The 57,671-nt window shown below is 72.3% G+C and carries 42 protein-coding genes and 1 tRNA gene (2 of these 43 running past the window's edge); 23 read left to right on the top strand and 20 right to left on the bottom strand.

Annotation, left to right across the window (positions count from 1 at the left end):
• A protein-coding gene (locus WMF22_RS23610; protein WP_437301338.1) for a hypothetical protein crosses the window boundary here: on the bottom strand, positions 1-384 show its 5' end (the start). Its footprint begins 423 nt before the window's first position; 384 of the gene's 807 nt are visible here — the first part of the coding sequence; it begins with the start codon at positions 382-384; its stop codon lies beyond the left edge, outside the window.
• A 1,193-nt stretch (positions 385-1,577) separates the two neighbouring features.
• Here WMF22_RS23610 and WMF22_RS23605 point away from each other — a divergent pair.
• The 7 genes from WMF22_RS23605 (at position 1,578) to WMF22_RS23575 (ending at position 12,064) form a co-directional block, all read left to right on the top strand.
• Positions 1,578-3,998: a right-handed parallel beta-helix repeat-containing protein gene (locus WMF22_RS23605; protein WP_438037108.1), complete on the top strand. Its 2,421-nt coding sequence runs from the start codon at positions 1,578-1,580 to the stop codon at positions 3,996-3,998.
• A 760-nt stretch (positions 3,999-4,758) separates the two neighbouring features.
• The gene (locus WMF22_RS23600; protein ID WP_437301336.1) at positions 4,759-6,477 is read left to right on the top strand and encodes an ABC transporter substrate-binding protein; all 1,719 of its coding nucleotides are present in this window, start codon (positions 4,759-4,761) and stop codon (positions 6,475-6,477) included.
• A gap of 48 nt (positions 6,478-6,525) precedes the next feature.
• Positions 6,526-7,503, top strand: a complete 978-nt coding sequence (locus WMF22_RS23595) for an ABC transporter permease (RefSeq protein WP_012236933.1) — start codon at positions 6,526-6,528, stop codon at positions 7,501-7,503.
• A gap of 21 nt (positions 7,504-7,524) precedes the next feature.
• Entirely contained in the window at positions 7,525-8,481 is a 957-nt protein-coding gene (locus WMF22_RS23590; protein ID WP_437301335.1) for an ABC transporter permease, read from the top strand.
• Positions 8,471-9,430 (top strand): ABC transporter ATP-binding protein, encoded by a 960-nt coding sequence (locus WMF22_RS23585; protein ID WP_438037107.1) that lies wholly within the window; start codon positions 8,471-8,473, stop codon positions 9,428-9,430. Before WMF22_RS23590 ends, WMF22_RS23585 begins: the two co-directional genes overlap by 11 nt.
• Before the next feature lie 2 nt (positions 9,431-9,432).
• Positions 9,433-10,491 carry an ABC transporter ATP-binding protein gene (locus WMF22_RS23580; RefSeq protein WP_437301333.1) on the top strand — a complete coding sequence of 353 codons (1,059 nt, stop codon included), beginning with the start codon at positions 9,433-9,435 and terminating at the stop codon, positions 10,489-10,491.
• 181 nt (positions 10,492-10,672) lie between these two features.
• Entirely contained in the window at positions 10,673-12,064 is a 1,392-nt protein-coding gene (locus tag WMF22_RS23575; RefSeq protein WP_437301332.1) for a GH1 family beta-glucosidase, read from the top strand.
• A gap of 171 nt (positions 12,065-12,235) precedes the next feature.
• Here WMF22_RS23575 and WMF22_RS23570 read toward each other — a convergent pair whose 3' ends face one another.
• Both WMF22_RS23570 and WMF22_RS23565 read right to left on the bottom strand, forming a co-directional pair.
• On the bottom strand, positions 12,236-13,420 hold the full coding sequence (locus tag WMF22_RS23570) for a GspE/PulE family protein (RefSeq protein WP_438037106.1): 1,185 nt from the start codon (positions 13,418-13,420) through the stop codon (positions 12,236-12,238).
• Entirely contained in the window at positions 13,417-14,487 is a 1,071-nt protein-coding gene (locus tag WMF22_RS23565; protein WP_438037105.1) for a CAP domain-containing protein, read from the bottom strand. The genes WMF22_RS23570 and WMF22_RS23565 overlap by 4 nt, the downstream gene beginning before the upstream one ends.
• A 146-nt stretch (positions 14,488-14,633) precedes the next feature.
• Between WMF22_RS23565 and WMF22_RS23560 the strand changes: the two genes are divergently transcribed.
• The 5 genes from WMF22_RS23560 (at position 14,634) to WMF22_RS23540 (ending at position 21,699) form a co-directional block, all read left to right on the top strand.
• Positions 14,634-15,629, top strand: a complete 996-nt coding sequence (locus WMF22_RS23560; RefSeq protein ID WP_437301329.1) for a DMT family transporter — start codon at positions 14,634-14,636, stop codon at positions 15,627-15,629.
• Positions 15,630-15,680: 51 nt separating this feature from the next.
• Complete coding sequence (locus WMF22_RS23555) at positions 15,681-16,694, top strand: zinc-dependent alcohol dehydrogenase family protein (RefSeq protein WP_438037104.1); 1,014 nt, start codon at positions 15,681-15,683, stop codon at positions 16,692-16,694.
• A gap of 160 nt (positions 16,695-16,854) precedes the next feature.
• Positions 16,855-17,961 (top strand): beta-N-acetylhexosaminidase, encoded by a 1,107-nt coding sequence (nagZ, locus tag WMF22_RS23550; protein WP_438037103.1) that lies wholly within the window; start codon positions 16,855-16,857, stop codon positions 17,959-17,961.
• On the top strand, positions 17,958-19,241 hold the full coding sequence (gene hutI / locus WMF22_RS23545) for an imidazolonepropionase (RefSeq protein ID WP_438037102.1): 1,284 nt from the start codon (positions 17,958-17,960) through the stop codon (positions 19,239-19,241). Before nagZ ends, hutI begins: the two co-directional genes overlap by 4 nt.
• A gap of 55 nt (positions 19,242-19,296) precedes the next feature.
• Positions 19,297-21,699, top strand: coding sequence for a Tex family protein (locus tag WMF22_RS23540; RefSeq protein WP_437301325.1), 2,403 nt, complete (start codon positions 19,297-19,299; stop codon positions 21,697-21,699).
• A 169-nt stretch (positions 21,700-21,868) separates the two neighbouring features.
• Here WMF22_RS23540 and WMF22_RS23535 read toward each other — a convergent pair whose 3' ends face one another.
• Entirely contained in the window at positions 21,869-22,735 is an 867-nt protein-coding gene (locus WMF22_RS23535; protein WP_437301324.1) for an alpha/beta fold hydrolase, read from the bottom strand.
• A 686-nt stretch (positions 22,736-23,421) separates the two neighbouring features.
• On the opposite strand from WMF22_RS23535, the gene WMF22_RS23530 reads away from it, so the two are divergent.
• Complete coding sequence (locus WMF22_RS23530) at positions 23,422-24,627, top strand: formin (RefSeq protein ID WP_438037101.1); 1,206 nt, start codon at positions 23,422-23,424, stop codon at positions 24,625-24,627.
• Positions 24,628-24,869: 242 nt separating this feature from the next.
• On the opposite strand, the gene WMF22_RS23525 is transcribed toward WMF22_RS23530, so the two are convergent.
• The 7 genes from WMF22_RS23525 to gatC form a co-directional block, all read right to left on the bottom strand.
• The gene (locus tag WMF22_RS23525; protein WP_438037100.1) at positions 24,870-26,162 is read right to left on the bottom strand and encodes a hemolysin family protein; all 1,293 of its coding nucleotides are present in this window, start codon (positions 26,160-26,162) and stop codon (positions 24,870-24,872) included.
• 215 nt (positions 26,163-26,377) lie between these two features.
• The gene (locus WMF22_RS23520; RefSeq protein WP_438037099.1) at positions 26,378-27,496 is read right to left on the bottom strand and encodes a tRNA pseudouridine synthase B; all 1,119 of its coding nucleotides are present in this window, start codon (positions 27,494-27,496) and stop codon (positions 26,378-26,380) included.
• 29 nt (positions 27,497-27,525) lie between these two features.
• The gene (locus tag WMF22_RS23515) at positions 27,526-28,800 is read right to left on the bottom strand and encodes a lysophospholipid acyltransferase family protein (RefSeq protein ID WP_437301320.1); all 1,275 of its coding nucleotides are present in this window, start codon (positions 28,798-28,800) and stop codon (positions 27,526-27,528) included.
• A 20-nt stretch (positions 28,801-28,820) separates the two neighbouring features.
• On the bottom strand, positions 28,821-29,993 hold the full coding sequence (locus tag WMF22_RS23510) for an NAD-dependent epimerase/dehydratase family protein (RefSeq protein ID WP_438037098.1): 1,173 nt from the start codon (positions 29,991-29,993) through the stop codon (positions 28,821-28,823).
• A 78-nt stretch (positions 29,994-30,071) separates the two neighbouring features.
• A complete protein-coding gene (locus WMF22_RS23505) occupies positions 30,072-30,668 on the bottom strand; it encodes a GNAT family N-acetyltransferase (RefSeq protein ID WP_438037097.1) in 597 nt (198 codons plus the stop codon).
• A 16-nt stretch (positions 30,669-30,684) separates the two neighbouring features.
• Entirely contained in the window at positions 30,685-32,232 is a 1,548-nt protein-coding gene (gene gatA, locus WMF22_RS23500) for an Asp-tRNA(Asn)/Glu-tRNA(Gln) amidotransferase subunit GatA (RefSeq protein WP_437301317.1), read from the bottom strand.
• 5 nt (positions 32,233-32,237) lie between these two features.
• Positions 32,238-32,549 carry an Asp-tRNA(Asn)/Glu-tRNA(Gln) amidotransferase subunit GatC gene (gene gatC, locus WMF22_RS23495; RefSeq protein WP_012236913.1) on the bottom strand — a complete coding sequence of 104 codons (312 nt, stop codon included), beginning with the start codon at positions 32,547-32,549 and terminating at the stop codon, positions 32,238-32,240.
• A 160-nt stretch (positions 32,550-32,709) separates the two neighbouring features.
• On the opposite strand from gatC, the gene WMF22_RS23490 reads away from it, so the two are divergent.
• Both WMF22_RS23490 and WMF22_RS23485 read left to right on the top strand, forming a co-directional pair.
• Positions 32,710-35,511 carry a hypothetical protein gene (locus WMF22_RS23490; RefSeq protein ID WP_438037096.1) on the top strand — a complete coding sequence of 934 codons (2,802 nt, stop codon included), beginning with the start codon at positions 32,710-32,712 and terminating at the stop codon, positions 35,509-35,511.
• Between the two features lie 603 nt (positions 35,512-36,114).
• Positions 36,115-38,319, top strand: a complete 2,205-nt coding sequence (locus WMF22_RS23485; protein WP_438037095.1) for a PEGA domain-containing protein — start codon at positions 36,115-36,117, stop codon at positions 38,317-38,319.
• Positions 38,320-38,837: 518 nt separating this feature from the next.
• On the opposite strand, the gene WMF22_RS23480 is transcribed toward WMF22_RS23485, so the two are convergent.
• The 9 genes from WMF22_RS23480 to WMF22_RS23440 form a co-directional block, all read right to left on the bottom strand.
• Positions 38,838-39,827, bottom strand: a complete 990-nt coding sequence (locus tag WMF22_RS23480) for a hypothetical protein (protein WP_438037094.1) — start codon at positions 39,825-39,827, stop codon at positions 38,838-38,840.
• Positions 39,824-40,321, bottom strand: a complete 498-nt coding sequence (locus WMF22_RS23475; protein ID WP_437301313.1) for a hypothetical protein — start codon at positions 40,319-40,321, stop codon at positions 39,824-39,826. The genes WMF22_RS23480 and WMF22_RS23475 overlap by 4 nt, the downstream gene beginning before the upstream one ends.
• 61 nt (positions 40,322-40,382) lie before the next feature.
• Entirely contained in the window at positions 40,383-40,994 is a 612-nt protein-coding gene (locus WMF22_RS23470; RefSeq protein WP_438037093.1) for a type IV pilin protein, read from the bottom strand.
• Between the two features lie 79 nt (positions 40,995-41,073).
• Entirely contained in the window at positions 41,074-41,628 is a 555-nt protein-coding gene (locus WMF22_RS23465) for a fimbiral protein pilA (RefSeq protein WP_438037092.1), read from the bottom strand.
• 200 nt (positions 41,629-41,828) lie between these two features.
• On the bottom strand, positions 41,829-42,488 hold the full coding sequence (locus WMF22_RS23460) for a type IV pilin protein (RefSeq protein WP_438037091.1): 660 nt from the start codon (positions 42,486-42,488) through the stop codon (positions 41,829-41,831).
• An 85-nt stretch (positions 42,489-42,573) separates the two neighbouring features.
• Positions 42,574-44,055, bottom strand: a complete 1,482-nt coding sequence (locus WMF22_RS23455) for a sigma-54-dependent transcriptional regulator (protein ID WP_438037090.1) — start codon at positions 44,053-44,055, stop codon at positions 42,574-42,576.
• 145 nt (positions 44,056-44,200) lie between these two features.
• A complete protein-coding gene (locus tag WMF22_RS23450; RefSeq protein ID WP_437301597.1) occupies positions 44,201-44,590 on the bottom strand; it encodes a hypothetical protein in 390 nt (129 codons plus the stop codon).
• A gap of 109 nt (positions 44,591-44,699) precedes the next feature.
• Positions 44,700-46,166, bottom strand: coding sequence for a 30S ribosomal protein S12 methylthiotransferase RimO (rimO, locus tag WMF22_RS23445; RefSeq protein WP_437301308.1), 1,467 nt, complete (start codon positions 46,164-46,166; stop codon positions 44,700-44,702).
• Positions 46,163-47,494, bottom strand: a complete 1,332-nt coding sequence (locus WMF22_RS23440) for a dihydroorotase (protein WP_437301307.1) — start codon at positions 47,492-47,494, stop codon at positions 46,163-46,165. The genes rimO and WMF22_RS23440 overlap by 4 nt, the downstream gene beginning before the upstream one ends.
• A 293-nt stretch (positions 47,495-47,787) precedes the next feature.
• On the opposite strand from WMF22_RS23440, the gene WMF22_RS23435 reads away from it, so the two are divergent.
• The 8 genes from WMF22_RS23435 to WMF22_RS23400 form a co-directional block, all read left to right on the top strand.
• Positions 47,788-47,874: transfer RNA gene (locus WMF22_RS23435), tRNA-Leu, on the top strand.
• 200 nt (positions 47,875-48,074) lie between these two features.
• Positions 48,075-49,253 (top strand): hypothetical protein, encoded by a 1,179-nt coding sequence (locus tag WMF22_RS23430; protein ID WP_437301306.1) that lies wholly within the window; start codon positions 48,075-48,077, stop codon positions 49,251-49,253.
• 66 nt (positions 49,254-49,319) lie between these two features.
• On the top strand, positions 49,320-50,393 hold the full coding sequence (locus WMF22_RS23425) for a DUF4190 domain-containing protein (protein ID WP_438037089.1): 1,074 nt from the start codon (positions 49,320-49,322) through the stop codon (positions 50,391-50,393).
• A gap of 56 nt (positions 50,394-50,449) precedes the next feature.
• Positions 50,450-50,758, top strand: a complete 309-nt coding sequence (locus tag WMF22_RS23420) for a hypothetical protein (RefSeq protein WP_437301304.1) — start codon at positions 50,450-50,452, stop codon at positions 50,756-50,758.
• Positions 50,759-50,836: 78 nt separating this feature from the next.
• Entirely contained in the window at positions 50,837-51,889 is a 1,053-nt protein-coding gene (locus WMF22_RS23415) for a tetratricopeptide repeat protein (protein WP_438037088.1), read from the top strand.
• Positions 51,889-52,935 carry a hypothetical protein gene (locus tag WMF22_RS23410; protein WP_438037087.1) on the top strand — a complete coding sequence of 349 codons (1,047 nt, stop codon included), beginning with the start codon at positions 51,889-51,891 and terminating at the stop codon, positions 52,933-52,935. Before WMF22_RS23415 ends, WMF22_RS23410 begins: the two co-directional genes overlap by 1 nt.
• A 93-nt stretch (positions 52,936-53,028) precedes the next feature.
• Entirely contained in the window at positions 53,029-54,666 is a 1,638-nt protein-coding gene (locus WMF22_RS23405; protein ID WP_438037086.1) for a serine/threonine-protein kinase, read from the top strand.
• Between the two features lie 178 nt (positions 54,667-54,844).
• A protein-coding gene (locus WMF22_RS23400) for a hypothetical protein (RefSeq protein WP_438037085.1) crosses the window boundary here: on the top strand, positions 54,845-57,671 show its 5' portion. Its footprint extends 2,519 nt past the window's final position; 2,827 of the gene's 5,346 nt are visible here — the first part of the coding sequence; its start codon is at positions 54,845-54,847; the stop codon falls past the right edge of the window.

Raw genomic sequence — 57,671 nt, 5'->3', positions numbered from 1 at the left:
CTTGATGGGGCCCTGGCCGATGTCGCCGGGGCCCTGGAGCGGGCCGCCGGGGCCGCCGAGGCCGCCCTTGATGGGGCCCTGGCCGACGCCGCCGGGGCCCTGGAGCGGGCCGCCGCCCTTGAAGGGGCCCTGTCCGATGTCGCCGGGGCCCTGGAGCGGGCCGCCGAGGCCGCCCTTGATGGGTCCCTGTCCGATGCCGCCGGGGCCCTGGAGCGGGCCGCCGGGGCCGCCGAGGCCGCCCTTGATGGGGCCCTGGCCGATATCGGTCTTGCCCGGCACCCCGGGCGCGCCGATCAGGCCGCCGCCCCGCGTCTCCTCGTCCGTCGCTTCCTCGCCCTCCAACGCCTGCTCACTCGACGCCACGTCGACGTCAGCCTGGTCCAAGTCGGCCTCTTGCGGAGCCACCGCGTCGACTGCGCACCCGGTCATCAACACAGAAAAGAGCATCGCCGCGTGCGCCATCTTCATATCGATTGAGCGAACCATCCGTCCTCCTTCCATGCCCTGCTACGGCCCTCGGGCCCGCGCCGGCATGTTGAACGGCGTGGAGAGCAGGCTGCGTGCCTGAGTCCTCGTGTGCAGAGCCTGCCGCGTCGGCGACGGCGAAAGTGCATTGTCTGAATCCGCGCCGGGTGAGCGTTCTCCCCGTTTCATCGCGCCGGGGAGCCGCCGCGCCGCCGCGCGCCGATGTGGGAGCCTCTCGAGCGCTGGAGAAAGGCAAATGTCGACGCCCATCGCGGGGCGCCCCCCGCGCGTCGCGCGCGGCGGGACGGCATGAGCCGGGGGGAGGACGACCCGACTTGCGGCTTTATCGCGCTCGGCAAGCCGCATTTCCGAAGACCTGGTCGATCCCTGCAATCAAGGGCTGCAGCGACTCGACATCTGCGCTCGTCGGCGGCGATGTTCTCATCGCTTGCGGCCATCTGGTCACGCCCTGCGCAGCCCACTTCGGCCGACAAGGGCCCTGTGCGGCGCTCCTCCTGGGGCGACCTCGCCGTCGTTGCGCGCCTGTGCCGCGGTCTGCGCCGCGCCGCGCGTCAGCCCGTCGTCCGGCCCGTCGTCCGGAACGACGGCGCGGCCGCCGCCTTCAGCCGCGGACGGCGGGCCCGCGATGCGGCGGGAGCGGCGGCCTTCGCGGGCGTCCCTGCGCCGCGTTCGCCCGGCCCGACGTGGTTGACAGAGGACGTTTGACCGACACGCTCGGCCGCGCGCGAGCCTCGGTGTCAGCGAGGTTCGCGCGCCCACGCCCGGGAGACCCGGCGCGGCGCAGCCGTCCGTGGCGCTGCAGCGAAGGGAACGTCGGCGCGATCACGGCTCCTTTGCCTGGCAGGAGCGCATCTCCCGTTGTAGGATTCATTACGCTAAAGGAGCTCGCGCGGCGCCGCACAGGCGCACAGGCGCACAGGTAGCGTCCTCGTCACCCTGGCGCGGGCTCATCGACGATCTCGGGCGCTCGGAGCGCCTGTTCATGAAGGCCACGCGCGGTCTCCGCGCTGCTGCGGAGCTCTGGAGAGCTGTTCGCCCGAGGAGCGGGAGCCCGCGAGGCGCGAGGCTGCGCTTTCCAAGGAGGGGATTGCATGCGCTTCTGCGCGACGCGCGCGGGTTCATCTTGCCTGGCCGCCTGCATCGCGGCCCTGTTGCCGCTCGTCGCGGCGTGCAGCGACCCCTCGGGGAGCTTTGGCGTCCCGCCCGTATGCGAGGGCGTCGCGCCGCGCGCGCCGAGCTGCGCGCCTGGGCACGTCCTCGGCCCCGCGGATGCGTGCATGCCGGTGGGCATCCAGGGGTGCGCCGAGCTGTTCGTGGAGGACGACGGACTCTGTCATCCATCGATGGAGAAATGCCCTGCGGGGACGATCCCGAAGTTCGATGAGGGCTGTGTTCCCGCTGGCATCCCCCGCTGCGCTCCGGAGCTCGCGGGCGACGACGGGCTCTGCAGGCCGGCCATGGCGAGGTGCCCGACAGGCATGTTCGCGACGCCGGAAGCGGGGTGTGTGCCGGTCGACGGCCCCGCCGGCTGCGGGCGCGGGCCGTGGGGGAGCGTCCCGCGCGTGTCCGGGAACGTCTATGTGGATCCGAGCTACTCCGGCGCGAACGGCGACGGCTCCGAGGCGAGGCCGGTCACGACGATCGAGGCGGCGCTGGGGCTCGTCGCCGCCGGCGGGACGATCGCGCTCGCGGCGGGGACCTACGACGAGCCGGTCGTCATCACGAAGCCGATCGTGATCGCCGGCCCGTGCGCCTCGCGCGTGCGGATCCGCGGGGTGAGCTCGGCCGTGCGTCCTCCCGCGATCGTGGCCGTGCTCGACGCAGGGGGGGTGACGCTCCGGGGGATCGAGATCGGCGGAGACGGCGCCGGCGTCGTGGCGACCGGCGCGAGCGCCGTGACGCTCGAGCGCGTTCACATCAAGGACGCCATGCACGCCGGCGTCCTGTCGGGCGACGGCGCCCGCCTCTCGGTGGCGCAGAGCTGGATCGAGGGGACGCGCGACGGCAGCGCAGGGACCGGCATCGGCGCCTTGGCGGAAGCCGGCGGCGCGCTCCTCGTGAAGGAGAGCGCCGTGACGGGCAACCGCGCGGCGGGCGTGGCGGCGCTCCAGGCGGGCGCCACGGCGTCCGTGGTGGGCAGCCTCGTCGAGGGGACCTTGTCGTCGGGGCGCTACCCGGCGGACGGCCAGGGGATCGTCGTGCAGGACGGCGCCGAGGCGTCGATCGAGAGCACGGCTGTCGTTGGAAACCAGCTGTCCGGGATCCTCGTTTCGGCCAGCGCGTCCGCGACCCTCTCCGGCGTCCTCGTCGAGGGGACGAGCCCCGGGAGCTCCGACCCGCCTTACGGCGTCGGCGTGTATGCGGCGAGGCGAGCGCGCGTCGCCATCGACTCGAGCGTGGTCCTCGGCAACACCGAGATCGGCGTGGCCGTCATCGGCGAGGGCAGCGCGGCGACGATGACGCGGAGCCTGGTGCAGGGCACGGTGGCGGCCCCGACCGGGTCGTTGCTCGGCGGATTCGGCGTCGCCGTCAGCCGCGGCGCGGCGATGCGCCTCCACGACAGCGCGGTCGTCCGGAACCGCGGCACCGGGGTTCACGTCGGCGACTCTTCCGCCGAGCTGATCGCCGGCGGCAACCTCATCGAAGGCACCATCGCCGAGGGCGGCTGGGGAGACGGCGCCGGGCTGACGGTGGCGGAGGGCCGGGTGACGCTCGTGTCGAATGCCATTCGCAGCAACGAGGGCACCGGCCTGCTCGTGGGATATGACGGGTCCGAGGCGACCGTGACAGGCAACCTCGTCGAGGGGCATGTCGCGCCGGACCGCCGCGCGCCGGTGGGGCAGGGGATCGTCATCTACAGGGGCGCCACCGCGGTGCTCACGGGCAATGTCGTGAGCGGCAACCGCTCCGTCGGCGTCTTCGCCGGCACGGAGATCCTCGGCAGCAGGGTCGAGATCATCGGGAACCTGATCGACGCCACCGCGGGCGGCGAATCACACGACGACGGTGACGATGACGACGATCACGATGACGACGACGGCGGCGGCGACGACGACAGCACGGGCATCGGCGTCGCCGCCGCGGGGTACGAGATCCGGCTCGCCTCGTCCCTCGTCCGCGGGAGCCGCACGGCCGGCGTGGTGCTGTTCGCCTCCGAGGCGGAGATCTCGCAGACGGTCGTCGACGGGGTGACGGGTGATCCCCGCGCCGCACGGGGCCGACGGCGCGACGAGCTCGTCGCCGACGGCGTCCTCGCGCTCGCCGGCTCCACCGTCGCGCTCGATGACGTGCGGGTGGAAGGCTGTGCGCGCGCCGGCATCCTGTACGACAGGAGCACGGGTCGCCTCTCCCGTGTTCGCGCCCTGGACAACCGCTTCGGGCTGGTCGTGCAGGGCTCGCCCGAGCCTCAGCTGAAGCTGGGTAACGAGAGCGCGTTCCTCGAGAGCTGCACCGCCGACGAGCTCTTCGGCAGCGAGCTCCGCGTGCCAGCGTCCGCTCCCCCGCTTCCATGAAACGCGCTCGCGGCCGCTCGTCTGCCCCGCGCCTGCGCCCGCGCCTCTGCACGAAACATTGATGACATCGAAGGGAGCCTTTCCTGATACGTGGCACTCACGGCCACGGCGGAGAGGACCAGCCCATCAGGCGTCGAGTAGCGGCCCGCACTACAACGCTGGCCGCACCCGACGCTCCGCCCGCGTCCGCCCCTGACGCGGCCTTCCCTCTCTGCCCGCCCAGGGGGTGTCCGCGCCCGTCCTGGGAGCGTTCCCCCGTCCATCGGCGCGAAATTGGAAATTTCTGGTCTTGTAATCGCCTGCGGACGTCTGTATAGACGTGCCCCGGACGCGCGTGGACCGCGGCGCACCTCAGGTGCCTGAACCGACGCAGTCTGTGACGGCTTACTTTCTTGCTGCGGCCATAGAAAATAACAGTGCAAGTGCTTAAGCCATCATTCCTCATGACGCGTGATGACCCCATGAGCACCACATGAGACGGAGTTGCTGCTGCGAGACATGACGCACCACGACATCTCCCTTGAAAACGCGCCTGAGTAAGCGGCGCGAGAACTTGACAGCGACCTCGAATCCCCGTTGACACTGCTGTGCGAAGACGGCTACAGTGCCGATGTCTGGATGCTGGTATGGCGCACTGCGTCGCGGTGTCGAATTCCGGCGAGCCGCTCTGCCGCGTGGTGGCTTCCAGGGAGATTGAGGAGTGGGAGAGGGACGGTGGGCGCTCGGGCGTATCCACGAGGGCCCCGCGAGGAGCATTCTCATGAGGAACTGGTTGTTGCCGCGTCGGACGTTCCTGTTGTCGACGTTGCTGCTTTCGGTCGGTGTCACAGCGGGGTGCGGGAAGACCGAACCGACCAAGCAGTCCGCGGGCGGCGCGAGCACCGCGGGGCCGGGCAAGCCCTCCCCGGCCGCCGACACCTTCCTGACCGTCTCGATCGAGCAGCAAGCGTCATGGGTGCGGAACTTCAATCCTCTGCTCGCATCAGGCAACGTTCGCTGGCCAACCGTCGCTGGCATCTACGAGCCGCTCCTCGTCTACAACACGATGAAGGGCGAGTTCACCCCCTGGCTCGCATCGAAGTACGAGTGGGGTAACGGGAACAAGACGCTCACGGTCACGACGCGGCCCGGGGTCAAGTGGTCCGATGGCCAGCCGTTCACGGCGAAGGACGTCGCCTTCACCTTCGGGCTCCTGAAGAAGCACGTCGCCCTCGACCTGCAGGGCGTCTGGAAGTGGCTGACCTCGGTCGAGGCCAAGAGCGACTCCACGGTCGAGTTCACGCTCACGCGGCCGTACGTCCCCGGGCTCGTCTTCCTCGGCCACCAGCCGATCGTGCCCGAGCACAAGTGGAAGGACGTGGCGGATCCCGTCACGTACACGAACGAGAACCCGGTCGCGACGGGGCCCTTCACCGAGGTGAAGACCTTCCAGAACCAGATCTACGAGCTCGGCCGGAACCCGAACTACTGGCAGCAGGGCAAGCCGGCGATCAAGGGGCTCCGCTTCCCGGCGTACCCGGGCAACGACCAGGCGAACCTGGCGCTCTTGAACGGCGAGGTCGACTGGGCCGGCAACTTCGTCCCGGAGATCGAGAAGGTCTACGTCGGCAAGGACCCGGCGAATCACCACTACTGGTTCCCGCTCGTCGGCAGCACGGTGTTCGTCTACACGAACACGACGAAGAAGCCCCTCGACGACGCGCGGGTGCGCAAGGCGATCAGCATGTCGCTCGACCGCGAGCAGATCGTCAAGGTCGCCATGAACAACTACACGCGGCCGGCGGACGCGACGGCGCTGAGCGACGCGCACGAGCGCTGGCGCAGCCAGAAGACGGTCGAGGCGGGCGACTGGGTCAAGTTCAACGTGGCCAAGGCGAACCAGATCCTCGACGAGGCGGGTTACGCCAAGGGGGCCGACGGCATCCGCGTGAAGGACGGGAAGCCGCTGCGCTTCGATCTCAACGTCGTCACGGGCTGGTCCGACTGGGTGCGCGCGGCGCAGATCGTCACGCAGCAGGTGAAGCAGATCGGCGTCGAGGCCACGCTGAAGACGTACGACTTCAGCGCGTTCTTCGAGGCGCTCCAGAAGGGCACGTTCGACCTGTCGATGGGCTGGTCGAACGAGGAGCCGACCCCATACAACTTCTACCGGGACCTCCTCGGCACCGCGACCGCGAAGCCGGTCGGCGAGACGTCGGCGCGCAACTGGCACCGCTTCGGCGCCAAGCCGGCCGACGGCCTCTTCGAGGCGTTCGAGGCCGCGACCGAGCCGGCGGAGCAGAAGAAGATCATCGAGCAGCTCCAGGAGATCTTCTCCGAGACGGCGCCCTCGATCCCGCTGTTCCCCGGGCCGTCCTGGGGCGAGTACAACACACGCCGCTTCACCGGGTTCCCCAGCAAGGAGAACCCGTACGCGAAGCTGTCGCCCAACAACCCGCCGGAGTACCTGCTGGTCCTCACCGAGCTCAAGCCGAAGTGAAGTTGGGCGTGACCTGATCCGGAGCGCAGGTTAAAAGAGAGAGCTTCTGTGCGTTACCTTCTGCGACAGCTGGGCTTGTACTTCATCGCGGCGTGGGCCTCGCTCACCCTGAACTTCCTCATTCCGCGCGCCATGCCGGGCGATCCAGCCTCGGCCATGTTCGTGCGCTTCCGGGGGCAGCTGCAGCCGGAGGCGATCGAGGCGCTGCGGAAGGCGTTCGGGTTCACGGATGAGCCGCTCTACAAACAGTACTTCACCTACCTGAGCCACATCCTGGTCGGCGATCTCGGCACCTCGGTGGCGCACTTCCCGGCGAAGGTGACGGAGGTCATCGCGACGGGGCTCGGCTGGACGCTGCTCCTGTCGGGTGCCGCCGTGATCGTCAGCTTCGGCCTGGGGACGCTGCTCGGGATCATCGCGACGTGGAAGCGGGGCGGCTGGCTCGACTCGGTCATGCCGCCGGTCCTGATGTTCCTCGGCGCGTTCCCGTACTTCTGGCTCGCGATGGTGTCGCTCTACCTCCTCGGGTTCGTGCTCGGGGCCTTCCCGCTGCGCCACGCCTACAGCGACACGCTCTCGCCCGAGTGGAGCCTGGAGTTCATCGGGAGCGTGCTCTCGCACATGATCCTGCCCGCCCTGTCGATCGTCATCGCCACCATCGGCGGCTGGATGCTCGGCATGCGCAGCGCGATGGTCACCGTGCTGTCCGAGGAGTACATCACGATGGCCCAGGCCAAGGGGCTCTCGCAGTGGCGGGTCATGTTCACCTACGCCGCGAGGAACGCGCTCCTGCCCAACGTCACCGGCTTCGGCATGGCGCTCGGCTTCGTGCTCGCCGGCTCGCTGCTCACCGAGATCGTCTTCTCGTATCCGGGGCAAGGCTATCTGCTCATCCAGGCGGTTCGAAACCAGGATTACCCGCTCATGCAGGGGATCTTCCTCACCATCACGTTCGCCGTGCTGGGGGCGAACTTCCTGGTCGACGTGATCTACGTGTTTCTTGATCCCCGCGCCCGCGGGCGCTGACGGCTGGGTCCAGGAGAAGCGATGGCTGCGCAACAAGGCAACAGCGGGGGCGGCGGCTCCCGTGCGGCGGGGTGGCTCCGCCTGCTCCTCTCGAATCGCAAGGCGATGGTGGGCACGCTCATCGTGCTCTTCTTCCTGCTCCTCTCGCTGCTGGGCCCCTCGATGGTGGGGCAAGATCCGCACGCGTTCGTGGGCATGCCGCACGAGGCTCCCTCCGCCGAGCACCTGTTCGGCACGAACGGCCAGGGGCAGGACGTGCTCGCGCAGACGATCGTCGGCGCGCGGACCTCGCTGGCCGTCGGCTTCGCCACGGGCTTCGCGGTGATCGCGATCGGCGCGGCGATCGGCATGGCCGGGGGCTACTTCGGCGGCTGGATCGACAGCGTCCTTTCGCTGCTCACGAACGTGTTCCTGATCATCCCCGGCCTGCCGATGGCCGTCGTCATCGCGGCCTACCTGCCGGCCGGGCCGATGACGATCCTGTTCGTCCTCGTCCTCACGGGCTGGGCGTGGAACGCGCGTGTGCTCCGCTCGCAGGTGCTCGCGCTGCGCGACAAGGACTTCGTGTCCGCGGCCCTCGTGAGCGGCGAGAGCAGCGCGCGCATCATCTTCGTGGAGATCCTGCCGAACATGACGTCGCTCCTCATGTCCGGCTTCATCGGCGCGACGGTTTACGCCATCGGCGCCCAGGTCGGCCTCGAGTTCCTCGGGCTCGGCGACCTGAGCGCCGTCACCTGGGGGACGAACCTCTACTGGGCGAGCAACAACGCCGCGCTCCTCACGGGCGCCTGGTGGACCATTGTCCCCACCGGCGTGTGCGTCGCGCTGGTCGGGTTCGCGCTCACGCTCATCAATTACGCGATCGACGAGATCTCGAATCCGCGGCTCCGCTCGGAGGGAGCCTGGTCGCGTCTCCTCAGGAGCCGCAAGGTCGCGGCGGGTTCGTCAACGCCGGTGGTGAGGACTCATGGCGCCTAGTCCGCTTCTCTCGGTTCAGGATCTCCGGGTCGAGTTCATCACCCCGACGGGTCCGGTGTGCGCGGTCGACAACGTCTCCTTCGACATCGCCCCGGGCGAGGTGCTCGGCCTCGCGGGCGAGTCGGGGAGCGGCAAGTCGACGGTGGCGATGGCCATCATGCGGCTGCTCCGCCCGCCGGCGGTCATCACGGGCGGGCACGTGTACTTCGCCGGGCAGGACGTCCTGGCGATGAACGAGGAGCAGCTCCGCGCCTTCCGCTGGCGGAAGATGGCGCTGGTGTTCCAGAGCGCGATGACCGCGCTCAACCCGGTGCTGACGATCGGTGAGCAGATCTCCGATCCGATCATCGCGCACGACGGCGTGACGCCCGCTCAGGCGATGGAGCGCGCGGCCGCGCTGCTCAAGCTCGTGAACATCGACTCGTCGCGCCTCAGCAGCTACCCGCACCAGCTGTCGGGCGGCATGCGGCAGCGCGTGGTGATCGCGATCGCGATGGCGCTCAAGCCGCCGTTCCTCATCATGGATGAGCCCACGACGGCGCTCGACGTGGTCGTGCAGCGGGAGATCCTGCAGCAGATCGCCGAGCTCAAGGAGCGCCTCGGCTTCTCGATCCTCTTCATCACGCACGACCTCTCGCTCATCGCCGAGTTCTCCACGCGCATCGCCATCCTCTACGCCGGCAAGCTCGCGGAGACCGCCCGCGCCAAGGACCTCTTCAGCGATCCGAAGCACCCGTACACGCAGGGGCTCCTCGGGTCGTTCCCCTCGGTCCGTGGGCCGCGCCGCAAGCTGCAGGGCATCCCGGGCTCGCCGCCCGACATGCGCAACCCGCCGGCCGGCTGCCGCTTCCACCCCCGGTGTCCGCAGGCCTTCGCGACCTGCCAGAACGAGCTGCCCGTCCTTCGTGAAATCGCGCCCGAGCACCGCGGCGCTTGCCACCTCTACTGACGATGACGATGACGCAACCTTCTGTCTCGCCTGTCCTCGACGTGGTGCGCCTGGGGAAGTACTTCCCTGTCGGCGGCGGGCTGCGATCGCAGCAGCTCCGGGCGCTGCACGACGCATCGTTCTCGCTGGCAGAGCGTGAGGTCATCGCGCTGGTCGGCGAGTCGGGCAGCGGCAAGAGCACGATCGCACGGCTCCTCGCGCGGCTGATGCCGCCGAGCAGCGGGCAGATCGTGTTCAAGGGTCGCGACGTGCTGAAGGAGGAGCCGACCCGCGCCTCGCTCGCTTACCGCGGGCAGGTGCAGATGATCTTCCAGGATCCGTTCGGCTCGCTCAACCCGGTGCACACCATCGGTTACCACCTCGAGCGGCCGCTCCTGCTCCACAACAAGGCGCCCACCCCGGCGATCCTCAAGGAGAAGGTGCACGCGCTCCTCAAGACGGTCGATCTGAACCCGCCCGCGGAGGTCGCGCTCAAGTACCCGTACCAGCTCTCGGGCGGCCAGCGGCAGCGCGTGGCGATCGCCCGCGCCCTCGCGGTGGATCCCAGCGTGATCCTCGCGGACGAGCCGATCTCGATGCTCGACGTCTCGATCCGCATGGGCGTCCTGAACCTGATGGAGAAGCTCAAGGAGGAGCGCGGCATCTCCTACCTCTACATCACGCACGACATCGCGAGCGCGCGCTACGTCGCGGATCGCACGATGGTGATGTACGCCGGACACATCGTGGAGGGGGCGCCGAGCGAGGAGCTGATGCAGCAGCCGGCGCACCCGTACACGAAGCTCCTGCTCTCGGCGGTTCCGGATCCGAACGGCTCGATCCGCGGCGATCTCCCCGCCCGCTCCGGGGCGCCGAAGCTCATCAACCCGCCGCCGGGCTGCCCCTTCGCGGACCGCTGCCCGAGCGTGATGAACACGTGCCGGGAGCAGACGCCGGGGCCTGTCGACGTCGGGTCGGGGCACTGGGTCCGCTGCCACCTCTACGCGCCCGGCTCCGTCATCGCGCCCTCCGCGCTCTACGATCGCACGGTGCCCGCCTCCGTCGAGGCCGGACCTCTCTAGAGCCGCGGCCACCCGCTTCGGATACGGGCCCATCTCGACGTTTTCGGTGCTCAGCGCACAGGAGTGCGCTTCCGCGCCGAAAACGCCGAGCTGGACCCGTCTCCTGTGCGGGTGACCGCCGCTCTGTGACGTTCGTACCGGGCTCAGCTGAAGACCGCTCTTAGGAGAACCACAAAGCGACATGCCGTCTCTGAGATTTCCCGACAATTTCGTCTGGGGGGCCGCGACGTCCTCCTATCAGATCGAGGGGGCTACGAACGAGGACGGCCGCAGCGAGTCCATCTGGGATCGCTTCGCGAAGACGCCCGGTCAGATCGTCGACGGGACCAACGGCGACGTCGCGTGCGACCACTACCACCGGTGGCCTGAGGACATCGCGCTGATGAAGAGCCTGGGCATGATGGCCTACAGGTTCTCGATCGCGTGGCCGCGCATCCTCCCGAACGGCCGGGGCGCGGTGAACCAGAAGGGGCTCGACTTCTACAGCCGGCTCGTGGACGGCCTCCTCGCGGCCGGGATCGAGCCGTACGCGACGCTCTTCCACTGGGACCTGCCGCAGGTGCTCCAGGATCAGGTCGGGGGCTGGCAGCACCGCTCGACGGCGGACGCGTTCGTGGAGTTCGCCGACGTCATCTCGCGGAAGCTCGGCGATCGCGTGAAGAAGTGGATCACGCACAACGAGCCGTGGTGCACGGCGTTCCTCAGCTACGAGAAGGGGATCCACGCGCCGGGCATGCGCGATTTCAAGAAGGCGCTGGCGGTGAGCCACCACCTCTTGCTCTCCCACGGCCTCGCCGTGCCCGTGGTGCGCCAGAACTGCCCCGGCGCCGAGGTGGGCATCACGCTGAACATGAACTACGCGATGCCCGCGTCCCCCAGCGCCGCCGACTACGACGCGTGCCGCCACTACGACGGCTATTTCAACCGCTGGTTCCTCGATCCGCTGTACGGCCGGCGTTACCCGGCGGACATGATCGAGGACTACATCGCGCTGGGCTACCTCCCGCCGGAGGGGCTGACCGTGTGCAAGCCGGGCGATCTCGAGATCATCGCCACCCAGTGCGACTTCCTCGGCCTCAACTACTACTCGCGGGCGGTCCTGCGGAGCAGCAAGGTGCCCGAGGAGCAGAACCTGCCGAGGACGGTGCACGTCGCGCCCCTCTCCGAGCAGACGGAGATGAGCTGGGAGGTCTACCCGGAAGGGCTGCGGCGGTTGCTCCTCCGGCTGCACGTGGAGTACGGCGTGCCGAAGCTCTACGTGACGGAGAACGGCGCGGCCTACTCGACCGAGCCGGACAAGGACGGCCGCATCCCGGACACGCGGCGGCTCGAGTTCCTGCGCGATCACTTCGTCGCCGCGCGGCGCGCGATGGACGCGGGGGCGCCGCTCGCGGGGTACTTCGTGTGGTCGCTGATGGACAACTACGAGTGGGATCGCGGCTATTCGCAGCGTTTCGGCATCGTCTGGGTGGATTACGAGACGCAGCGGCGCATCCCGAAGGACAGCGCGCTCTGGTACAAGGGCGTCATCGCCGCCAACGCGGTCGACGACGGCTCCTCGCAGGCGACCTGACCGGCGACGCGTCAGGCCGAGACGCTGGGCAAGGCCTCCTCCAGAGCGGGGAGCAGGTTCGTGTGACACGGGCTCAGTCGCTAGGCAGGCGAGTGAGGCGTACGAAAGTACGCCGCAGCGAGCCGAACGACGCGAATGAGCCCGTAGCGCACGAACCTGCTCCCCGCTCCGTCACGTCACGCGGAGCACCTCGTCCAGGGAGGTGATCCCCTCCTTCACCTTGGCGAGCCCGGCCTCGCGCAGCGGCACGAGCCCTACCTTGCGCGCGGCGTCCCGGTACGCGCGCTTCCCCGCCCGCGCCTTCACGAGATCCCGCAGATCGTCGTCGAGCTCGAGCATCTCGAACAGGCCCATGCGCCCCCGGTAGCCCGTCATGTGGCATGTCTGGCACCCGACGCTGCGCTTCAGCTCGGCGCCCTCCTCGATGAGGACCTTGTCCTCCTCGCCCGTCACGGCGGTCTCGAGCTCGTACGTCTCCGCGCACTCCTCGCAGAGCTTGCGGACGAGCCGCTGCGCGACCACGGCGAGCAGGGCGTTCGCCACGATCCACGACTCCGCGCCGAGGTCCACGAGGCGCGCGACCGTGTCCACCGCGTCGGAGGTGTGCAGCGTCGACAGCACGAGGTGCCCCGTGAGGCTCGCCTGCAGCGCGATCTGCGCCGTCTCGGGATCGCGCATCTCGCCCACCATGATCACGTCCGGGTCCTGCCGCAGGATCGCGCGCAGGCCCGTCGCGAACGTGAAGCCCTGCCTCGGGTTGGTCTGCCCCTGCGTGATGTCGGCGAACTCGACCTCGATCGGATCTTCGAGCGTGACGATGCTCAGCTCGCTCGTCTTCATGACCTTGATCAGCGAGTAGAGCGTCGAGGTCTTGCCGGATCCGGTCGGCCCGCACACGACGATCAGCCCCGAGGGCCGGTCGGCGAGCCGCTCGAGCCGCGGCAGGTCCCCCTCGGCGAGCCCGAGCTTGTCGAGCGGGATCAGCTGGTGGCTCAGCAGCACGCGCAGCACGAGCGTCTCGCCGTGGATCGCGGGGAACGTCGAGGCGCGCAGGTGGATGAGCGGGTGGCCGTGGAGCTCGAGGCCGAACTGGCCGTCCTGCGGCAGGCGCCGCTCGGTCATGTCCATCCGCGCGAGCACCTTCACGCGCGAGGTGAGCGACGGCGCGATCTCGATCGGGATCTGCCCTTGCGCCACCATCACGCCGTCGACGCGGTAGCGCACGCGGATGCCGTCGCGCTTCGGCTCGACGTGGATGTCGCTCGCGCCCATCGAGACAGCGCGGCGGACCAGGTGATCGAGCACCTTGACCGCGTCGAGCTCCTCGGACGCCGTGGGGGGGCGGCTCTGGCTCATCGCGCGCCTCCCTTGCCGACGACGTCGATCGTGCGGAGCGAGACCATCTTCAGCTCGTCCGAGGGGGGGAACGTGGCCCAGACGCTGACGCCGTAGAGCCCGGGCCGCCCGCGGTCGTCCAGCGGGACCTGGATGTCGAATCGATTGCCGGTCACCTGGAGAGGAATAGGCGTCTTGAAGCCCTTCGGGAAGAACGTCGCGTAGGGGGGCGGGATCGGGTATCCGCCCATCTTGAGCAGCTTCTCCGGCTTGATCGGCTTCCCCGGCTCGACCCGCGAGATCCCGACGCCCGCGATCTTCGCCGGCGCGGCGAGCTCGCCGCTCACCCGGATCCGCTCGCCGATCGTCGCCCGCCTGGGCAGCGGCTGGTACGTGCCGTAGTCGTCGACGAACTCCTGCGCCAGGCAGGCGATGTCGAACCCCTTCGCCTTGGCCAGCCCGACCCCGAGCGAGGTGTGCGACGCTGTGAGCACGTTGCGCCGGTGCCCGTCGGCCGGGGGCCTCTCGTTCATGAAGGCCTGGTGCACGCGCTCGAGGCTCTCCGCGGAGAAGCGCGGATCCGGATCGAGCTCGCGGGGGATCGCGTCGGCGAAGCAGCCGGCGTTCTCCATCGGGAACCCGTCGCCGCCCGCGGCCGTGTAGCGCTCCTCCGGGACCGAGCCGTCGCTGCCCCAGTGGCCGGTGAAGCCGATCCGGACCATGTCCTCGGCGTGCCGCCGCCCCGCGCGCGCCGCTGTCTCGTCCCACCGCACGGGCGGCAGCTTGTGCGCCGCGCGATCGCGGTTGACGAGGCCGAGCACGTACCGCGCCGCCTCCGCGCGGGTCATCCGCTGGCCCGGCGCGGGCGGGGCCTGGGCGCCCTGGGCCTCGCCGCCGGCCTCCACGCCGGCGGCCTTGTCCTCCGAGGGGCGCGCGCTCTCCTCCGCCGCTCCCTCTCTGGCCTTGCCCCCGGAGGGCCCCTCCGCCGGCTCGTTCGCGGCGCTCGCGCCGCACCCGAGCGCGTGGGCGCCCGCGGCGACGAGCCCGAGCCAGAGCGCCCCGGACCGGCGCTCCCGCTGACCATCCATCGCTCCTGTCCTGCTTCTCCTCGTGGCTCCGATGATCGCGCGCATCGTTGCGACCGTAGCGCTTCGATGTCGCGCGCGCACCCGGGAGCGCCGGCGCCTCCGGGCGCACGGCGGCGTGTACGGCGGCGAGGTCGAGGTGGTAATCGATGCGCTACGTGAGCACGTCGTCATCGTCGCAGGGCGCGGTCGCCGCGCACCCGCCCGGGGCCTCCGCGATCATCCTCGCCGCGGAGCGCGAGGGGCGCGCGGCGCACCCGACCGCGGGCGTCCTGTGGATGCTCCTGGCCCAGTCGCTCTTCGCCGCGATGAACGTCCTCGCGCGCCTCTCTTCGGAGCACGCCCCGTGGCCCGAGGTGGCGGCGTCGCGAACGCTGGTGGGCGCGGCCACCGCGCTCGGCGTCGCGCTCGTCCGCCGCGCGCCGCTCTCCGTGGGTCGGGGCGACCGGCGGCTCGCGTGGGCGCGCTCGCTCTGCGGCACCGGGGCGATGCTCTGCGGCTTCTACACGCTCGGCGCGCCGCAGATCGCGCTCGGCGACGCGGTCACGCTCGGCGCGACGAGCCCGATCTTCGTCGCGCTCCTCGCGCCGCGGCTGCTCGGCGAGCGGACGAGCCCGCGCCTCTGGCTCGCGACCTTGCTCGCCTTCGCCGGCGTCGGGCTCGTCGCCGCGCCGAGGCTCGCGATCGCGGGCGAGATCGCGCTCATCGCCACGCTCGGCGCCGTCTTCTCGGCGTTCGCCATGATCTGGCTGCGCAGGATCGGCGCAGGCGGGGAGCGCGCGAGCCCCGAGGCGATCGCGCTGCATTTCTCGCTCGTCGCGAGCGCCGCGATGGTCGCGCTCTCGATCCCGGTCTGGCGGACGCCCGACGCCCTCGGCGCCCTCCTCCTGATCGGGACGGGCCTCGCCGGCGGGCTCGCGCAGCTCGCGATGACGCGCGCCTACGCGCTCGACAGCGCGGCGCGCGTCGGCGCGATCGGGTACGTCGGGGTCGTCCTGTCGCACGTGCTCGCCGCCGCCTGGCTGGGCGAGAGCCCGTCGGCGGACCAGCTGCTCGGGGCGGCGCTCGTGACGGCGGCCGGCCTGTGGCTCGCTTCCCAGGCGCTGCGCGACGCGCGGGGGCCAGGGCGCCGAGCGGCGCGTTGACCGGCCTCCACCCCGCGTGGGATAGCGGATCCCCGCTCAAGGAGGATCTGCATGAAAGCGTTCGCTCTCCAGGGTTCGTTCGGTCTCGACGCGCTTCGCCCGATCGATCTTCCGGATCCTGAGCCGGGGCCTGGGCAGATCGTCCTCCAGATGAGGGCGGCGTCGCTCAACTTCCGCGACCTGCTCGTCGCGAAGGGGCTCTACAACCCGAAGTTCGCGCTGCCGCTCGTCCCGCTCTCCGACGGGGTCGGGGAGGTCGTCGCCGTGGGGGACGGGGTGACGCGGGTGAAGGTCGGCGATCGCGTGAGCCCGATCTTCCACCAGCGATGGATCGACGGGGAGCTCTCCGCGGACAAGGCGCGGGGCGCGCTCGGCGGGGAGCTGCCGGGCGTGGCCGCGGAGCGGGTGCTGCTCGACGCGGAGGGGGTCGTCGCGGTCCCGCAGCACCTCACGGACGAGGAGGCCGCGTCGCTGCCGTGCGCCGCCGTGACCGCGTGGAACGCGCTCTTCGTGGCGAGCCACCTCAAGGCGGGCGACACGGTCCTCGTGCAGGGCACGGGCGGCGTCTCGATCTTCGCGCTGCAGTTCGCCCGGCTCGCGGGCGCCCGCGTCATCGTCACCTCGAGCAACGACGAGAAGCTCGAGCGCGCGAGGTCGCTCGGGGCGTCGGAGACGATCAACTACCGCGCGAACCCCGACTGGGACGCGCCCGCGCGCTCGCTCACCGGCGGCGCGGGGGTGGATCACGTGATCGAGGTGGGCGGCGCGGGTACGCTCGCCCGTTCGCTCCGCGCGGTCCGGTTCGGCGGCCGCGTGAGCCTCATCGGCGTGCTCACGGGCGGCGCGCTGGGGGATGTCGGCCTGTTCCCCATCCTGATGAAGCAGATCACCGCGCAGGGCATCTTCGTCGGATCGCGGGCGATGTTCGAGGGCATGAACCGCGCGATCGCGGCGAGCGGGCTCCGGCCCGTCGTCGACCGCGTGGTCCCCTTCGCCGAGCTGCGCCAGGCGATCGAGTCCATGGCGAGCGGCGCGCACTTCGGGAAGATCGCGATCCGGTTCTGAGGGGGCCGCGGCGCGTCGCGTCCCTCCGGCGCCGCGGCGTCCCCTCCGGCGCGCCGGCATCCCTCGGAAGTGGCCTCGTCGGCCCAAGTCGTTTACGAGTCGTCTACGAACGGATTCCGCGGCCGGCCGCTCGCCTGCGCCGCGCGAGAGGTGGTGGACGATGCGGCTCGATCTGGAGCTCGAGGTCCTGTGTGGTCAGCTCATCGTGGGCGGCTTCGACGGCGCGGAGCCGCCGGCCCGGTACCTGAAGGCCCTCGCCGAGGGGCGGCGGGGCGGCGCGATCCTGTTCCGGCGCAACGTCCCTGACGTGGCCGCCACGGCGCGGCTCTGCCAGGCGCTCGCCGCGGCGGGCGGCCCCGATCGGCCTCCCTTCATCGGCATCGATCAGGAGGGGGGCCGCGTCACCCGCTTGCCCGCGCCGTTCCTGACGCTGCCGTCGATGCGCTCGCTCGGCGAGCTCGCGGACCTCCCGTTGCTGCGCCGCGCGGCGCGCGCCGTCGCGTCCGAGCTCCGGGCCGTCGGCATCAACCTGAACTTCGCCCCGGTGCTCGACGTCGACTCGAACCCGGCGAACCCGATCATCGGCGATCGCGCGTTCGGCCGCGACCCTGGCGCGGTCGCGCTGGGCGCCGTCGCGTTCCTGGAGGGGCTCCAGGAGGAGGGCGTGCTCGCCTGCGGCAAGCACTTCCCGGGGCACGGCGACACGGCGCTCGACAGCCACCTCGCGCTCCCGACCCTCTCGCACGCGCGCGGCCGCCTCGACGAGATCGAGCTGCCGCCGTTCCGCGCCGCCTGCGGCGCCGGGGTCGCGTCGCTCATGACGGCGCACATCGTCGTCGAGGCGCTGGATCCCGGCGTCCCGGCGACGCTGTCGCGCGCCATCTGCACCGACCTCCTGCGCGGCGAGATCGGCTTCGAGGGGGTGCTCTTCTCGGACGATCTCGAGATGGCCGCGATCGCGGCGCACCACGCCGTCGAGGAGGCCGCCGCCGCGGCGGTCTGGGCGGGCTGCGACGCGCTGCTCGTCTGCCACCGCGAGGACCTGCAGGATCGCGTGCACGAGGCGCTCGTGCGCAAGGCCGAGCGCGAGCCCCGCTTCCGCGAGCGTTGCGCCGAGGCGGCCGCGCGGTGCCTGGGCCTGCGCCGGCGGTGCCCGCCGCGGCCGGCCTCGTCGCCCGCGGCGTTCGCCGAGATCGCCGGCGGGCCCGCGTCCCGGGCGGTGCTCGAGGACATCGAGCGGGCGCGCGCCGCGAGGGCGGCGACGTGACGGCGCCGCCGGGCGCCGCGCGAGCGGAGGCCGCGCAGCACCCCGAGCGCCCGTTCGCCATCACCGCGCGCCGGCTGGTCACCTGCGACGCGTCCCGCGCCTCGGCCGGCGATCCCCTCGGCGTCATCGAGGACGCCGCGATCGTTGTGCGAGGCGGCGCGATCGACGCGGTCGGCCCGCGGCGCGAGGTCCTGCGGCCCGGGGCCGGCGCGCCCATCGCGATCGAGGCCGCGGGGGTCGTCACGCCCGGGCTCGTCGACTGCCACACGCACGCGCCCTGGATCGGCTCGCGGGACGCCGAGTACGCGATCCGCATGGCCGGCGGCGACTACGAGGCGATCGCCGCGGCCGGCGGCGGCATCGTCGCGAGCATGCGCGCGGCGCGCGCCGCGACCGCCGGCGACCTCGCGGACACGCTCCGCGCCCGCCTCCGCCGGATGGCCGCGCTCGGCGTGACCGCCGTCGAGGCCAAGAGCGGCTACGGCCTCGACGAGGCGACGGAGCGCAAGCAGCTCGAGGCGGTCGCCGAGGCGGGGAGGGACGCGCGCCTGCCCCGCGTCGTGCCGACGTACCTCGCGCTGCACGCGCTGCCACCCGAGGCCGGCGGCGATCGCGCGGCCTATGCCGCCACGGTGGAGCGCTCCTGGCTGCCCGCCATCGCCGCGGCCGGCCTCGCGCGCTACGTCGACGCGTACATCGACCGGAGCGCGTTCTCTGTCGACGAGGCGCGGCCGGTGCTCGAGCGGGCGCGCGCGCTGGGGCTCGGCGTGCGCGTGCACGTCGGGCAGTTCGCGGACGTGGGCGGCGCCGAGCTCGCGGCCGCGCTCGGCGCCGCGTCGGCCGACCACCTCGAGCACGTCGCGCCGGCGGGCATCGCGGCGCTCGCCCGGGCGGGCGTCGCCGCCGCGCTGCTGCCCGTGGCGAGCTTCACGCTGCGGCAGGAGCCGCCGCCCGTCGCCGCGCTCCGGGCCGCAGGCGTCCCGCTGATCGTTGGCAGCGACGCGAACCCCGGAACGGCGCCGACCGAGAGCCTGCCGCTCGCGCTCGCGCTCGCGGTGCGGCTCTACGGGCTCACGGTCGCCGAGGCGATCCTGGGCGCGACGCGCGAGGCGGCGGCCGCGCTCGGTCTGGGCGGCGTGTGCGGCGCCGTCCGTCCTGGGCTGCGCGCGGATCTCGCCGTGTGGGACCTGCCGCACGAGAACGCGATCGTGCAGCCCTGGGGCGCGCCGCGCGCGCGGGCCGTGCTGCGCGACGGCGAGGTCATCGCGGCGGCGGGCTGAGGCAGACAGCAAGTCAAGCCTGGACGCGCGTGCACCCTGCGCGTATGCCGCGCCCATGACTGAGACGCAGAGCCCTGTCGCTGTCCCGAGCCGCGCGGACAGCTCGTTCGATCCGGTCCCGCTCCTGGCCGCGGAGCTGAGCCTCCCGCGCCAGGGGGTCTCGGCGGTGGCCAAGCTGCTCGCCGAGGGGGCGACGGTCCCGTTCATCGCCCGTTACCGCAAGGAAGCGACCGGCGGGCTCGACGAGGTGCAGATCCGCGCCATCGAGGAGCGCCGCGCCTACCTCATCGAGCTCGAGGAGCGCCGCGCCACGGTGCTCACGGAGATCCAGAAGCAGGGCAAGCTCACCGACGCGCTCGCCTCGAAGATCCGCGCCTGCGGCACCAAGGCCGAGCTCGAGGACCTCTACCTCCCCTTCAAGCCGAAGCGCCGCACGCGCGCCATCATCGCGAAGGAGCGGGGCCTCGAGCCGCTCGCGGATCGCATGTGGTCGCAGCCGGGCGACGGCAGCCCCGAGGAGGAGGCCCGCGCGTTCGTCAGCGCCGAGAAGGAGGTCCCCGACGCGGCGGCCGCCCTCGCCGGCGCGCGCGACATCTGCGCCGAGCGCATCGCCGAGCACGCCGACGTGCGCAAGCTCGTCCGCGAGGCCTACGCGAAGGAAGGCGTCATCAAGGTCCAGAAGAACGAGGAGCACGCGGCCAAGCAGACGAAGTTCGACATGTACGGGAGCTTCGAGGAGCCCGTCGCGAACATCCCGTCGCACCGCTACCTCGCGATCCGCCGCGGCGAGGCCGAGGGCGTCCTCCGCGCCTCGATAGAGCTCGCGCCCGAGCCGCTCGTCCCCCCGATCCATGCGGCGGTGGGGCTGAAGCCGAGATCGCCGTGGGCCGGCGAGCTCACGAAGGCCGCGGACGACGCCGTGAAGCGGCTCCTGCTCCCGGCGGTCCAGAGCGACGTGCGCGTCGACCTCAAGATGCAGGCCGATCGCGCCGCGGTCGACGTCTTCGCCCAGAACCTCCGCGAGCTCCTCCTCGCGGCGCCCTTCGGCACGAAGGCGGTGCTCGGCATCGACCCCGGCCAGCGCACCGGCTGCAAGTGCGCCGTCGTCGACGAGACGGGCAAGCTCCTCGAGCACACGACGATCTACCTGGTCGGGAGCAGCGACTCCCTCGAGCGCGCGCGCCAGGACCTGCGCCGCATCTGCCGCAAGTACCCCCTCCGCGCCGTCGCCGTGGGCAACGGCACGCACGGCCGCGAGACCGAGGCGTTCGTGAAGGACGTGCTCGCGTCGGAGGGGCTGAACGAGCAGACGGCGAACGCCGATCTGCGACCGTCGGAGAAGCTGTTCTGCGTCCCGGTGAGCGAGGCGGGCGCGAGCGTGTACTCGGCGAGCGAGGTCGCGCGCGAGGAGTTCCCGGACCTCGACCTCACGGTGCGCGGCGCCATCAGCATCGCCCGCAGGCTGCAGGACCCGCTCGCGGAGCTCGTGAAGGTCGACCCGAAGAGCATCGGCGTCGGCCAGTACCAGCACGACGTCTACCAGGGCCTGCTCGCGCGGAAGCTCGACGAGGTGATCGAGAGCTGCGTCAACCTGGTCGGCGTCGAGCTCAACACGGCGAGCGCCCCGCTGCTCGCCCGCGTCGCCGGCATCGGCCCGAGCCTCGCGAAGAAGATCGTCGCCCACCGCGACCTGAACGGCGCGTTCAAGAGCCGCAAGGCCCTGCTCGACGTGCCCGGCGTCGGCCCGCGGACGTTCGAGCAGGCGGCGGGCTTCGTGCGGGTCCGGGGCGGGGAGCACCCGCTCGACGCGAGCGCCGTGCACCCGGAGCGCTACGGCCTCGTCGAGCGCATCGCGGCGGACCTCGGCGTGCCGGTCGGGTCGCTCATCGGCGACACGGCGGCGATCGCGCGGATCGATCCGAAGAAATACGAGGCCGGCGACGTCGGCTCGTTCACGCTGAACGACATCCTGAGCGAGCTGAAGAAGCCGGGCCGCGACCCGCGCGCCACGTTCGAGCCGCCGAAGTTCCGCGACGACGTGCGGACCATGGAGGATCTCAAGCCGGGCATGGAGCTCGAGGGCGTGGTGACCAACGTCACGGCGTTCGGCGCCTTCGTCGACATCGGCGTCCACCAGGACGGCCTCGTGCACGTCTCGCAGCTGGCGGACAGGTTCGTGAAGGACCCGAACGAGGTCGCGAAGGTGGGCGAGAAGATCAAGGTGCGTGTGCTCGAGGTCGACCTCGTGCGCAAGCGCATCGCGCTCACCGCGAAGAAGGGCGGCGCTCCCGCCGGCGCGCGCCCCCAGGCGGGCGGCCCCTCTGCAGGCGGCGACGCGCGCGGCCGCAACGATCGCGGCGACGGCCGCCGGCCGGCCCAGGGGCAGCAAGGGAAGGGGCAGGGGAGCTCGTCGGGCGGCTTCCGCAACAACCCGTTCGCCGATCTGCTCCGGAAGTGATCGGCGCGCGCCCGCCTGGCCCCGGGCCAGGCGGGCCGCGCGGCCGCGAAGCGGACGCTGGGGTTCGGGGCGGAGCCCCGAGGAAACAAAGCTGGTGCCGCCCGCGCGAAGCCGCCGCGAAGCGGCGCCGAAGTCCGGTCATCCCTGACCGGACTTCGGGCGGGCGGCGCTAGAAGCCGTGGTCGGCGAAGAAGCGCTCGATCCGGAGCGACACGAGCTCGGGGAACTCGACCGCGGTGGTGTGGGTCCCGCCGCGGACCACGAGGATCTCCGCCATCGGGATGCGGCGCGCCATCGACTGCGCCAGCGCCCGCGGGGTGAACGCATCGCGATCGCCGGTGATGAGCAGCGTCGGGACGTCGATCTGCTCCAGGACGTGCTCGGCGTCGTGGGCGTCCAGCGCGCGGAGGTTGCTGAAGAGCGCGTCCATGTCGAGCCGGCCGAACGGCTGCACGAGCTCGGCGAACGCCTCGCTGTCGAGCGTCTTGCCGAGCAGCCCCATTCGCTTCAGCCAGAGCACCGCGTCCGGCGGGCCGAGGGGGCTGCGCGTCACCCGGGCCGCCAGCGTGTGAGCGCGCGCCGCGAACGCCACGAACAGCCGCCCGAGCCCCGGCAGCGGCCCCATCGTCTCCAGCGGCCGGCGGTAGGTGCCGTTCAGCAGGACCAGGTTCGCGGCGAACCCCGGGAGCCTGCGGAACGCCTCCAGCGCCACCTGGACGCCCACGCTCCATCCCATCAGCGCGCCGCGCCGGATCCCTTCGACGGCGAGGATCGCCTCCAGGTCGCGGACATGGTTCGCGACCGCGTAGGCGCCCGGAACGTCCGGTGACGGGCGCTTCGACGCGTACATCCCGCGGTAATCCCACGTGATGAACCGGTACTGGTCGGAGAGGTACTCGACCTGCGCCCGCCAGGCGAGGTACGGCCCGCCCAGCCCGTTGACAAGGACCACCGTCTTCGCCCCCTCGAACGGCGGCGGCGTCACGCGGTAGGTGATGTCGGTTCCATCGAAGCTCGTGACCCGCCGGGTCTCCATCCGGAGCGATGGCCGCCGCGGGGGCGGCCCCCGCCGGCCCCCGCTGGAGGCAGGAGGGGGCGGCGCCTGCCGCCCGCCGCTGGAAGGCGAGGGGGGCGCCTCCCGCCCGTCGCCAGAGGAAGCCGCGGGCGGCGCCTGCGGTCTGTTGCCGGTGGATGAAGCTGGCGGCGCCTGCGGTCCGCTGCCGGAACCGGAAGGAGAGCGGAGCCGCGGCGGCCGACCCCCGCCGAACTTGAACGAGACCATGAACCCCCTGCTTCCTACCCGCTCCCTCCGCGGAGGGCCAGCCGCCGGCGGCCGCCCGCAGGATGGGCGGGGGACGCCGGCGCAGACCCGGCGAGGGCGCCGCTGCGGGCCGGCGGGGGCTGCCGTGGGGCCGGGTGGCCCGTGTGGCCTGGCGATCGCCTGTCGAAACACATCCTGCGCCGCGATCGCCATCGCGTTGACATTCCAGGCGGCGCGCCGCTAACGTGCCCGGCGGGTTGTCCGCTCGCCCGGCGCTCCCGTCGTGTTGCTGATCTTGCCCTCCCCGCTCCCATGTCGGTCTGTTGGAGGCCGGCCCGTGTCGTCTTCTGTTGCCGCTCGCGCAGGGGCAGCTCCGGTTCGGGCCGTGGTGGGTCGATTCCCTCGGGCGAGCTGGAGTTTTCAGCGCGAAGTGGTGCAGCGATCCCGTCCTCGAGGAGCCGATGGCTGAAGAAAAGAAGAAGAGCAAAATCGATCTGAAGGCTCGGCTTGGCAAAACGGCGATAGGCGGGGCGCCGGGAGCGGCCGTCCCCCTTCCCATGCCTGGCCCGCAGCCCGGATCGGGGCCGCCTCCCGACATGAACGCGGGCCCGATCGGCGTGCCCTCGCCGCATCCGAGCGCGCGGCCGCCGATGCCCTCCGTGGGGGGCATCGCGCCCCCGCCCGGGATCTCGCCGGGCATCCCGCTGCCTCCGTTCGCGCCGGCGCCGCGTCCTGTGATCCAGACGCCTCCGCCCAAGCCGACGGCCGCCGCGCAGACCATCAAGGTCGAGGTCGGCGAGGAGGTCGAGCAGGAGCGGCGGAAGGCCTCGAAGAAGACGGCGCTCTACGCCGGCCTCGCGGCGATCGTCGGCATCGGCGTGGGCTTCGCCGTCGGCGGCGCGAAGGAGCGCGGCGATCGCGGCAAGCTCGCGGTCGACGGCGCCGCGGCGCTCGCGAAGGACGTGAAGGCCGCGAACGAGAAGATGAAGGAGCTGAACGAGAAGCTCGGCGCCGCCGCCGAGGCGCTCTCGCGCAAGAGCTTCCCCGCGCAGCTCCCGACCGAGCTCGGCGCCATCAACGTCCCGTTCGACGCCACCAACCTCGAGAACAAGCAGATCGGCGGCCTCCCTGGCAGGGTGATGCGCCAGGTGCTCGCCTTCACCACGTCGGTCCAGGATCTGAACAAGACCAAGGACAGCCTCAAGAACCTGCTCAGCGCGGCGCAGGCTCCCGTCGAGAAATCGTGGAAGGAGCAGGATGAGCCGGTGGTGAACTTCTCGGTGGTCTTCCGCCGGGACGGCGACAAGACGCTGGCCGAGCTCGTTCCCAACAAGGCGCCGTTCCCGTTCGGCAAGGACTGGCCGGCGAAGTACACGGTGAGCCGCCTCGAGCGCACGCAGCAGGGCGTGAAGCCTGCCGACAAGGAGGCCACCCGCTGGACGAAGGGTGACATCGCCGGCGGCGACCTGCAGGTCCTCCCGGTCGACCCCCAGACCGTGGCCGCCTTCACGAGCGAGCAGATCGTCTTCAAGCTGCGCGGCGCGATGATCGACATCCGCCAGCTGCTCGAGGGCAAGAAGGACAACCCCGCCGACGAGACGCCCGGCCTCATCAAAGAGGCCGACGATCTCGCGAACGAGCTCCACAAACTCTCCCTCGCCCGCTGAGCGGCACGCGCCCGCTTCGGATACGGGCCCATCTCGACGTTTTCGGTGCTCAGCGCACCGGAGTGCGCTTCCGCGCCGAAAACGCCGATCTGGGCCCGTCTCCTGTGCGGGCGCGCGCCGCTCGGCCGCGGCAGATCTGAAGCACCGCGCGGCGGGCGGGGTGTAGCTGGGTTCGCGATCTGGGGGAGCCGAGGGGAGGGGACGGCGATGGGTCCCCTCCTGCGCGTCGGGTCAGGGGGGCTTCAGGCGGCGCCGCCGGCGCCCATGGCGCGGGGGCGGACGATCTCGACCTTGCCGATGTGACGCTCGTCGCTGTCGCGCACGATGAAGCGCAGGCCGAACTTGCTCACGGCCGTGCCAACCTCGGGCACCTTGCCCACGTGCTGCGTGAGCATCCCGCCGAGAGATTCGTACTTTCCTTCACGGTCGAGCTCGGCGCCCAGGTAGGCCGAGAGATCGCTCATCGATACGGCCGCGTCAGCGACCAGGCGGCCGTCGCCCAGATCCTGGATGGCAGCACCGTCGTCCGTCTCGTCGTGCTCGTCCCGGATGTCTCCGACGATCTCCTCGAGCACGTCCTCCAGGGTGACAATCCCCGACATCCCACCAAACTCGTCGACCACGATGGCGAGGTGCTGTCTCCGGCTCTTCATCTCCCGGAGCAGCGAAGAGAGGGGCTGCGACTCGGCGACGAAATTGGCCGGGCTCCGCGTGATCTCCCGGAGCGTCGTGTTCTTGAGCCGGCGCTCCTCGAGGACCTTGAACAGATCCTTCGCGTAGAGGAGACCAGCGATGTTGTCGGTCTGATCCTTGTAGACCGGATACCGCGAGTGCCCGCTCTCGGTGACGATCTCCAGCACCTTCTCCAGCGGAGTGGAGATCTCGATGGCCTCGACCTTGGATCGCGGCACCATCACGTCCCGCGCCGTGAGATCGGCGAACTCGAGCACATTCCGGATCATCTCCGCCGGCTCTCGCCCGAAGAGACCAGAACGCTCGACCTCATCGACGAGGATCTCGACCTCCGCCTCGGCAACCCTCGGATCCGACGGCTGCTCACCATCCCGCGGCCCCAGCTTGGAGCCGATCCAGCCGAGCGGTACGGCGAGCGGCAGCATCGCGATCTCGAGAGGGCGCAAGAAGCGGACCGCCATCGATGCGGCCCGATCGGCGTGCTTGCGGCCCAGCGTGGAGCTGACCTCGTAAAGGGCTCCGCTGAGGACGATGGTGGTCGCCAGCCCGAGATAGAGCGCAGCGCCAGGGACAATCCGCCGGAAGAAGAGGTCGAAGCAGGCGGCCGTCAGGCTGGTCGATACGACCCAGCCGAGCAGGTAGCGGGAACGGAGCTTGGCGTCTTCCTGACGAATCCGCTCGTAGGCGGCCTTCGTGGGGCCCGTCGCCTGCTCTATCAGCGCGCCGAGCCTCGTCGCGCTCAACGTCGTCAGTGCGGTGTCGGCGCCGACGAACAGCGAGCCAAGTACAGCGGAGAGAACTGCAGCGCCGAGCGCTGGCAATGGAACGAAATCGGGACTCAAACAGAGGCTCCTAACGGACGAATCGTAACGGAACAGGCGAGGGGAGCGCAACCGGACCGGGACGCGAAATCTCAGGAGATGACGGAACCACGCGTTCTTGCCGCTCTCGCCCGAAGGCGGACTCCCCAGCTCGACCGATCCTGCCGAGCGCTGCCAGTGACATGCGCCGTAGATCTGCCGAAGTCCAGGGAATTGCCGTGTGCTGTGGGTTTCTCTTATCTAGCAGCATTCCCACGCATGTCGGGCGCTTCAGAAAAACCGCGCAGGACGGAAAACCGAGTCGGCGATGGCGCCGGATCGCCCTCACCGGCGTCCACCTCGGCGACCTCCGAGGCGCCGAGCGCCACCAGGGCCCCGTCCGGATCGAGCCATACAGCGGCGCCAGGGTGCGCGGGAGCCATGGAGAAGTCGGATTCGGTGAGCGCTTGTCCCATGCGCGCGCGCCGGGCGCCGTGCTCGGTCAGGCGGGCGACCGGGAGGCTCGCGGCGGCTGCGTCGGCGAGCGGGCGCAGTGAAGCGCGCAGCACCTCGGCGCCGGCGTCGAGGGACACGGCCTGCTCCACGGTGAAGCTGCCGCTCGCCGTGCGGCGGAGCGCGGACAGGTGCGCGGGGACGTCGAGGTGCGCGCCCAGGTCGCGCGCCAGCGAGCGCACGTAATACCCCTTGCTCACCCCGAGCTCGAGATCGAGGGTGGCCGGCGCAGCGCCCGCGGCAGGTGCACCAGGCACGCCGCGCGAGGCGCCGGTCACCTCGAGCGACCGGACCTCGACGGCCCGCGCCGACAGCTCCACCGCCTGGCCGGCGCGCGCCAGGGCGTAGCTGCGCTGCCCGGCGACCTTGATGGCCGAGTAGGCCGGCGGCGCCTGCTCCCGCCGCGCTCGCTCCGCGTCGATCGCGGCGGCGATGCGCGGCGCCGCGCGCGCGAGCGCCTCGCCGCCGGGAGTCCCGCCGGCCCCGGCGAGGGCGCCGAGCTCCGCGTCGAGCCACGGCGGCAGGGGCTGCGTCGCGGTGATCTCCCCGTCCGCGTCGAGGGTGTCCGTCCCCACGCCGAGGACGACGCGCGCCGTGTAGCGCTTGTCCTGCGCGGTCAGGTACGAGGCGAGCTTGGTGGCCTCGCCGACGAGCACCACGAGGACGCCGGACGCCATCGGGTCGAGCGTCCCCGCGTGCCCGATGCGCTTCACGCCGAGGGCGCGGCGCAGGCGGGCCACGACGTCGTGGCTCGTCGGCCCGCGCGGCTTGTCGATCACCAGCACGCCCTCCGGCCGCGCGCCCCGGCTCGCCGCTCGCTCGGGCCCGGCGGGCGGATCCCCTTCGTTCGTATTTTCAGGCATGGAGTGCGGATTCGCCTCGGCAGATCGCTTCATCCGAACCAGATCGACTTCCGGGTGGCCAGGGTCTCGTCGATGAGCCCCTGGATCGTCGCGCGCACGCGCTCCGCGAGGCGCCGCACCAGGATCTGATCGTCCGCCGCCTCCGGGCCGTACGCGTCGAACCGCACCGGATCGCCCAGGCGGATCTTCCACTTGGTGGGCGCCGGAACGAGGCCCAGCGGCCCGAGCGCGGGGAACGTCGGCGTGATCGGCAGGTACGGGATGCCGAGCGCGCGCGTGAGGTGCTCGATCCGGTAGAACAGCGGGTTCGTCTCCTCGGCCCCCACGATGGCGCACGGGACGAGCGGCGTGCGCGTGCGCAGGCAGAGCCGGATGAAGCCGCCGCGACCGAACCGCTGGAGCTGGTACCGGTCCTTGTAGAGCTTCCCGCTGCCCTTGACGCCCTCCGGGAAGACCGCGATGAGCCGCTCGCCCGCGAGCAGCCGCTCGGCGTTCTCCTGGCAGGCCCGCACGGCCCCGAGCCGGTTCATGATCGTGCCGGCGAACGGCAGGTAGTACACGAAATCGTCGGCCAGCCAGCGGAGCTCCCGCCGCGCCGGGTGCTCCCGCCGCACCGCGGCCCGCAGCATGAGCCCGTCGTAGGGGATGGGCCCGCCCGAATGGTTGGACACCACGAGGCACCGCCCCTCGGCGGGGATACGCTCGATGCCCTCGATATCTATCCTGAAATAGTGCCTGTGCAGGAAGTCGAAGAGCGACCTGTACCGGGCCTCGTACTTGGGATCGAAGCCGAACTCGTCGACCTCCTCCGAGCGGCGGCGCAGGCCGGCGCGGCCCCACTGCCGCAGGTAGAAGTCGGTCGACAGGACGTCGCGCGCCGTCCCGGGCTCGGACAGCGGCGGCTCGCTGGCGAAGCCGGCCGACGCGGCGGGCGCTCCGCCCAGGCGCGGGCTCCGCTCGGTCTCGGGCATGCCTCCCACCGCGCCGCTCGCGTCGGGCGACGGCCCCCCGGCGAGCATCCGCTTGAGCCGCGCCTCGAGCTCCCTGATCTGGCGCTGGAGCTCCTCGGCCGTCACCGGCACGACCGGGGCGTGCACCTCGGACGACTGCGTCTTCCGCCCGTCCGATGGCTCCGTCGGGCCGATCGGCGCCAGGTACCGGGTCTCCTCGTCCTCGACGTCGACGCTCGGCACGACGTGCCCGGGCCCCGTCCGATCGGGGCGCCCGCGCGTCGACGGCGGCGATCCATTCCCTCCATTCCCTGCCCCTGCTTCCTCGAGCTCTCGATCGTGCTCCGTGCCCATCGCTCACCCCCCGAACCGCGTCACGCGGGCGTCTCTTGCAGCAGGCGCACGTCCCGCAGCCGCTGCGCGCTCGTGTAATCGAGCAACGCCTCGCGCGTCGTGTAGACCGGCCGGAACCCCATCACCTGCGCCGCCTTCTCGCCGTCCGCCACGCAGAGATAGCGCAGGTACCGCAGGAAGCTGGGCGGGGCGATCGCCGCGTGCGCGGCCCAGAGCGCAGACGCGAGCGGCCCGGCGGCGCTGTGCAGCACCGGGACCGCCGTCCGGCCCGCGAGGCGCACGATCGTGGAGAGCGGCAGCACGCCGTCGCCCACGATGTTGAAGGTCCCGGGGAAATCGCTGTCGATGGCGAGCTTGAAGGCGGCGATCGCGTCGACCTCGTGGATGAACTGCCACAGCGGATCGAAGCCGAGCATCGTCATGACCAGGCGCCGCGCCAGGAACCGGGTGACGTAGTTCTGGACGGTCGGGCCGAGGATCGGCGCGGTCCGCAGGATGGTGACGGTCGTGCCCTTGGCCTTCGCGCCGAAGGCGTTGAGCTCCCGCTCGGCGGCCATCTTGTCCGCGAAGAAGCGCTCGTCCGGGTCCGCCCGGAGCGGGTGCTTCTCCGTGAGGAAATTGGGGTTGGTCGGGTGCGCGCCGTAGAGGATCGTCTGGCTCCAGAGGATCAGCTTGCGCAGGCTCGCCTGGCGCGCCCCGTGGAGCAGGTGCATCGTGCCGACCGACTCGAGCTCGTGGGCCCAGGCGGTCGCCGGGGTGGGCGACGACAGGAAGCAGAGGTGGACGAGCGTGTCCACCTGCTCGGCCGCGAGCACCTCGGCGACGCGCTCCTCGGAGGCGGGCTCCGTCAGGTCGACCGTGTGCATGCGCAGCTTGGAGCCGCCCGTGTCCGGCCGCTTGATGTCGATGGCCACCACGCGCGCGATGCGCGGGTCCTCCTCGAGGATCCCGATCAGGTTGCGCCCGAGGAAGGACGCGGCGCCGGTGAGCGCGATGACCCGGCCCCTCGAGCTGGACGACGCGCGCCGGCTGGTCGGCGAGGCCTCCGCCGCTGCGGACGCCGGGGGCTCGCTCGCGCCGGCCGTGGCCGCGCCCGCGGCGGAGGCAGGCGCGGCGTGATCTGCGCCGGCGGCGGAGCTCCGCTCGGCGAGGTCGTGGGCCGCGGCTTCAGGGTGCTCGGAGGTGGGAGCCATGCGCCGGGCGCGACACTACCTGGTCGGCCGGCGCGCGCAAGCGGAGCGCGACCCCGGCCCGGCCTCGCCGCGGCGCTGTCACAACACCCGGCGCAGGACCGGGTACGGCTCGAACGCGTGCACCTCGGCGAATCCGTTCCTCGTGAACGCGGAGACCGGGCCGGTCCACAGCTCCTCGTCGCTCACCGGCTCCTTCGGGCGGCGCGGCAGGGCCTCGAGGACGCGCGCGCCCCAGGAGGGCGCGAGCTCCACCGCGCCCGCGACGAGCGCTGTCGCGACGCCTCGCCGCCGGTGGCCCGGGTGCACGACGGCGCAGCCGATCAGGAAGACGCCGGCGCGATCGCCCGCGAAGCAAGGCAGCCCGCGGTACAGGCGTCGCTCGTACGCCTTCGCCACGGCCGCCGCGGGCGCGACCTTGAGCCACCCGACGACGTCGGGCGCCTCCGGCGCGAGCGCCACGACGCCCCGCGCCTCGTCGCTGCCCGAGGCGAGCGCCTCGGCGAACTCCCGGCGGTTCTCGCCCTGGCCGTCCGAGCACCGCGCGAGCCACTCGTTGTTGGTGCCGCCGAAGTGGTAGTACCGGCAGTAGCAGGGCGTGCCGGCGGCCTCGAAGAGCGCCTCGAGCCCCGGGAGGTGCTCGGGGCCGGCCGCCGCCACGGTGATCGCGGAGCTCATCGGCGCGCTCCGCTCGTCATGCGATCGACGCGCGCAGCCCGCGCACCGGGGAGATCTGCTCCCACGCGTAGGCCGCCTGGCAGAGCCGCGCCTCCTCCAGCGCAGGGCCGATGAGCTGCAGGCCGACAGGCAGCGGAGGCCCGCCGTCCGGCGCCTGCGCTGTCGCGCACGGGACGCTGATCGCGGGCAGCCCGGCCATGCTGGCGGGCAGCGTGTAGACGTCGGCCAGGTACATCGACAGCGGATCGTCCACCCGCTCCCCCAGCCGGAACGCGACCGTCGGCGAGACAGGCGCCGCGATGAGGTCCACCTCGCGGAAGGCCTCGTCGAAGTCGCGCCGGATCAGCGTCCTGACCTTCTGCGCGCGCAGGTAATACGCGTCGTAGTAGCCCGCGGACAGCACGTACGTGCCGAGCAGGATCCGGCGCTTCACCTCCCGGCCGAACCCCTCGCCGCGCGTCCGGCCGTAGAGGCCCTGGAGGTCCGCCTTCCCGCCGCGGTCGCCCTCCACGCGCAGCCCGAAGCGCACCCCATCGAAGCGCGCCAGGTTGGACGACGCCTCGGCCGTCGCGACGATGTAGTAGGCCGCCACGGCGTACCGCGTGTGCGGCAGGCGCACGGGCTTGATCTCGCAGCCGAGCCCGCGCAGGCCCTCGATGGCCTCCCGCACCTTCGCCTCGACCCGCGCGTCGATGCCCTTCGCGAAGTACTCCTCGGGCACCCCGATGCGCAGCCCCGCGACGTCGCGGCCGCACGCGGCCTCGCAGGCGCCCACCGGGGCGTCGAGGCTCGTCGCGTCGCGCGGATCGCGGCCCGAGATCACCTCGAGCAGGCGCGCCGCGCCCTTCACGTCCTGCGCGAACGGCCCGATCTGATCGAGGCTCGAGGCGAACGCGATGAGGCCGTAGCGAGAGACGCGGCCGTACGTCGGCTTGATGCCGACGACGCCGGTGAGGCTCGCCGGCTGGCGGATGGAGCCGCCCGTGTCCGACCCGAGCGAGCCGGGCGTCATCCCCGCCGCCACCGCGACCGCGCTTCCGCCGGACGAGCCGCCGGGGATGCGCGACGGGTCCCACGGGTTCTTCACCGGGCCGAAGGCGCTGTTCTCGTTCGACGAGCCCATCGCGAACTCGTCCATGTTGCACTTGCCCGGCAGGATCGCGCCGGCCTCGCGCAGGCGGGCGACGACCGTCGCGTCGAACTGCGGGCGGAAGCCGCGCGCCGGGTCGAGCGCCTTCGATGCGCCGTCCCCGCCCGCCGCCGCCCGCGTGAGGATCTTCGAGCCGGCGGTCGTCGGGGCGCCCTCGGTGCAGAGCGCGTCCTTGAGGCCGATCGGCACGCCGGCGAGCGGGCCGAGCGCCTCGCCCCGCGCGCGCCGCGCGTCGAGCGCGCGCGCCGCCGCGACGGCCTGCTCCCCCTGCACGGTGAGGAAGGCGCCCAGCGCGCCGTCGCGCTGCTCGATGCGCGAGAGCGCGGCCCTGGCCACCTCCTCGGCGCTCACCTCGCCGCGCTGCACGAGCGCCGCGAGCTCCGGGATGGATCGATCGAGGATCGCTGTGTCCATCGGCGTCACCCCTCGTCCACGAACGCCGGAACGGCGAACCCGTCGTCCTCGACCCGCGGCGCCTCCCGCAGGGCCACCTCGCGCGGCAGGCTCGGCGCCTCCTCGTCGGCGCGGAGCGGCAGCCGCTCGATCTGCACGTGCGCCGTCGGCGGCACCGCCGAGACGTCGAGCTCCTCGAGCTGCCGGACGTAGCTGAGGATGTTGCCGAGATCACCGGTGAGGCGCTCGATTTCCTCGGCGGAGAGGTCGAGGTGGGCGAGGCGCGCTATCGTCAGCGCCTCGTCGCGGCGGAGAGGGGGCGAGTCAGCGTTCGACATGGGCGCGCCCGATGTAGCACCGCCGGTTCCGCGGACGCCAGCGCCGCGCGCCCCCGAGCCTGGCCGCGGTACAAAAACGGTGATAACGGCTGCCGCGCGCGCGTCCGGTCGTCCTCGATCGCCCGGGCAGGAGCCCCGCCCCTCCGCGCGTTGTCCGCGAATGCAGTCCCCGAAAACGCCCTCCCTGCGCCGCGAGCGCATCGGCCTCCTCGTCCTCTGCGCGTCCGCGGCCGTGGCGATGTCGCCCGCCGTCGGCGGAGGCGCCCGCGACCGCTCGACCGCGCTCGCCACGGAGCTCGCGGAGCGGGGCGTCGCCGCGGCGGCCGGCGACGTGGTGTGGGTGGATCCGCCGCGCGGGGGCCTCCGCCCGTTCGGCGTCGCCGCGCGTGCGGTCGCGCGCGGCGTGCGCGCCGGCGGCGAGCGCGGGGAGCCCACCGACCTGTACCTCGTCGACGCGCGGCTCTCGCCGGAGGGCGTCCTGCTCGACGTCTCGGCGATCCACAACCTCACCGAGACGAGCGGCGCGGACGAGTCGAAGCCCGTGCTCCGCGGCGAGGCCCTCGCCTACGTCTCGCGCCCGCTGATCGAGGCCGCGTCGCCCACGGTGCACGTGCTCGATCTGGACGGGCAAGCGCTCTCCGGCGGCGCGGAGTGGTCGCTCGTCGAGCGACTCCAGCACGCCGTCACCAGCTGGCAGGCGACAGGCCGGCTGCGCGGGATCGGCCGGCGGACCTTCGCGATCGACCTCGCCCGGAGCGAGGAGAGCGGCGCCGAGGATCCGCATGCCGAGGACCCGGGCGCCGAGGAGCCGCGGAGCCGCCGCGGCCCGGACGCGAGCGACGTCGCCGTCGCGCTGGAGGACGACAGCGCCGTCGTCGTCCGCGCGGGCGGCCGCGAGGCCCGTTTGCCGGTGCGCGGCGTGGACGACGCGGCGCTGCCCGCGTGGATCCGCGCCGAGGCGTCCGAGGTCGCGCGGCCGGGGAACCTCGTCACCTGGGCGGTCGACCGCGTGCGCCTCGTGATCGGCGACGCCGCGATGCAGACGGTCAAGGCCGTGGCGTTCACGGCGCTCGATTTCGTCCTCCGCAACAAGGAGGCGGTGACGGGCGACACAGGCGCGGAGGACATCGCCTCGGACCTCGGCCAGAGCGAGCTGGATCGGCCCGTCCGCCAGATCCCGATCGATCCCGAGATCGGCTGGCCGCCGGCGCGGCTCGATCCCTGGGTGACGCCGCCGCTGCCGGGCGAGGGGCAGTGGAACCCGCAGGGCGGCGACGCCTTCGTGCGCCAGCTCGACGGGCTCCCGCCGGCGTTCATGACCACGTTCCTCCGGACGGACCGCTCGCGCAAGGCGACGCGCGTCTACATCGCGCTCTGGGACCCGCGCCAGGTGGAGCTCCACATGATGGCGGGCACGGTGGAGCCCAAGGGCGCGACGGGCGAGGCCGGGCCGGGGCTCATCCCGCGCACGCCCGAGGTCATGAAGCGCGTCGTCGCCGCGTCGAACGCCGGCTTCCAGGCGATGCACGGCGAGTTCGGCATGATGGCCGACGGGGTGATGTACCTGCCGCCGAAGCCCTACGCCGCGACGGTGGCCGTCCGGCGCGACGGCAGCACCGTCTTCGGGAGCTGGTCGGAGGACGAGACCGTCCCCGAGTGGATGCTGTCGTTCCGCCAGAACATGACGGTCATGGTCGAGGACGAGAAATGGAATCCCTTCGGCCGGACGTGGTGGGGAGGCACGCCGCCCGGGTGGGCCGACAAGACGCACACGGTCAGGACCGGCATCTGCCTGACCCGGGAGCGCTTCGTCGCCTATTTCTATGGCGCCGACGTGAGCCCCGAGGCCCTGGCCCAGGCGATGATCCAGGCCCGATGTTCCTACGGGATCGCGCTCGACATGAACGCGGGCCACAGCGGGCTCGAGTTCTATCGTGTGGCGCCGAGCGGCGAGCTGCCGCCGCTCGGGCGCCCGCTCCAGGGGGAATGGGAGACCGAGGGCGACGTCTCGGGGCTCTCGGGCTACCGGTTCCGCGGCCGCCGGCTCATCCGCGGCATGGGCCTGATGAACTTCCCCCGCTATATCCGGCGGGAAGCGCGCGATTTCTTCTACATGACGCTGCGGCACCTGTTGCCGGGGCCGCCCTTGGCGCCCCGCGCGGCGCCGGCCGTGGCGGGGGAGGGCGCCTGGCGCACCCAGGGGCTCCCGCAGCACGGCTTCCCCTATGCGCTCGCGATCACCGAGATCCGCCCCGATCCCGCGCGGCCCGACGTCCGGCTGCGGGTGCTCAAGGTGGACCCGCGGACCGTCGCGGCCGCGCCGCTGGGCGAGCCCGGGGCGTCCCCGCCGGCCGGGGCGGGAGCGACCGTGGTGGTCTTCAGCGACGGCGCCGCGGCGCCCGGGGCGGGGCAGGGCGAGGGGTCGAGCATCTGGCACTCGGCCGGGTCCTTCTCCGCCTCGCCGGCCCCTCCGGTGCGCGGCGCGGTCCGGATCGCGACGGGGGCGCTCGGCAGCGCGAGGGCCGTGGCCGCGCTGGGCGTGAACGACGAGGATGGGATGCTGATCTACGTCGAGCGGGTCGGGGCCGGGCCGTCCAGCGCACCGGACGCCGCGCTGGCGCCGGACGCATCGGCGCCGCCCACGGCGCCCGTCGACCCGCACCCGCGCGACGCCAGGCTGCTCCAGGATTTCCTGGCGGGGCTCGGCTGTTCCTCGCGGATCTACCTGCCTCGGCCGCTCTCGGTGGCCCTCGGCGGCGATACCGATCTCGCCGGCGCCGCCGTCCATCCGCCGTCAGGCCCGCGCGCCGTCCGGCTCACGCGCGCCGAGGCGCCTGGCGCCGGCCGGATGTTCGAATCCACACCGATCGTTCCGCACAGCGTCTGGTACCCGCTGCAGCAGAAGCGCGTTCGGTACTTCAAAAAGCCGAAGAAAGAGGAAACGGCGGGCGGCGATCACTGAGCGTGACGGCGCCCCCGGCCCTTCTCTGACGTGCAGTAGGCGCTTGTGCGCTGGCGGCCCGACGGACTAATACACGTCGGCCGGTGCAGCGATTGCGATCCTTCGGAGCTTGCGACATCTCGGCGCGGATCTGCGTGGGCTCGCCGGGCGGGGGCGCGCGCGCGATGTGCGGGTGGTGGATCGCGCGCAGCGTCGCGTCGCGGAGCGCAGCGGACGGCGCGCGCGCAGCGGACGTCGCGCGCGCAGCGGACGTCGCGCGCGCAGCGGACGTCGCGCGCGTCGCGCGCCGCATCGCCGGCGGTGGAGCGCTGGATCCGCGCGAGATCGCGGCGCGCGCGGCGCCTCGCTGCCGCCGAGATCCTCCCGATGGCGCTCGCGAAGTCACCGGACCAGCGGTACGCTGCAGCGGATCAGCGGATTTTAGCGCGCTCCGAGCTCGCCCGCGACGAGCGCTTGTGCATCGAGCTCACGCTCGTCGCGCGGAGCATGCGCGAGCGTTTCCGTTCCCGTTTTCGTTCCCGTTTTCGTTCCCGTTTTCGTTTCCGTTTCCGTTTCAGGGACGCCGCGGCGAACGGCGCCGCATATCCTGAGGAGTTCTCGAACATGGCGGACAACAAGGGCGGCAGCGATCTGGACGTATTCGAGGGGCTCGCGAAGAAGAAGTCGCCCGCCACGAGCACCGCCCTCGTACCTCCCTCGCCGCCTGCGCGTTCGCGCACCCTCGTCGGCGCGGCGGTGCCGCCGCCGCCGAACCATGCGGCGACGCTCCCCAGCGGCGTGCCGTCTCCGCTTCCGCCGCCCGTGGCACCGAAGGGGGCCGGCCCGTCGTCGTTCCCGCCGCCCGTGCCGTCGAAGGGGGCCGGCCCGTCGTCGCTCCCGCCGCCCGTGCCGTCGAAGGGGACGAGCACGGTGTCGCTCCCGCCGCCCGTGCCGCCGAAGGGGGCCGGTCCGGTGTCGCTCCCGCCGCCGTCGCTCCCGCCGCCGTCGCTTCCGCCGCCGTCGCTCCCGCCGCCGGCGGTGACGCAGAAGGGGACCGGTCCGGCGTCGCTCCCGCCGCCCCTGTCGGCGAAGGGGACGAGCCCGGGGTCGCTTCCGCCGCCGATGCCTCCTTCGGTCAAGACGGGCTCCCTGCCGTCCGTGGTGCCGCCTCGGTCGCGCCAGCCGTCCCTGCCCGCGATCAGCGCCCCGGCCCTGCCGTCGAAGAGCCCGCTGCCGCCGGCGCCGGTCAGCGGGGCCTCGGGCTCGCTGCCTCCGGTGGTCCCTCCGCCGGTGCGCCTGCCGTCGGTGAAGCCGCCGCAGAAGGCGGGTGACGACGCGAAGCCTCGCTCGGTCAAGGGCACCGCGGTCGACATGAACTGGGACGACGACGAGGAGTCGACCCACGTCTACGACAAGCAGGGGAACGACTACAATCCTGGGCGCTCGAGCGCGCTGCCGGCGGCGGGCTCGCCGGCGATCCCGAAGGCGGCCGCGGCGCTCGTCGCGAGCTCCGGCGGCGCGGCGTCGGCCTCGCGGGTGCGCACCCCCGTCCCGGCGCCGCCGCCGATCCCGAGCGCCCCGCCCGCGCCGGCGATGCCGCCGGACCTCGGGCTCCGCGCGCTGTCGCGCAAGGACGAGCCGACGGAGATCCGCCCGCGCCACGTGGTGCAGCAGGGCGCCGGCAAGGCGGGCGTGCTCCTCGGCGGGCTCGCGCTGGTCGCCGTGCTCATCCTGGCGGTTGTCATGCTGGTGCCGAAGAAGGGCGCGCTCACGATCGACCTGAAGACCCCGGGCGGCGGCGCCGTCGACCGGGCCGAGATCTTCCTCGACGGCCAGAAGCGCTGCGACACCGTGCCTTGCGTCGTGCGCGATCTCGAGCCCGGCTCCAAGGTGGTCAAGATCCTCGCCCCCGACTTCCCGCCGCGCGACGCCGTCGAGATCGTCGAGGGCGGCAAGGAGAAGGTCGTCGTGATCACGCTCGACGCGGCCGGCGCCGAGCGGTCTTCCACCGGCGCGTCGACCACGACCGGCGTGAAGGCATCGGGCGCGCCCGGCGTGAAGGTCTTCATCGACGGCGAGGAGAAGGGCGTGCTCCCCGTCGAGGTCAGCGTGCCGCCGGGGGAGCACAAGATCCGCTTCGACGGCGGCGAGCGCTTCGAGCCCCTGGAGCAGACGGTGGAGGTCGGCCAGGGCCAGATGAAGGACCTCGGCGCGGTCGCGCTCAAGGTGCTGAAGGGGCAGGTGACGCTGGAGCTCGCCACGTCGGGCGCCTCGGTCAAGCTGGTGAGCGCCAAGGGCACGGAGAAGAAGCTGCCCGATTCGGCCTGGAAGAAGCCGCCGGTCAAGGTGGATGTCACCGTGTCCGAGCGCTGGAAGATCGTGGCGACGAAGAGGGGGCACCAGGACTTCTCTCAGCCGATCTCGTTCGAGGACGGGCAGGCCGAGAAGACGATCCGGATCGCGCTCGACGAGGCGCGCAGGTCCGAGCCGGCCGCCGCCGCGCCCGCGCCCGCGCCCGCGCCCGCGCCTGCTCCGGAGCCGGCAGCGCCGAGGTCGGAGCCCGTGGCCGCCGCGCCGAAGGCGGAGGCGCCGGCGGACGCGCCGGAGCCCGCGGCAGCTGCCGGCGGTGCGACGCTGAACATCAACTCGATCCCGGTCTCGAAGGTGGTCCTCGACGGGCGGCCGCTGGGGAGCACGCCCAAGGTGGGCGTCAGCGTCTCCGCGGGGTCGCACACGGTGATGTTCATCCATCCGGATCTCGGGAAGAAGTCGGTCACCGTCACGGTGAAGGCAGGCGAGACCAAGACCGCGGCCGTCAAGTTCGAATGAACACCTAGCCGCAAGGGACGCCTGGAGAGCCGCCAGGGACACCTGAGGACCCGCCAGGGACACCAGAAAAGCCGCCTGGAACGCCAAGGCCAGCTGCTCGGGACGCCTGGAGAGCCGCCAGGGACACCAGAAAAGCCGCCTGGAACGCCAAGGTCAGCTGCTCGGGACGCCGGGAGAGCCGCCAGGGACACCAGAAGAGCCGCCTGGAACGCCAAGGTCAGCTGCTCGGGACGCCGGGAGAGCCGCCAGGGACACCACGAGAGCCGCCAGGGACACCACGAGAGCCGCCAGGGACACCAGAAAAGCTGCCTGGAACGCCAAGGTCAGCTGCTCGGGACGCCGGGAGAGCCGCCAGGGACGTCACGAGAGCCGCCAGGGACACCCGGACGAGCTGCCAGCGAGCCCGGGCGCTGCCGGGCGCTGGACTTGCTGGCGCTGGCGGTTCACTCGGCCCGCTCCGGGGACGTCTGGGCGTGGCGCCGGCGTCCGGCGCGCGCCGCTTCAGCGCCCGAGGCAGCTCACCGCTCGCCGTCGACCCGCTCCGCCCAGGCCCGCCAGGTGGTCGCGCAGCGCGGCTCGTCCGCGTGCGCGCCGCCGGCGCAGTACGCCGGGTCGCGCGGGGGGCCCAGCACGAGGATCGCGGTGTTGCTGACGAACGGCAGATCGCGCCGCCAGAGCTCGCGGAACCCGTCGAGGCGCCGGCGGTACTTCTCTGCGTCGCGCGCGTCGAGGAGCTTGTCGAGCTGCGCGCGGATCTTCTGCTTGAGCTCCTCGTCGTCGGTGACGGCGAGCGTGCGCTGGAGGAACCGGATCTGCGCCTCCCGCTCGCCGGCGCGCCCCAGGATCCCCGCGCCGCCGAGCGCCTGCCAGGTGATGCTCGCGTCGCCGCCGCCGAGCTCCGCGGCGCGCGCGAGCATCCGGGCCCCCTCGAGGCGCCACTGTGCCTTCTCCTTCGGATCGGTCAGGTACGAGGCCGGCGCGATGAAGGAGACGAACTGGCCGAGCGCGAGCCAGAGCTCGCCGTCGAGAGGGCGGTTCTGGACCCCACGCTCCATGATCTGCCGCGCTTTGATGACCTCGTGGCGCGATGTCTCGCTCGTCTGGAACGTGATGAGCGCGTCCGCGAACAGGTACGGCTCGCGGAAGGTTGGATCGAGCGCGTTGATGGCGTCGAGCAGCAGGGTGAGGTTCTCGAACCGGCGCCGCTCCATGGTGTGCATGCCCTGCGAGACGAGCACGTGCGACCAGAGCAGATCGGCCAGCGCGGCGCGGTAGCCGAGCGACAGGGTGACCACCTCGTCCGGCGGCGGCAGGACGTACACGTCGGATGTCTCCGCGACCCGTTGCTCCAGGTCCGTGGCGGGCGCGCGCACGCTCCCGATGGCGACGGCGGCGGCGGCCGAGAGCGCGACCGTGACGAGCGCGTCGCGTGCGCCTGCGAGGTGGGCGAAGAGCGAGCGGGCAGCCGGAGGGTTCTCGGTGCCGGGCGCCGGACGGGCCCCCATCATTCCACCTCGCGGTCCACGAACATGCCCGGCAGCACGCGGGCCGGCTCCCCGGGGATCCGCACGCCGCGCACCTCGAACGTGGACAGCACGCCGTCGCCGTCGAGGTCGCCGTGCGCGGTCGCGGTGAAGCGCATGGCCTTCGACGCGTCGAGCTCGCTCGTAAACTGGAAGGAGAACGCGTGGGGCCCCTCGAAGCGGAAGTCGAGCGACCGCCACGTGAGGTGCTCCCACGACTCCGGCGGATCGACCGCGCGCACGCCGCGCGGCACCTGGGCCGGGGTCAGCGGGGCGGACGGGGGGAAGCTGATCTCCTGCGGCCGCGACTCGGCGTAGGCCACCGCGCTCGTCACCAGCCGGTCGAGCCCCTCGATGGGCTCGCTGAGCTTGGAAGCGCTGAGATTTCGGAAGAACGCGGGGACGGCGACGGCGAGGACGCTGCCGCCGACCGCGAAGGCCGCGCTGAGCTCCAGCGCGCTCCAGGAGCGCCAGGTCATGGCCCTTCTCTACCTCACCTCCGCGTGGTCGAACAAGCGCCGCCGAGGCGCGTGGCCCGCGTCACTCCGGGTCGTTGTTCACGTAGATCGCGGAGTTCGTCGCGATGTGGCCGTCGCGCACCGCGCCCGTCCGGACGATCGTGCACCGCTGCGCGTCGCCGTCCAGGTCCCCGATCGCGCCTGCCTCGAACCCATCGGGCCCAGGGAGGGGGGCGCCGGGCAGTCCTTGGCTGATATAGTCGTCGCCGACCTGGTACGAGTACTGAAAGTAGATGGGATGGTTGATCGAGAAGCCGAGGCACTGCCAGCCGGCAAGCGTTGAACCCGAGTTGAAGTCGGCGCCGAGCGCATTGCTCGGCTGGTACTTTCTCCCCCGCACGGAGGCGAAGAGGGACGGGACCGGCGTCGCCGAGGTGCAGAGGAGGTGAGTGTTCGCCGAGGTGACGCCCGTGGCCGGCAGGATCTGCGCGATGTCGCGCTCTCGCTCGTACTGGGTGATCGCGGTGCGGGTGATAACGCCGACGATCTGCTTGGCTTCCGCGATCTTCGCCGTGGCGAGATAGCTGCGCACGCCGACGATCGCGAGGGCGGCGAGCACGCCGACGATCGCGATCACGATCATGAGCTCGATGAGGGTGAAGCCTCGTCCACGGATCGCCATCGTGCTCGACATAACACGCCTTCTCCGCTCGCAGACGACGCCGGTGGACGAGGGCTGCCCGACTCATGAGAGCCGGGCAGCCGGGGATATCTCATTCGTACTCGTTGTTGATGAAGATCTGCGTGGCCAAGATCACCTCGCCGTCGCTGATGACGCCGGCGCGTGCGAAGCCGCTGAACGCGGTAGTGTCGCCGTCGATATCGCCGATCGCGCTCGCCTCGAAGCCCGCGGCGCCGACCGCGGGCGCGCCGGTAAGGGCGTCGTGGGTTCTGTTCGCATTACGGAGATAATGGTAGGAATAGTAGATAGGCTGCGATATCGTGAACTTGAGGCACGGCCAACCCGTGACCGAGTCCCCGACAGTGAAGTCCGCCGCCGGATTTGGCTGGTACTTCGTGCCCTCAGGGATGTCCGCCGGAACCGCGGCGGTCGCCGAGTTGCAGAGCTCGTGGCTCGCGGCCGTCGAGGTGCCGCCAGCGGTCAGGATCTCCGAGGCGGAAGTCTCCCGCTCGTAGGCGGCGACGGCGCCGCGGGCGATCGCACCCACGGTGTTCTTGGCCTCCGAGGTCTTCGCGCTCGCGAGGTACCGGCGCACGCCGTAGATCGCCAGCGCGGCGAGGACGCCGATGATGGCGACGACGATCATGAGCTCGACGAGCGTGAAGCCTCTCCTGTCGTATCGCTTGATTGCACGCATGGGTGTCGATCCTCCGTGATGCTTTCTTTAATTGGATGCTTTGCCGAGACTGACCATGATGTCGCCTGGTGCGGGCTCGGCCGGCCCGCAGCGCGAAAACCTCTCCCACGGACAGGCGCTCTCCGCGCCGCGCCGTGGCGAACCTTCCTCTACTCCGTGTCGTTCTCCCAGTAGATCGACGGCATCGTGGATGCCGTCAGGAGCAATGCCAGCGTTCCATCCCCGTCCCGATCGCCGGCCGCCTGGACGACATACCAGGGCCCGCTGGGCGCAAACTGCGGATCCAGCAGCGGCGACATCGGCAAACCTGCCCACGTGTACGTCGTGCCGGTGTTCTGATCGAGCCCGCCGGTCTCGCCCGCCACCGTCGCGTACCCGAACCGGACCGCGCCGTCCGTCGTCACGTTGAGCATCTGCCAGTTCGCGAAATCGCCGTGGCTCGGGTTGCTCCACGCGGTCTTGTGATCGCCGAGCGTTGCCGAGGGATACCAGTTGCTGAGCGTGCTGGAGACACTCAGGTACGTGAGCATCTCGGCCTTGTAGGACTCCTGCGCGCCGCGGATGCCCTGAATGACCGCCTTCGGCTCGGCGATGCCCGCCGCGTTCATGTACCTGCGGTATCCGACCATGGCGAGCGCCGCCAGGACACCCACCATCGCGACGACGACGAGGAGCTCGACGAGCGTGAACGCTCGGCTCGCTGCGCTTCGCTGTCGCCGCCTGCTCCGCATCCGCCCTGACGCTCCAGCAGGTGACGTGCCAAGGAGCGCGCGGCGCGGCGCCGTCTTCGAGTTGCGCGAGAAGCTCATGAGTTGCCTCGGTTTTCCTTGAGGTGACGAGGGCAGGGGGCCGAATGTGCGGGGTTGTGTTCTTTTGCGGCGGTGACGAAAATCGTCACTGCAGGGCGCCCGGCGGTGACGATTCTCGTCGGGATCCTCCCTCCGGCTCGTCGTCTCCCTCCCCATCGGCCGCAAGGGCGTGCTTGGCGAGGCGGTAGCGCAGCGACCGGAACGAGACGCCGAGCAGCTTCGCGGCCGCCTTGCGGACGCCGCCGGTGCGCTCGAGCGCCTGGAGGATGAGCCGGCGCTCGAGCTCGCCGATCACCTCGTCGAGCGCGCACCCCTCGGGCGGGAGCTGCGCGAGCAGCGGCGCCGGGCTCGCGCTGAGGCCGGCGACGGCGGTCGGGAGGTCGCCGAGGCCGATCGTGGGCCCTCCGGCGAGCGCCACCGCGCGCTCCATCATGTTCTCGAGCTCGCGCACGTTGCCCGGGAAGCCGTAGGTGTCGAGCGCGCGCACCGCGTCCGTCGTCAGGCCGCGGACGTCCTTGCCGAGCTCGGCGGCGAAGCGGCGGAGGAAGCGCTCGGCGAGCCGCGAGATGTCCCCGGGGCGCTCGCGCAGCGGCGGCAGCTCGATGCGGATGACGTTCAGCCGATAATAGAGATCCTGACGGAACCGGCCCTGGCGGACCTCGGCCTCCACGTCGCGGTTGGTCGCGGCCAGGACCCGGACGTCCACCGCGATCTCCGCGGCGGCGCCGACCGGGCGGACCTTCCGCTCCTGGAGCACGCGGAGGAGCTTCACCTGAAGCGCGGCCGGCAGCTCCCCGATCTCGTCGAGGAGCAGCGTCCCGCCGTCCGCCTCCCGGAACAGGCCCATCGAGCGCGCGCCGGCGCCCGTGAACGAGCCCTTCTCGTGGCCGAACAGCTCGCTCTCCATGAGCGCCTCCGGGAGCGCCCCGCAGTTGACGACGAGGAACGGCCTGGCCGCGCGATCGCTCTGGTCGTGGATCGCGCGGGCGACCCGCTCCTTGCCGGTCCCGCTCTCGCCCGTGAGCAGCACGGTGGTGCGCGTCGGCGCGATCTTGGCGATCAGCTCGGCGATCCGCTGCATCGCGGCGCTCGTGCCGAGCGGCTCGCGCGACGGGAGATCGAGCCGCTCGAGCTGCGCGCGCAGCCGCTGGTTCTCCGCGACGATCGAGCTCTTCTCGAGCGCCTTCGCGGCGAGCGCGGTGAGCTCCGCCGGCGAGAACGGCTTGGTCACGAAGTCGTACGCGCCGTGGCGCATCGCGTCGAGCGCGCTCTCCACCGTGGAGTGCGCGGTCATCACGATCACCTCGGTCGCGTTGCTCCGCGCCTTCGCGGCCGCGAGCACCTCGATCCCCGAGCCGTCGGGCATCACGAGGTCGGTGAGGACGAGCGGGAACGGCTGCGGGTTCTGGCGGATGGCCTCGATGGCGGCGCGCGCTCCGGGCGCGACGACGACCTCGTAGCCCTGGCGGCGGAAGGCAATGTGGAGCACCTGACGGAGGCCCGGCTCGTCATCGACGACCAGCACCCGGGTGGCGTTCTGCGGGATGCTCGGTGGGATCGACGCCATCACGCAAACAACCTATCACGATGCTCCGCTCACGCGTCGAGAGCGGCCATCGGGCGCGGCGCGCCGCGTCGTCGTCACGTCACCGTGTCGTCGCGTCACCGCGTCGCGACCATCCCACTTCGGCGCATGGGGCTTCGTCGCGCGCTCAGGGGCAGGCGTTCACGACGCCGAGCGGTGTGCGCTCCTCGACGACAAACGATTGCGCCTCGCTCTCCTCGCCTCCGTTGCCCTCCAGCTCCTGCCATACGAGCAGGGTGTCGCAGAGCTGGGCCTCGATCTCGAGGAGGTAACGGCCGTTCCCGTCGGTGTCGTCCTCGATCACGCCCCGCTGCGTCCGCTCGTTGAAGAGGCTGACCCGCGCGCCAGGGCTGCAGTTGCCCGCGATCTGCCACACCCCCTCGCGATCGGCGGCGGGCCGCATCGTGTCGGCTGGCTCGGGCGGGGGGAGCGGCAGCGTCGGGCTCAGGCACGCCGCACCGGCGAGCAGCGAGATCGCGAAGGCGACGGCGAGGTGAAGCGCAGCGCGGCGGAGCATCGGCACGGCACGGCGTCATAGCACACCACGTGCCGCGCCCCCTCCGCCGCGGAGCGCCCTGACGCAGCGGGATTTTCAGCGATCGCGCCGCGACCCGATCGCCGGACCGTCAATTCTGTTGGCGCTCGCGTCCATCGGTTTGCAGCACGCGCAGGGCGACGCGCCGCTTCGCCGTGACGGCGCCGAGATCCGCGGCCGGGGGGAGCCCGGCGCCGCGCCCGCTCTCCTCGTCGTCGAGCAGCTCGCCGACGAGATCGTAGTCGCTCGCCTGCGTGATCCGGACGCGGCACATCTCTCCGGGGCGGACCTCGCCGCCGGAGAGGTAGACCTGTCCGTCGATCTCGGGCGCCTGACCGGCGTGGCGGCCCATGAGCACGTACTCGTGCTCGTCGCTCGTGCCCTCGACGAGCACGTCGAGCTCGCGGCCGATCATGGCGGCGCTCTTCTTGTGCGAGATGCGGCGCTGCAGCGTCATGAGGCGGCGGTAGCGGCTCGCGGCCGTGCGCGCGGGGACCTTGCCCTCGAGCTCGTGGCTGCGGCTCGCCTCCTCGTCGGAGTAGCGGAACACGCCGACGCGCTCGAACTCGGCCCAGCGCACGAAGTCGCAGAGCTCCTCGAACTCGGCGTCGGTCTCGCCGGGGTGGCCGACGATGAACGCGGTGCGGAACGTGAGGTCGGGGACGCGCTCGCGCAGCGTGGAGACGACCCGGCGGAGGCGATCGCCGCCGTGGCCGCGCCGCATCCGGCGCAGCATCGCGTCGGCGGCGTGCTGGAGCGGCATGTCGACGTAGGGCACGACCCGCGGGTGGCCGGCGAGCAGCTCGACGAGGTCGTCGGTCATCGTCTCGGGGTACAGGTAGAAGAGCCGCACCCAGCGCACGCCGGGCACGTCGGCGACCCGCTCGACGAGCTGCGCGAGCGTCGCGCGCGCGCCGCCCTCGGCGCGGCCCGCCGCGTCGCGGCCGTAGGCGATCGTGTCCTGCGAGATGAGGTTGATCTCGCGGACGCCCGCCGCCGCGAGCTGCTCCACCTCGCGCACCACGTCCGGGATGGGCCGGGAGCGCTGCGCGCCGCGCAGGTCCGGGATCACGCAGAACGAGCAGGTGCGGTTGCAGCCCTCGGCGATCTTGACGTAAGCGCTGCCGCCGGGGGTCGAGAGGGTGCGCGGATCGCCGGCGTGGATCAGCCACTCGGCGGGGTTGCCGACGAGCATCCGCTCCGCGTCGCCCGCGAGCACCCGGCCGAGCTTGAGCATGTCGCTCGACCCGAGGAAGTGATCGACCTCGGGCATCTCGCGGGCGAGCTCCTCGGGGTGGCGCTGCGACAGGCAGCCGGCCACGACCAGGCGCTTGCAGCTGCCGTGCTCCTTGTGCTGCGCCATCTCGAAGATGGCGTCGATCGACTCCTTCTTCGCGTCGCCGATGAAGCCGCAGGTGTTGACGACGATGACCTCGGCCTCGGCGGCGTCGTCGACGTGCGCGTAGCCGGCCGCGCGGGCGACGCCGAGCATCACCTCGGAGTCGACGCGGTTCTTGGGGCAGCCGAGGCTGACGAAATGGACCTTGCGTGAGCTCATGTCGCCGCTCCCTCGCCGTCGACGAAGACGACCCGCCCCGAGGCGAGCGTCATCTTGACGCGGCCCGTGAGCTGCCGGCCGAGGAACGGCGTGTTCTTGCTCTTCGAGCGGAGGCGCGCCGGGTCGAGCACGAAGCTCAGGTTCGGATCCACGAGGCAGAGCTCGGCGCGGGCGCCGGCCTTGATCGTGGGCGCCTCGAGCCGCGCGATGCGGGCGGGGGCGCGGGTGAGGGCGTCGACGAGCCGCCCGAGGGGGAGGGCGCCCTGCCGGACGAGGTCGAGCAGGACCGGGACGACGAGCTCGAGGCCGATGAGGCCGGGCGACGCCTCGGCGAACTCGCAGTCCTTCTCGAGCGTGGAGTGCGGCGCGTGGTCGGTCGCGACGGCGTCGATGGTGCCGTCCGCGAGCGCCTCGCGGAGCGCGTCGACGTCCGCCTGCTCGCGCAGGGGCGGGTTGACCTTGCACGCCGTGTCGTAGCCGAGCACGGCGGCGTCGGTGAGCGTCAGGTGGTGCGGCGTCACCTCGGCGGTCACGGCGATGCCGCGGGCCTTCGCCTCGCGGAGGATGCGGACCGCCCCGAGCGACGAGATGTGCGCGACGTGGTAGCGCGCGCCGGTGGCCTCGGCGAGCAGCACGTCGCGCGCGACGATGATGTCCTCGGCCACGCGCGGCCAGCCCCGGAGGCCGAGCCGCGTCGAGATCGCCCCCTCGTGCATCTGCGCCCCGTCGGTGAGCGCGTGGTCCTCGGCGTGCTGGATGATCGTGAGATCGAAGGTCTTCGCGTACTCGAGCGCGCGGCGCATGACGGAGCTCGACGTGACGCAGCGGCCGTCGTCGGAGACCGCCACGGCGCCGGCGTCCTTGAGGTCGGCCATCTCGGTGAGCTCCGTGCCCTTCTGGCCCATCGTGATCGCGCCGATGGGGTGGAGCGCGGGCCCCCCGATCGCGCGGGCTCGTGCGATCATGGCCTCGGTGATGGAGCGGGTGTCGTTGACGGGCCGCGTGTTCGGCATCGCGCACACGTGGGCGAAGCCGCCGGCCGCCGCGGCCGCCAGGCCGGAGGCGATGTCTTCCTTGTACTCCTGCCCGGGCTCGCGGAGGTGGGCGTGGAGATCGACGAACGCGGGGAGGAGCAGGAGCCCATCGCTTTGGATGAGCTCGGCCCGGTCGGCGCGGCGCAGCTCGTCGGTCGCTGCGCCGCGTCCCGCCCGGGTGATGACGCCGTCTTCCACGACGACATCGATCACGTCGTCGAGCTGTTGTGCCGGGTCGACGGCGCGCACGCCGACGAAGAGAAGGAGGGGAGGAGGTGAGCCGATGGCCGCCATGGGAGCGCGCTCCCCTAGCACAGGCGCTCCTCGCCGTGCACCGGTGCGGCGTCGGCGGGGGAACCAAAGCGGCGAAGTACCCACCACAACGCGGCAAGGAGACCGCGCCAGGGTCAGCGGGGAAGAGCCGGGCGTAGCGGACGCAACGGACGCAACGGACGCAACGGATGCAACGGACGCAACGGACGTGACGGACGTGACGGACGGAACCGCAGGCGGAAGAAAAACGCTCGGGGCGTGATACAGCGCTTGACGGAACGCGAGGGGGTGAGGTAGTGATGCCGTCCCCGCTCGCGAAGCTGGCGGAATTGGCAGACGCGCTGGATTCAGGTTCCAGTGGGGTAACTCCCGTGGAGGTTCAAGTCCTCTGCTTCGCACCAGGCGCTCTTCTTATCCTGCTTCCCTAGCCACGACTCTTGCCAAGGTCGTGGCTCTGTCCTTGCTCGCCGTCTCCAGCAGTTCCTGTGATCGCCGCTCCTCCCCTCCAGCGGGAGGAGCCGCGAGTGCTGCCCCTGCTCCGAGCGCCTCGGAGGCGGTCCTCGCAGCCGCCGCTGCGTCGAGCGCCCCAACCGAGCCCGCCGTGGCCACTGCGCCGGCCGAGCCCGAGCTGCCGCGCGGGACCGGCGTCCAGGAGTTCGTGCCCATCGGCTCCCTCGAAGGGTGCAAGACGAAGTCGGGTGATATCGCGACCTACATCCTGCGCGAGGGGATGGGGATCGCCGGGCGCGCCGACGGCTCGTTCGGGGCCGTGTGGCTCGTGGACCTCAAGGGAGGGGACGCGCAGATCGCGTTCGCCGGCTTCGATAGCGAGGCCCGGCAGGTCGCCCGCGCGAGGGCGATCACGAGCACGCGGGACGCAGGGCTCCGGATCTTCTCCTCGGGCGACGAATGGGCGGTCACGTGGTTCGACGCGGAGGGGCTCGCGTACGCGCGGCCCCGCTGGGAGACGAACCCGCCGGTCGAGATCCAGCGCGTCGGCGCGATCGGGAGGGAGGTCAGCGACCATGTGGCCCTCGCGCCCGCTCCAGGTGGCGCCCTGGTGGCAGCGGCGCCCTTCGGACCGGACCGCCAGCGCCTGGGGGTGTTCCAGTTCGCGCCGGTGGACCCGGCGCAGCCGCAGCTGAAGGCGGTCGGCGTCACGCGAAGCGCCAAGAAGCCGCGCTGGCCGACGGTCGCTGCCGACGCGTCCGGTGGCTACCTCGTCGCCTGGCAGGACGAGGAGGACGGGAGCATCCGGGCCTCGCGGTTCGACGCCGCGGGCAGGGAAGGGAATGCCCACGTCGTTGCGAAGCGACAGAGCGGCGACCGGCCGGCTGGCGCCGCTCAGGAGACACCGGACAGGGATCAGCGGCTCGGCCTTGTGGCCACGGGCAGCGCCGGCGCGCTGCTGGTCTGGAGCGAGGGAGCCACCTTGATCGCCCGCGCGCTGGACACGGAGGCGCGGCCGCGCGGAGCGCCGTGGGTCGTTGGCAAGGGCAAGTGGCGCGCGCTCGCGCCGAGCGGCGACGGGGCCCTCGTGGCGTGGGTCGGCCACGATGGCAAGGTGGAGGGGCAAACCCTCCTCGTGAAGCTGGCCGCCGACGGAGCGCCCTCTGCTCGAGGGATCCGGGTGTCGGATGGGGTGTTTCCCGTAAAGGATTCTCCCAGCGTGGCGCTCGCCGGTGAGCGGGTGGGCGTCGCATGGACGGAGCCCATGAGCACCGGTGTGAGCACGAAGCGCGCAGTCTTGCGTGTGCTCGAGCGCACCTGCATCCCCTGAGCGCTCACGCGACGAGAGGGCCCGTGCGGCGGGCGTAGCGCGGCCTCCGGCGCTAGGATGAAGAGCGTGAGCCACGCATTCGGCCCGACTCAGCCACCGCCGAACCGCGATGCGAACGAGCCGCCTCCAGCGCCCAGGGACGCGCAGACGGGCGCCCTGCTCTGCGAAGGCGAGGCGGCTGGAGTGCCGCCCTGCGACTCGGTCGCGGCCCGCGGGCGCGTCGCGCTCGCGCCGGCAGCAGCGCAGCCGAGCCGCGCGCAGGCGGCGCGGCTGATCATCCAGGATCCCTACCACACGCCGCCGCCCCCGCCGGAGCGACGGCAGCTCTCCACGCTGGCCGTGAGCTCGCTCGTCGCGGCGCTGTTCGGGCCGCTCGGGGCGATCGCCGCGATCGCCTTCGGCTGGGCGGCTCGCCGCGAGATCGAGCAGGACCCGGCCGTGCGCAGGGGGTACGCGCTCGCCAGCGTCGGGCTCGCGCTCGGCGTCCTGCTCACGCTCTGCTGGAGCTCCGCGATCGGCTTCGGCGTGTGGATGTGGAGCACCCATCACGGCGGAGAGACGGCCTCCGCCCTCCCGGAGGGGGAGGCCTCGCCGGAGCCGGCGAGCACGGCGTCGCCATCGATGCCGCTGCCGGAGGCGCGTCCTCCGGCGGTGCAGCCGAGCGGCAGCGTCCCTCAGCACACGACCCACCGGCGCATCGGCGGGGTCTCCATCGTCGATATCGGCGTCGATGTGTCCGTGCTCAGCGAGGAGCTCGCCAAGCAGCGCGCGGAGGCATATGCCCAGGGCGAGAAGGTCCTCGTGATGACGACGAGCGATCCCTGCGAGCCGTGCCGCGGGGTCGACCGCTCGCTCGGCGATCCGCTGATGCAGACGGCCCTCCGGAGCGTGCGGCTCGTGCGCGTGGACATCGATCTCTTCAAGGAAGATCTCGATCAGATCAAGGTGCCGCGGCGGCTGTATCCGGGCTTCTTCCTGCTCTCGCCGGATCTTTCCCCGCAGGACGGCATCAACGGCGGCGAGTGGGACGACGACATCGCGCGCAACATCGCGCCCGTGCTGGGGGCGTTCGTGCGGGGCCAGTACACGACCCGCCGGCAGCCGTGGAACCCGCTGCCCGGCTCGGGCATGCGGCTCTGAGCCGGGTCGCGCGCGGCGGCGAGCCCCTCGCGCGCCGGACAGGGTAAGCTCGGGCTGTGAAGCGCTTCGGCCAGCTCGCCCTCTTCGCCCTCTGCGTCGCGTTCAGCGTCTCGGCGGTCTACAACGTCGTCTCCGACAACGCCGACGTCGAACGGAGGGCCGCGCTCGTCGCGTGCGGCGAGGACGGCGCCGCGAGCGCGCCGGAGCCGCGCCGCGCGAGCGAGGGCTGCAGAGCGCAGATGACGCGGCTGGAACGGACGCCGTTCGGCCAGACCTTCGAGTTCACCACGGCGAAGCGCGCCGTGGGCGTCAGGTGCGAGCGGGCGTTCGTGTTCGTCGGCGAGTACAGCTGCAAGCTCAGGTGATCGCCGCGGCGGCGGCCTTCACCCCGCCCTCCGCAAGACGCCGTTATCCGCGCGGAAGTTACGCTATGGTGGGCGGCCGTGACGAGCCACACAGCGCGCTTGCCTCGCTCGATCGGCCCCGAGGCCGGGCGCATCGTCGTGTGCTTCGCCTCCGCGGTCGCAGCCGCCGCGGCGGTCGCCCACGGCGCGCCGCCGGCGCTGGCGGCGCAGGCGCCCCCGCCGGAGCCGCTCCGCGCGCCTGTGGTCGCGCCCGCCGCCCCGCCCGCGCAGCCGCCGCAGGGCGGCGGACCGAGCGCACCGGCCCCGCCGCCGCTCTCGCGAGACGAGGAGGAGAAGCGGCTCCGCATCGAGCGAGCGACGGCGCTGCACGACGAGGCGCAGCGGCGCTACCAGCACGGCGAGTACCGCGCGGCCATCGCGAAGCTGGAGGCCGCCGTGGCGCTCGATCCCGAGGGCAAAGAGCTCATCTACAACCTGGCGATGATCCACGAGCGGCTGGGCGAGATCGACGAGGCCGAGCGCTACTACCGCCGCTACCTCGACATGGAGGCGCTCCCGAAGGCGCGTGAGGAGGTGCGCGCGGTCCTCAAGCGGCTCAAGGGCGCGAAGCGAGAGCTCGCCAGCGCGAAGCCGCCGCCGTCCTCGCCCGCGGAGGCCGCCTCGGTCTCGACGGCGCTGCCGTATTTGCCGCGCCATCCCGTCGCGGTCGGCAGCGCGACGCCGCGCGCGACCTGGCTCGGCGTCAGCGGGGGCATCGCCGCAGGGTCGCTCGTGGTCGGCGGCGTCTTCGCCGCGCTCGCCGTGGCGCGGGATCCCGGCGCCGGCGAGCGCACCGGGGCCGGCGTCTCCATCGCCGACCTGCGGGCCGACGCGAGCGCCGCTCACCGGTGCGCCGTCGCCGCGGATGTCGCCTTTCTGGTCGCCGGGCTCTCCGGGGCAGCGGCGCTCTACCTGTACCTGTCTCCCGAGGCCCCCGCGGCGAGCCCGGCCGCTCGCGGGGCCTCGGCCGTCGGCGCGCGTGCGCTGACGCCGGGGCAGGATCGCCGTCTCCCGCGCGGCGCCGGCGCAGGGGCGCAGGGGATCCGCCTCTCGCTGGGCGCCGAGGGGGCCCGGCTTTGGGTGCAGTTCTGATGCGCCCCAGCGCCGCGCGGCGCAGGCTGCTCCGCGGGCTCGCCGCGCTCGTGTCGCTCGGCGCCGGGTGCCAGGTCCTCGTCGACGGCACGCTGGGCCCGGTGCGCTGCACGGACGAGGGCGCGCTCGGGCCGCCGGCGTGCCCCGAGGGCGCCGTCTGCAGGGACGGCGCCTGCGCCGAGCAGCCGCTGGAACGCGCGCTGGGCGCGCGCTGCGCGCGGCACGAGGACTGCGGAGCGCTCGATTTCTGCCTCGATCCCGAGCTGTTCGACGTCGAAGGGCCGGGCGTATGCTCGCGCGCCTGCTGCAGCTCGAGCGACTGCGATCCTGCCCGGGATGCGGTCTGCTGGATCCCCGACGGCGGAGGGAGCGGCCTCTGTCGCGTCGGCCGGGAGGTCGGCCGGCCCGACGTGGGCGCGCGGCTCTCCGGCGCGCCTTGCGCCGCGCCCGGCGACTGCCGATCTGGCATCTGCGACGACGGCGCCTGCGTTGACGCCTGCTGCTCCGACACCAGCTGCGCCGCGAACGGGGCGGCGTGCCGGCTCACGACGGGCCTCGTCTCGTCCGGTCCGGCCTGGGCGTGCCAGGCCGCCGCCCTGGGTGATGGAGGCTACTTCGAGCGGTGCGCCCGGGACGAGGACTGCGCGTCCGGACTCTGCGCCGAGGTTGAAGGGAGCGAGGTTGAAGGGAGCGAGGTTGACGGGCGCGGCCGCTGCACCATCCCGTGCTGTGGCTCGGAGATGTGCCCGGACGCGCCCGGCGACATGGGGCAGCGCGTCGGCTGCGCTGAGCTCGCGATCGACGGACGCTCGACCGTCCGCGCGTGCATCACGCTGCTGTCCGGGGACAGCTTCGCGGCCACCGGCGTTCCGTGCTCCACGTCCGAGGACTGTCGGAGTGGCATGTGCATCAAGGATCCTGAACAAACGCAGCGATTCTGTAGCGACGTCTGCTGCAGCGATGCGTCCTGCGGCGACGCCGCGTTCTTCGGCTGCCACCCGCGAGCGACAGGCGAGTCGTGGGCCTTGCGATGCGAGCCCAAGTAACGGACGATCCCCCCCATCGCGGTGGTAGTTCGTGCAGCTGACGGCCAGTTCCCAGCCAGCGCTCCCGGGTCGCCCGGCGAGCCCAGCAGGGCCATGGGGCTGATTTGCCCGCGCTGTCACCACCTCGGGGCCGTCGCGCTGGAGGGGAGGGGCTCGTCCAGCCAGCTTCCGTCTCCCACAGGCGAGCGCGGTTCCCAGGACGGCCAGAGCGCGAGGCTGCCTCGTTGCCCCCACGACGGGCTGGCCCTCGTGAGCCGCGAGGTGCTCGGCGAGGCCGACGGAGATCCGCTCCTGGGGATCACGATCGCGGATCGGTTCGTGATCGTGGGCAAGCTCGGCGCCGGCTCGATGGGCACGGTGTACCGCGCGCGCCAGGAGGCGATGGGCCGCGACGTGGCCATCAAGATACTGCGGTCGGACAGGGCCTTCGACGCGCAGGCGAAGGCGCGCTTCACCCGCGAAGCGCGCGCGATGAGCCTTCTCCGGTCGCCGCACACGGTCACCGTGTTCGATTTCGGCGAGATCGTGGACGACGCGACGGACGCGGCCTTCGGCCGCGGTCGCTCCGCGGAGCAGAGCTCGCCCGTGGAGGGGACGACGTCGAGCCGCGGCTCCCTCTACCTCGCGATGGAGCTGCTCGAGGGCGAGTCGCTCGGTCAGCGGCTCAAGCGCCTGCGGCGGCTGCGCCTGGGCGACGCCGCCCGCTTCGCGCGGCACGCGCTCCTGTCGCTGGCCGAGGCGCACGACAAGGGGATCATCCACAGGGACCTCAAGCCGGACAACCTGTTCCTGGCCAGGCCCCCCGCGGGCGAGCACGAGGAGATCGGCAAGGTGCTCGATTTCGGCATCGCGAAGGTGATGACCGGGACAGAGCGGCCGGTCGACGCCCTCGAGACCCAGGCAGGCACCGTCTTCGGGACGCCGCGGTACATGTCGCCGGAACAGGCGCAGGGCAGGCCGCTCGACGCGCGGAGCGACCTCTACTCGCTCGGCGTCCTGCTCTACCAGATGCTGGTCGGGAGGCCGCCGTTCATCGACGACGATGCGGTCGTCGTGATGGCGAGGCACATCAAGTCGTCGCCCGTGCCGGCGAGCGAGGCCGCGCCGGACGCCAGGATACCGCCGTCGCTCTCGCAGCTCCTGCAGCGCGCCCTGGCCAAGCGGCCCGAGGATCGGCCGCGGAGCGCCCTGGAGTTCATCGCCGAGCTCGATCGCGCGATGGACGAGGCCAGGCCGAGCCTCGACCGCGAGCGCCTCGGCCCGGCTCAGCCCGCCGAGGTCGGCGCCACGAGCGAGCTGCTCGCGGTCGTGGGCGACGGCGAAGGCGCCGCGCAGGCGCCGAGCACGCTGCGTTCCGCGCCACGGAGGCGCACCTCGCGCGTGGCCGTCGGCGCCGGCGCCTTGTGCCTGATCGTGACGGCGCTCGCCGTGCGCGAGCTCCGCCGGCCTGCGGACGGCGGCGCGCGCAGCCTTCAGAAAGGGGTCGCGCTGGAAGCGAGGGCACTCGCGAGCGCGATCTCGCGCGCCGACCCGCTGCCGGCGGCGCCGATCGCGCCGGCGCCGCCCGCCGCGACGACGGCGCCGGCGCCGCCGCCCGCCGCGCCGACCGCGCCGGCGCCGCCGCCCGCGGGTGTCGCCAGCGCGGCGCCAGCGCCCACGGGCGTACCCTCGGCGTCGATACCAAGGCGAAAGCCAGCGCAGCCGCGCAAGCCGTATGTGAAATTCGACTGATGACGGCACGCGCGCGGCGCCGCTGCGCAAGGTCGACGTCGGCCCCTGAAGGCCGGCTCTTCCATGGAGTCCCGTCGCGCGAGAGACAGCGGCGTCCAATCGCGAAGGACGCCGAGAGTCGCTGTACGAGCCGGAGGCTAACGTGTAACTTCGCCGCGCACCGATGGATCCCCGGGAGATGGAAACGCTCGTTCAGCGGCTCGTCACGAATCCGCATGACGGGGAAGCCCTGGCGTATGCTCACCGAGCCGGGGAGCAGGACCCACGCTCGTACGCCATGCTGCTCGAGCGCGTCGGCAGCTCCACCGCAGATCCATCGTACGCGGCGCACTGGCTGAGCGAGGCCGCGAACGTGTGGTCGACCACCATCGGCGACGCGCACCACGCCGCGCGGACGCTCATGATCGCCATCGACAAGGATCCGACGCAGCGGACCGCGGCGGAGCGGCTGGCGCAGCTCTACCGCGACAAGGGCGATCAGAAGGCGCTCGTCGCGCTCCTGGAGCGGCTCGTCAAGGCGCTCACGCCGCTGCTCTTCGAGCGGCCCGAGGTCCGCGCGCAGGTCTCGACCCTGCACGAGGAGCTCGGCCGGCTGTGGAGCGAGCCGCCGCTCTCGCGGCCGGAGCGCGCCCTCGAGAACTGGCGCCGCCTGGCGGAGCTCGATCCGCACAACGTCTACGCCATCTACGCCGCCCGCGAGATGCTGAAGGCCCAGCAGCAGTACGCCGAGGCGATCCCGTACTTCGCGATGGAGCAGGCGCTCGTCGACGACCCGGAACGGCGGCTCGCCCTGCTGCGCGACGAGGCCGACATCCGGCGCCGCGCCGGCGATCTCGCGGGCTCCACCGTGGCGCTGCGGAACGCGCGCGCGTTCGTGCCGCACGACGTGGGGCTCATCCAGGCGCTCGGCGTCGCCATCGTCGACCGCATCGAGGCGGGCGAGTCGGTGCCGCAGCCAGAGCGCGACGAGGCCGCGGAGCTCTTCGTGGCGCTCGCGGAGACGTACGACGGGGAGTACGGCTACTCGTACTCGGTCTACGCCCTCCGCGCGGCGCCGGGGCACGATCGCGCGATGCAGCTCGCCGACCATTACGGGAAGCAGCTGGGCCGCATCGCGGAGCTCCGCCCGCGCTACGTCGCCTACCTCCAGGTCAACCCGAACGGGTTCATGGCCCCCGAGGCGCGCAAGCGGGCGTCCGTGCCGCCCCCCCCGCGGCTGCCGTCGGCGCCGCCGCCGCCCCTGGGCGTGGCTGCCGCGCCCGCGCACCGGTCGTCGGTGCCGCCCAGCGCGGGAGCCGTCCAGGCGCACGCGTCCGTGCCGCCCTCGGGCCTCCTCTCGTCGCCGGCTGCCGCTGGGCTGGTCGAGCCGGGGGTGGCCGCGTTCGCGCCGGCGTCTTCGTTCGCTCCGGCGCCGGGGTCGACGGCGCCGGACACGCTGGCTTCGCCCGCGGACGCCGCGGCGCCGGCCTCCGCGGGGGCGTACGGCCTGGTCGGCGCCGCGCCGGCGCCTCTTGCCTTCGGCGGCTCGGCCCCCTCGGAGGCGCTGCAGCCGCCGAGGGAGGAGCCGGCCGAGCTCCGCAAGCCGATGACGCTCGCCAAGCTCCGCGAGGTGCTCAAGGGCGAGCCGGCCAACCCGGACGTGCTCGCGCAGGTCGAGGAGCAGCTGCGCCAGAAGCGGATGTTCGTCGAGCTGCGGGACGTCCTGCTCGCGGCGGCGCGCGTCCCCGAGGCGCCCATCGAGCGCAGGAAGGCGCAGCTGCGCGACGTCGCCGGGCTGTGCGAGGCGCAGCTGCGCGACGTCGACTCGGCGGTCCAGGCCTGGAAGCTGCTCTCCGAGCTCGATCCCGGCGACGCGCAGGCGCAGGCCGAGCTGAGGCGGCTGCTCGAGCTGAGCTCGCGGTGGGACGACCTCGCCGCGCTGCTCGAGCACGACGCCGCCGCGACGCCCGACGTCGCGCAGAGGGTCGAGATCGAGAGGGCGCTCGTCGTGCTCCACGAGCAGAAGCGCCGCGATCCCATCGCGGCCGCGGAGGCGTGGGTGCGGATCGCGGGCCTCACGCCTGACGACGGCGCGGCGCTCCTGTCCGCCGTCAAGCTCTTCGAGCGCGGCGAGCGCTTCGATCTCGCGGCGCGGGTCCTCGCCGACGCGACGTCCTGGTTCAAGGGGAAGCTGAACCACGGACCGCTCCTTCAGAAGCTCGGCGAGCTCCGGATGCGGCTCGATGAGCCGGGCGCCGCGGGCGACGCCTACGGCCAGGCCGCCGAGCTGCTGCGCCAGCCGAGGCTGTGGGAGCTCGCGCAGAAGGCTTACGTCGCGGCGGGGCGGCTCGCCGAGGCGGCGAGGGCGCTCTGCGAGCGCGCGCTGCTCGCGGACCGCAAGGCGCGCCCGGCGCTCCTCGTCCAGGCCGCCGAGCTGCTCCTCAGCGCCGGGGACGTCGACGGCGCGCTCGACCGCGTCGAGCGCGCCATCGAGATCGATCCGGCGACCGACGCCGCCCCCGCGATCGAGGATCTCTACCGGCGCGCCCACCGGTGGCCCGAGCTCGTGCGGTTCCTCCTGAGCCGGGCCGAGGTGCTCGGCGACAGGGCGGAGCGCGTCGCGGCCCGGCGGGCCGCGGCGGCCCTGCAGCGCGAGCTCGGCGATCGCGACGGGGAGCGCGCGACGCTCACGCTCCTGCTCGGCGACGGCGACGACGCCGAGGCCATCGAGCGGCTGGCCCAGGACGCAGGCGAGCGCGGCGATCACCAGCAGGGCGCGGAGCTCCTCCGCAAGCTCGGCGATCTGACGGACAGCGAGCCCGGCAAGATCTCGCTCGCCCTGCGCGAGGCGCGCATGCTCGCGGAGGGCTCCGGCGACCTCGAGGCGGCGATCGCGCGCTACGAGGCGGTCGTGGCGACGCTCGATCCGCAGAACCGGATCGCGCTGCAGGGGATCGCCGATCTCGAGGAGCGGCGCGGCAACCCGAGGGGGGTCGCGGGCGCGCTCGAGCGTGAGCTCGCGCTCG

Source organism: Sorangium sp. So ce204, from assembly GCF_051526795.1.
Classification (GTDB): Bacteria; Myxococcota_A; Polyangia; order Polyangiales; family Polyangiaceae; genus Sorangium; species Sorangium cellulosum_B.
The sequence above is the reverse complement of the archived record's forward strand: the minus strand, read 5'-3'. Positions and strand labels throughout refer to the sequence as shown.

Bases quoted from the DNA above. Each gene is read 5' to 3' on its own strand.
- WMF22_RS23460 (WP_438037091.1), bottom strand. From the start codon at position 42,488: ATGAGCTTCTCGCGCAACTCGAAGACGGCGCCGCGCCGCGCGCTCCTT.
- WMF22_RS23600 (WP_437301336.1), top strand. From the start codon at position 4,759: ATGAGGAACTGGTTGTTGCCGCGTCGGACGTTCCTGTTGTCGACGTTG.
- WMF22_RS23510 (WP_438037098.1), bottom strand. From the start codon at position 29,993: ATGGCTCCCACCTCCGAGCACCCTGAAGCCGCGGCCCACGACCTCGCC.
- gatC (WP_012236913.1), bottom strand. From the start codon at position 32,549: ATGTCGAACGCTGACTCGCCCCCTCTCCGCCGCGACGAGGCGCTGACG.
- WMF22_RS23570 (WP_438037106.1), bottom strand. From the start codon at position 13,420: ATGAGCCAGAGCCGCCCCCCCACGGCGTCCGAGGAGCTCGACGCGGTC.
- gatA (WP_437301317.1), bottom strand. From the start codon at position 32,232: ATGGACACAGCGATCCTCGATCGATCCATCCCGGAGCTCGCGGCGCTC.
- WMF22_RS23535 (WP_437301324.1), bottom strand. From the start codon at position 22,735: ATGGAGACCCGGCGGGTCACGAGCTTCGATGGAACCGACATCACCTAC.
- WMF22_RS23505 (WP_438037097.1), bottom strand. From the start codon at position 30,668: ATGAGCTCCGCGATCACCGTGGCGGCGGCCGGCCCCGAGCACCTCCCG.
- WMF22_RS23450 (WP_437301597.1), bottom strand. From the start codon at position 44,590: ATGCTCCGCCGCGCTGCGCTTCACCTCGCCGTCGCCTTCGCGATCTCG.
- WMF22_RS23565 (WP_438037105.1), bottom strand. From the start codon at position 14,487: ATGGATGGTCAGCGGGAGCGCCGGTCCGGGGCGCTCTGGCTCGGGCTC.
- WMF22_RS23585 (WP_438037107.1), top strand. From the start codon at position 8,471: ATGGCGCCTAGTCCGCTTCTCTCGGTTCAGGATCTCCGGGTCGAGTTC.
- WMF22_RS23530 (WP_438037101.1), top strand. From the start codon at position 23,422: ATGGCTGAAGAAAAGAAGAAGAGCAAAATCGATCTGAAGGCTCGGCTT.
- rimO (WP_437301308.1), bottom strand. From the start codon at position 46,166: ATGAGCTCACGCAAGGTCCATTTCGTCAGCCTCGGCTGCCCCAAGAAC.
- WMF22_RS23555 (WP_438037104.1), top strand. From the start codon at position 15,681: ATGAAAGCGTTCGCTCTCCAGGGTTCGTTCGGTCTCGACGCGCTTCGC.
- nagZ (WP_438037103.1), top strand. From the start codon at position 16,855: ATGCGGCTCGATCTGGAGCTCGAGGTCCTGTGTGGTCAGCTCATCGTG.
- WMF22_RS23515 (WP_437301320.1), bottom strand. From the start codon at position 28,800: ATGGGCACGGAGCACGATCGAGAGCTCGAGGAAGCAGGGGCAGGGAAT.
- WMF22_RS23540 (WP_437301325.1), top strand. From the start codon at position 19,297: ATGACTGAGACGCAGAGCCCTGTCGCTGTCCCGAGCCGCGCGGACAGC.
- WMF22_RS23520 (WP_438037099.1), bottom strand. From the start codon at position 27,496: ATGCCTGAAAATACGAACGAAGGGGATCCGCCCGCCGGGCCCGAGCGA.
- WMF22_RS23475 (WP_437301313.1), bottom strand. From the start codon at position 40,321: ATGACCTGGCGCTCCTGGAGCGCGCTGGAGCTCAGCGCGGCCTTCGCG.
- WMF22_RS23405 (WP_438037086.1), top strand. From the start codon at position 53,029: ATGGGGCTGATTTGCCCGCGCTGTCACCACCTCGGGGCCGTCGCGCTG.
- WMF22_RS23470 (WP_438037093.1), bottom strand. From the start codon at position 40,994: ATGTCGAGCACGATGGCGATCCGTGGACGAGGCTTCACCCTCATCGAG.
- WMF22_RS23575 (WP_437301332.1), top strand. From the start codon at position 10,673: ATGCCGTCTCTGAGATTTCCCGACAATTTCGTCTGGGGGGCCGCGACG.
- WMF22_RS23455 (WP_438037090.1), bottom strand. From the start codon at position 44,055: ATGGCGTCGATCCCACCGAGCATCCCGCAGAACGCCACCCGGGTGCTG.
- WMF22_RS23490 (WP_438037096.1), top strand. From the start codon at position 32,710: ATGCAGTCCCCGAAAACGCCCTCCCTGCGCCGCGAGCGCATCGGCCTC.
- WMF22_RS23465 (WP_438037092.1), bottom strand. From the start codon at position 41,628: ATGATCGTCGTCGCCATCATCGGCGTCCTCGCCGCGCTGGCGATCTAC.
- WMF22_RS23440 (WP_437301307.1), bottom strand. From the start codon at position 47,494: ATGGCGGCCATCGGCTCACCTCCTCCCCTCCTTCTCTTCGTCGGCGTG.
- WMF22_RS23605 (WP_438037108.1), top strand. From the start codon at position 1,578: ATGCGCTTCTGCGCGACGCGCGCGGGTTCATCTTGCCTGGCCGCCTGC.
- WMF22_RS23580 (WP_437301333.1), top strand. From the start codon at position 9,433: ATGACGATGACGCAACCTTCTGTCTCGCCTGTCCTCGACGTGGTGCGC.
- WMF22_RS23590 (WP_437301335.1), top strand. From the start codon at position 7,525: ATGGCTGCGCAACAAGGCAACAGCGGGGGCGGCGGCTCCCGTGCGGCG.
- WMF22_RS23560 (WP_437301329.1), top strand. From the start codon at position 14,634: ATGCGCTACGTGAGCACGTCGTCATCGTCGCAGGGCGCGGTCGCCGCG.
- WMF22_RS23485 (WP_438037095.1), top strand. From the start codon at position 36,115: ATGGCGGACAACAAGGGCGGCAGCGATCTGGACGTATTCGAGGGGCTC.
- WMF22_RS23410 (WP_438037087.1), top strand. From the start codon at position 51,889: ATGCGCCCCAGCGCCGCGCGGCGCAGGCTGCTCCGCGGGCTCGCCGCG.
- WMF22_RS23480 (WP_438037094.1), bottom strand. From the start codon at position 39,827: ATGATGGGGGCCCGTCCGGCGCCCGGCACCGAGAACCCTCCGGCTGCC.